Annotated in this window: 34 protein-coding genes and 5 pseudogenes (1 of these 39 only partly in view); 23 read left to right on the forward strand and 16 right to left on the reverse strand. The window is 60.4% G+C overall.

Features of this window, described 5'->3' with window-relative positions:
* The 15 genes and pseudogenes from CV102_RS18225 to CV102_RS18310 all read left to right on the forward strand — a co-directional run.
* Window positions 1–37: the 3' portion of a helicase HerA domain-containing protein gene (locus CV102_RS18225; RefSeq protein ID WP_148859409.1), read on the forward strand. Its footprint begins 2678 nt before the window's first position; the window shows 37 of its 2715 coding nt (coding positions 2679–2715); its start codon lies off the left edge, out of view; the stop codon is at window positions 35–37.
* Window positions 9–4598: a PH domain-containing protein gene (locus CV102_RS18230; RefSeq protein WP_148859410.1), complete on the forward strand. Its 4590-nt coding sequence runs from the start codon at window positions 9–11 to the stop codon at window positions 4596–4598. The genes CV102_RS18225 and CV102_RS18230 overlap by 29 nt, the downstream gene beginning before the upstream one ends.
* A gap of 57 nt (window positions 4599–4655) precedes the next feature.
* Window positions 4656–5588, forward strand: a complete 933-nt coding sequence (locus CV102_RS18235) for a DNA primase (RefSeq protein ID WP_148859411.1) — start codon at window positions 4656–4658, stop codon at window positions 5586–5588.
* Window positions 5581–7116 (forward strand): primase-associated protein, encoded by a 1536-nt coding sequence (locus CV102_RS18240; RefSeq protein WP_148859412.1) that lies wholly within the window; start codon window positions 5581–5583, stop codon window positions 7114–7116. Before CV102_RS18235 ends, CV102_RS18240 begins: the two co-directional genes overlap by 8 nt.
* Window positions 7117–8433: 1317 nt before the next feature.
* Window positions 8434–8649, forward strand: a pseudogene (locus tag CV102_RS27420) (hypothetical protein); the annotation flags it as partial.
* A gap of 240 nt (window positions 8650–8889) precedes the next feature.
* Window positions 8890–9612: a DUF7437 domain-containing protein gene (locus CV102_RS18250; RefSeq protein WP_148859413.1), complete on the forward strand. Its 723-nt coding sequence runs from the start codon at window positions 8890–8892 to the stop codon at window positions 9610–9612.
* A 9-nt stretch (window positions 9613–9621) separates the two neighbouring features.
* The gene (locus CV102_RS18255; RefSeq protein ID WP_148859414.1) at window positions 9622–10152 is read left to right on the forward strand and encodes a hypothetical protein; all 531 of its coding nucleotides are present in this window, start codon (window positions 9622–9624) and stop codon (window positions 10150–10152) included.
* 777 nt (window positions 10153–10929) lie between these two features.
* Window positions 10930–11811, forward strand: coding sequence for a DNA-binding protein (locus tag CV102_RS18265; RefSeq protein WP_148859415.1), 882 nt, complete (start codon window positions 10930–10932; stop codon window positions 11809–11811).
* Between the two features lie 359 nt (window positions 11812–12170).
* A complete protein-coding gene (locus tag CV102_RS18270) occupies window positions 12171–12446 on the forward strand; it encodes a hypothetical protein (protein WP_148859416.1) in 276 nt (91 codons plus the stop codon).
* Between the two features lie 42 nt (window positions 12447–12488).
* Window positions 12489–12845: a type II toxin-antitoxin system PemK/MazF family toxin gene (locus tag CV102_RS18275; RefSeq protein WP_148859449.1), complete on the forward strand. Its 357-nt coding sequence runs from the start codon at window positions 12489–12491 to the stop codon at window positions 12843–12845.
* A 495-nt stretch (window positions 12846–13340) separates the two neighbouring features.
* Window positions 13341–13682 (forward strand): SWIM zinc finger family protein, encoded by a 342-nt coding sequence (locus CV102_RS18285; protein WP_148859418.1) that lies wholly within the window; start codon window positions 13341–13343, stop codon window positions 13680–13682.
* A gap of 124 nt (window positions 13683–13806) precedes the next feature.
* Window positions 13807–14451: a hypothetical protein gene (locus CV102_RS18290; protein WP_148859419.1), complete on the forward strand. Its 645-nt coding sequence runs from the start codon at window positions 13807–13809 to the stop codon at window positions 14449–14451.
* A complete protein-coding gene (locus tag CV102_RS18295; RefSeq protein WP_148859450.1) occupies window positions 14451–14915 on the forward strand; it encodes a hypothetical protein in 465 nt (154 codons plus the stop codon). The genes CV102_RS18290 and CV102_RS18295 overlap by 1 nt, the downstream gene beginning before the upstream one ends.
* The gene (locus CV102_RS18300; RefSeq protein WP_148859420.1) at window positions 14915–15298 is read left to right on the forward strand and encodes a DUF7567 family protein; all 384 of its coding nucleotides are present in this window, start codon (window positions 14915–14917) and stop codon (window positions 15296–15298) included. Before CV102_RS18295 ends, CV102_RS18300 begins: the two co-directional genes overlap by 1 nt.
* Window positions 15299–15949: 651 nt before the next feature.
* A complete protein-coding gene (locus tag CV102_RS18310) occupies window positions 15950–16882 on the forward strand; it encodes an ArdC-like ssDNA-binding domain-containing protein (protein ID WP_148859452.1) in 933 nt (310 codons plus the stop codon).
* A 102-nt stretch (window positions 16883–16984) separates the two neighbouring features.
* Here CV102_RS18310 and CV102_RS18320 read toward each other — a convergent pair.
* The 3 genes and pseudogenes from CV102_RS18320 to CV102_RS18330 form a co-directional block, all read right to left on the reverse strand.
* Window positions 16985–17182, reverse strand: a pseudogene (locus tag CV102_RS18320) (Cdc6/Cdc18 family protein); the annotation flags it as partial.
* 118 nt (window positions 17183–17300) lie between these two features.
* Window positions 17301–17708 (reverse strand): hypothetical protein, encoded by a 408-nt coding sequence (locus CV102_RS18325; protein WP_148859421.1) that lies wholly within the window; start codon window positions 17706–17708, stop codon window positions 17301–17303.
* A gap of 1 nt (window position 17709) precedes the next feature.
* Window positions 17710–17967 (reverse strand): AbrB/MazE/SpoVT family DNA-binding domain-containing protein, encoded by a 258-nt coding sequence (locus CV102_RS18330; protein WP_148859422.1) that lies wholly within the window; start codon window positions 17965–17967, stop codon window positions 17710–17712.
* A 116-nt stretch (window positions 17968–18083) separates the two neighbouring features.
* On the opposite strand from CV102_RS18330, the gene CV102_RS18335 reads away from it, so the two are divergent.
* Complete coding sequence (locus CV102_RS18335; protein ID WP_148859423.1) at window positions 18084–18419, forward strand: hypothetical protein; 336 nt, start codon at window positions 18084–18086, stop codon at window positions 18417–18419.
* A 75-nt stretch (window positions 18420–18494) separates the two neighbouring features.
* On the opposite strand, the gene CV102_RS18340 is transcribed toward CV102_RS18335, so the two are convergent.
* From CV102_RS18340 to CV102_RS18370, 7 genes are read right to left on the reverse strand one after another with little or no spacing between them, the layout of a single operon-like run.
* The gene (locus CV102_RS18340; RefSeq protein ID WP_222863714.1) at window positions 18495–19865 is read right to left on the reverse strand and encodes a glucoamylase; all 1371 of its coding nucleotides are present in this window, start codon (window positions 19863–19865) and stop codon (window positions 18495–18497) included.
* A 19-nt stretch (window positions 19866–19884) separates the two neighbouring features.
* Window positions 19885–21039: an ABC transporter ATP-binding protein gene (locus CV102_RS18345; protein ID WP_148859424.1), complete on the reverse strand. Its 1155-nt coding sequence runs from the start codon at window positions 21037–21039 to the stop codon at window positions 19885–19887.
* 2 nt (window positions 21040–21041) lie between these two features.
* Window positions 21042–23120, reverse strand: coding sequence for an MGH1-like glycoside hydrolase domain-containing protein (locus tag CV102_RS18350; protein ID WP_148859425.1), 2079 nt, complete (start codon window positions 23118–23120; stop codon window positions 21042–21044).
* Window positions 23117–24250, reverse strand: a complete 1134-nt coding sequence (locus CV102_RS18355; protein WP_148859426.1) for an ABC transporter ATP-binding protein — start codon at window positions 24248–24250, stop codon at window positions 23117–23119. The genes CV102_RS18350 and CV102_RS18355 overlap by 4 nt, the downstream gene beginning before the upstream one ends.
* A 1-nt stretch (window position 24251) precedes the next feature.
* Window positions 24252–25160: a carbohydrate ABC transporter permease gene (locus tag CV102_RS18360; RefSeq protein WP_148859427.1), complete on the reverse strand. Its 909-nt coding sequence runs from the start codon at window positions 25158–25160 to the stop codon at window positions 24252–24254.
* Between the two features lie 4 nt (window positions 25161–25164).
* Window positions 25165–26055: a carbohydrate ABC transporter permease gene (locus CV102_RS18365; protein ID WP_148859428.1), complete on the reverse strand. Its 891-nt coding sequence runs from the start codon at window positions 26053–26055 to the stop codon at window positions 25165–25167.
* Between the two features lie 24 nt (window positions 26056–26079).
* Window positions 26080–27396, reverse strand: coding sequence for an ABC transporter substrate-binding protein (locus tag CV102_RS18370; protein WP_148859429.1), 1317 nt, complete (start codon window positions 27394–27396; stop codon window positions 26080–26082).
* Between the two features lie 199 nt (window positions 27397–27595).
* Between CV102_RS18370 and CV102_RS18375 the strand changes: the two genes are divergently transcribed.
* The gene (locus CV102_RS18375; protein ID WP_148859430.1) at window positions 27596–28684 is read left to right on the forward strand and encodes a TrmB family transcriptional regulator; all 1089 of its coding nucleotides are present in this window, start codon (window positions 27596–27598) and stop codon (window positions 28682–28684) included.
* An 884-nt stretch (window positions 28685–29568) separates the two neighbouring features.
* Here CV102_RS18375 and CV102_RS26415 read toward each other — a convergent pair.
* Both CV102_RS26415 and CV102_RS18385 read right to left on the reverse strand, forming a co-directional pair.
* Window positions 29569–29831 (reverse strand): annotated as a pseudogene (locus CV102_RS26415) (SIS domain-containing protein); the annotation flags it as partial.
* Between the two features lie 1203 nt (window positions 29832–31034).
* On the reverse strand, window positions 31035–32411 hold the full coding sequence (locus CV102_RS18385; protein WP_148859431.1) for an RNA-guided endonuclease InsQ/TnpB family protein: 1377 nt from the start codon (window positions 32409–32411) through the stop codon (window positions 31035–31037).
* 220 nt (window positions 32412–32631) lie between these two features.
* On the opposite strand from CV102_RS18385, the pseudogene CV102_RS18390 reads away from it, so the two are divergent.
* Window positions 32632–32973: pseudogene (locus CV102_RS18390) on the forward strand (zinc ribbon domain-containing protein); the annotation flags it as partial.
* Between the two features lie 127 nt (window positions 32974–33100).
* Here the strand turns inward: CV102_RS18390 and CV102_RS18395 are convergent.
* Window positions 33101–34789, reverse strand: coding sequence for an aldehyde dehydrogenase family protein (locus CV102_RS18395; protein ID WP_148859432.1), 1689 nt, complete (start codon window positions 34787–34789; stop codon window positions 33101–33103).
* 283 nt (window positions 34790–35072) lie between these two features.
* On the opposite strand from CV102_RS18395, the gene CV102_RS18400 reads away from it, so the two are divergent.
* On the forward strand, window positions 35073–35861 hold the full coding sequence (locus CV102_RS18400) for a helix-turn-helix transcriptional regulator (protein ID WP_233710737.1): 789 nt from the start codon (window positions 35073–35075) through the stop codon (window positions 35859–35861).
* Between the two features lie 69 nt (window positions 35862–35930).
* Complete coding sequence (locus CV102_RS18405; protein WP_148859433.1) at window positions 35931–36158, forward strand: hypothetical protein; 228 nt, start codon at window positions 35931–35933, stop codon at window positions 36156–36158.
* Between the two features lie 106 nt (window positions 36159–36264).
* Here CV102_RS18405 and CV102_RS18410 read toward each other — a convergent pair whose 3' ends face one another.
* Together CV102_RS18410 and CV102_RS18415 are read right to left on the reverse strand one after the other, a co-directional pair.
* Window positions 36265–37374, reverse strand: coding sequence for a hypothetical protein (locus CV102_RS18410; RefSeq protein ID WP_148859434.1), 1110 nt, complete (start codon window positions 37372–37374; stop codon window positions 36265–36267).
* 622 nt (window positions 37375–37996) lie between these two features.
* A complete protein-coding gene (locus tag CV102_RS18415; protein WP_148859435.1) occupies window positions 37997–38539 on the reverse strand; it encodes a hypothetical protein in 543 nt (180 codons plus the stop codon).
* Between the two features lie 490 nt (window positions 38540–39029).
* On the opposite strand from CV102_RS18415, the gene CV102_RS18420 reads away from it, so the two are divergent.
* Together CV102_RS18420 and CV102_RS18425 are read left to right on the forward strand one after the other, a co-directional pair.
* Window positions 39030–39548: a cupin domain-containing protein gene (locus tag CV102_RS18420; RefSeq protein WP_148859436.1), complete on the forward strand. Its 519-nt coding sequence runs from the start codon at window positions 39030–39032 to the stop codon at window positions 39546–39548.
* Complete coding sequence (locus tag CV102_RS18425; protein ID WP_148859437.1) at window positions 39545–39991, forward strand: cupin domain-containing protein; 447 nt, start codon at window positions 39545–39547, stop codon at window positions 39989–39991. Before CV102_RS18420 ends, CV102_RS18425 begins: the two co-directional genes overlap by 4 nt.
* A gap of 243 nt (window positions 39992–40234) precedes the next feature.
* On the opposite strand, the gene CV102_RS27060 is transcribed toward CV102_RS18425, so the two are convergent.
* On the reverse strand, window positions 40235–40369 hold the full coding sequence (locus tag CV102_RS27060; protein ID WP_006088820.1) for a hypothetical protein: 135 nt from the start codon (window positions 40367–40369) through the stop codon (window positions 40235–40237).
* A gap of 58 nt (window positions 40370–40427) precedes the next feature.
* On the opposite strand from CV102_RS27060, the pseudogene CV102_RS18430 reads away from it, so the two are divergent.
* Window positions 40428–40630, forward strand: a pseudogene (locus CV102_RS18430) (transposase); the annotation flags it as partial.

The raw sequence follows: 40630 nt of genomic DNA on the forward strand, positions 1-40630 counted from the left end.
GGCAACCGATGCAGACGACCGAGATAACCCAGAGTAAAACCGATATCGACGCCGAATCCCTCGAGTGGATTGTTGCCGAAGACGAGCAAGTGAAGCGGGTCTCCGACCTGGACGTGCAGTGGACTGGCACACCACTGCCCCGAGGCGGCCTTCAGACGTATCTGGTCGCACTCGTCTTCGTGTCGGTCGCGCTTGCTCTTGCGACCCAGAGCATCACCGGAGTCACAACAGGGCCGACGCTCGTCGGTCTCGAGTCCTACACGCTCGCGGTGGAGGGAACCAGTGGCGAAATCCCACTGTGGTGGCTGAGTGCTGTTCCGTTCCTGGTTGGCCTGATAGGCGTCGCGATCGGTGTGCGTCCGATAATTCGGGCGCTTCGCACTACGTACGTCCTCACTTCGGAGAAACTCTACGTCCGCACGTCGGGAATTCGTGGCGATGGGTTCACGAAACTTCACCTCGACCGTGTCGTCGACACCACTTTTCTGCAGTCGCCCGTCGGCCAGCTGTTGTCGTATGGCACCGTCACGTTCAGTACGTTCGACCACACGTCGCCCGAAATCCAGTGCTGGGCGATCGAGAACCCAACAGAGCTTCACGAAAGGGTGCTCGAACTCGAGGCCTCTGCTGACTCGCCGCTTGAGCGCACACAAGAGTACATCCGAGTTGTTCCGTCGACGGGCGAGCGAGCGCCACTGGAAGTCGTCAACCAGATCCGTCCTTTGCATGATGTTCGACGAGGTGGCCTAGCATGGTGGCAGAAACTCAACCCGATTTCGGATCCTGACCCGCTCACGTTCGAGTTTGTGATTTATAGCGACGGGACGGATGCACCGATCGAATTCTACTACACCTGCGAGCAGCATCTGTCCACGCTCCACGACCGGCTCAAATCGGCCTACCCCGACACGGTTGAACTCGAGCGCGTCACCGTCGACTTTGCGGAGAAACTCATCACCCCGCAGCAGTACTCCTACGACGAGTTCGAGACCGCTCTCGAAAACGGCACCCTCCAGTGTACGCCGGTTGAAGTTGAGGCGCTCATTCGGGTCCGCGGCTCCAAACCGACGCTTGCTGACGGAGGAGCGACGACCATCGGCGAGCAGGTCGATCGAGACGAGACTGGCCAAGAGAGCACCAGTACGGAGGCGTCTGATACCAAGGCTTCCGACTCTGAGTCTTATTCTCCTACCAGCTCCGATTCCAGTGTTCCACTCGGCAAGCAACTCCCGAGTGTCGACCTTGATGGACGTCGTGCGAAAGAGGAGGCAGAAAACCGCGATCAAGGGTCGCTCACGTTCGCCCTCGAGACGCCAGTCGACACTGGTGAGGGGGTACTCGCCCGGCCACATCCGGATGAAGTTGAACCGTATGGACTGCGGTGGACCGGCAGCGGAGACCCGTTGGCGGCGATCAAAAAATTCGATCAGAAAATGGGTGCAGACGATCGGACGAAGGCGAGCTCACACGCGCCGTTGACTGTGCTGATCGATCACTTTGCAAGCACGGACCACCCGATCGTCTTTCAGGCCGCGTTCGAAGGCGAGCCCGATCTGACGGCAGCGGGTGAATACCACATCGACGAAATCGAACAGGGGCGCGAGACGCTGTGGGATGAAGCCGCTGTGGCCCTTGAGGAGCTTCTACGCGGTCCAAAGAACAGCGAGTCGTCCTCGCCGCGGTCAGAGTCACTCAGTGAATCTCAATCTGAGCGAATCGCCGAGATCAGAAATGAAGACTGGGGCCACACGTTTACGACCAATCTGCGCGCAGTGATCGTCCCCAGAAGCTCTTCTCTCAGCGACACATCTGAGATCGATCACTACCTACGGAACCTGAGTAGCGTATTCGATCCGCTTGCAGGCGACTACTATAAACTCGAGAGTGAGATCCTCCACGAGAACGGAGTTCTCGAGCGGAGTCAGCGCAAGCGCTCGCGCCGCTGTTTCAATCGAATTCTCGAGCGCGATGTCGTCTCTGGAGGAACGTTGAGCCGTTCCGAACCCGACTTGCATCTGGATCCTGCCGAACTCTGTAATCTGGTGATCGTTCCCAGTACCGAACATCTCACTGATGAGGCGGTCAAAGAGACCCATGCGACTCCCGAAAGCCGCACGGCTCTTCCCGGGTTGGACACCGCCCAACGCCGCCAGTACACCACAGGAATGGTCCTCGGTCAGGATGCTAGCAGCGCCGTCGAGGGGCCGCTTCGGTTACCACCGAGCCGACAAACACGCCACTGGTTGCTCTGTGCCGCGACTGGCAGTGGCAAGAGCCAAGTCACGTACCACATGTTGCGTTCGCTCGCCGAGACGACACCAGGACCAAACGTCCTGTTCGATCCGAAAGGGGACAATATGTGTCAGAACTACATGATGGCCCACTACAAGAAGTTCGGACACCTCGATGACGTCTACCACTTCCGCGTACCGAAGACGCTTCCTGCAATCTCGTTTTTCGATATTCGACCAGCGCTCAAGGGGAACGATCGCGAGACGGCAGTCAAGGAGAAAGTTGACCACTTCCACGAACTGATGCGGATGATCATGGGAGCGGAGAAGTACGAACAGGCGTTCGTGGCGAACGAAATTCTGACGTTCCTGATCCAAACGTTGTTCGATCCAAAACACGGTGACGACGTCTTCGGGTTGGACGATCTCGTCGACGCCGCGACGCGAATGCACCACCATCAGGAGCTGCCGGAGGTTTCGGAGATCAACGCCGACATCCACGACTCACTCGCCGCGCAGTTTGCCAAGGACGAGAACCAGTTCGACACGACGATGGGGGCGGTGATGAACCGGCTGAACAAACTGAAAGAGGATCGCCACCTTCACTGGATGCTTCGACACAAACCCGGTCGCGAAGTCGAAGCCAACGGGGACGATCTCTACGGCTTCCACCAGCAGGAGACCCACTTCGACTTTAGTGAGTTCCTCGACCAGGATGTCACGATCCTGTTCGACCTGGGCGATCTGTCGTCTCCCGCCCAGCGCGGGTTCACCACAGTGATGTTGAGTAATCTGTGGCACTCGATCCAACGACGGCGGCGGACGAACCCCGAGAACGTGGTCAACGTCATCATGGAAGAGGCCGCACCGTTCGTCGCAACCGAACTGGTCGCCGATCAACTGCTCCCACAGGGGCGATCGTCGGGACTGAGTCTCGGCTTTATCATGCAGTATCCCGAGCAGGTCAAGAAGTTCCACAATGGGAATGGTGCGTACGAGGAACTGCTGACCGAAGTGCATACGAAACTGGTTGGCGACATCTCGATGAAGGATCGCTTCGCGAAGACGTTCACGCACGACGAGTTGTCTGTGGTGGACGTCCGGAACCGGAACAACCGGATGGCAGCGGGTGAGTGGTTCACGAAACTCGTTTCCCCTGGATTCGGTGAGGAGCGACCAGCGCCGTTGACCTTGCACTCTCCCCCGATCATAAGCGGGCACCCAGAAAGCGAGGAGTCGTTGACGGCGGCCGAACAGCAGCAGTTCGACGAAGAGCTTCTGCCGGAGGTGCTCGAGCGGACTGAGGACGAGTACGAGTTGTACGTGCCGACCCACGAGGACGCGATGGAGTGGTCGAATTGGAGCGACACAGATCGGCGGGCTGGCGCGCCGCCGGCACTGAACGAAGATGGGAGTGAAGAGACGGTGGAATTCGACGATGAGAGTGAAGGCGTAGAAGTCCAGCAGCCGCTCGAGAAGACCAGCCCTGACGATGGGGGCGACAATCAGCACGATGATCGAGACGATAGCGATCTCACAGCTGAGACAGACGTCAGCGAGATCGATCACGACAGCAGTGAAGCGGAGACCCCCGACCACGATCTAGTTGACGTTGTAAATGGAGCCGCCTTCTTCGATCCGTCCACGGACGAAGAGGAGTGCCCAGTCTCGGACCGTGAACTCCGGCGTCGGGGGCTCTCTCGAGACGACGTGATCTTCCTCAAACGCGTCCTCGACGCGATGAACCGTGACCTTCCGGATTACACGCTGTTGGAAGGGATGGACGAATTACAGGAGGACCTCGATGGGGTTGACGTTGACGTGTTGATCGAACTCAGGCTACTCGAGAGAGAGAAAGTAGATCGATGCCCGTACTATACGGTCCTGCCCGCGGGCCGAGAGCTTCTGGATGAGACAATCACCGCCCAACCAGGGACCGGAGATCTTGGAGAGAAGACGCCACACAAAGTCGGAGTCGAACTCCTGGTACACTGGCTCGAGACTCTCGAAAAGGTCGATCGAGTGGAGCGATACTGTCAGCAGTCCTCTGAGACGGTTTTCGACGCTGCCGCGTTCGACGCTGATGACGAACTTGTCTGGGTTGGCGAAGTGGAGATGACGTCAAATAATGCGGAGGCAGTTGTGAGTGACTACGAGAAGATGGCTGCCGTCGATGCGGATGCAGTATGGGCATTTCCATCACGTGACGACGCTGGCGAAATTGTGAATGTACTCGCCGATGCAGAACGTCTTCCTGAGAAGGTGAGTGGTCGAACAGCTAACTCATTTTCACTTCTCCGGGAGGCAGTCGAAGGATTCGAGGCCGATGGAATGACGACTATCCACACCTTCAGGAAGCTGAGTTAAACGAGGTTGAACAATGAAGATTGACATGACATTCGCGTTCATCGGTGGGAGATCATTATGATCTGGCGACGGGCAACCCGTGGCGAGGTTTACGCGTTCTATACCGATGAGTTCCCCGAGTACGTAGACCAGCTGCCGCCGTTCATCACACCAACGGCACCGAAAGAGTTCGGGATCAGCTTCCGCGAGCGACACCCAATCCGCAAAGAGAAGCGCCCCGATCGCGACTTCGTTCGACGGCCGACGTGGCGCACCACCTCAGATGGCGAGCCAGTCTCACAGAGTTTCAGTGACTTCGAGGATCTCGTCTCGTTCATCCAGTCTCCCGCACGGTACGACCCGTTCCAAGATAGCGACTACGCCTTGGCCGATCCCGATCTGACCGAGAAGGGAGATCCGATTTCGGATGGCGTCTACTACGGGTTAGACAACTGGGACCGATCGTGGGTCCTCGCGGTCGATATCGATGCGAAAGATATCGCGACGGCACGCGCTGAACGAGAACTTGACGAAAGTGCCCTCGAGCTCGAGACACAGTCTGAGGAGAGGACTCGTGACGACACGTTACTCGCCGAGTCCGAGATTCGTGACGCCGATCCGATGGGGTATCCCTACACGTTTGAGGATATCGAGCGCGCGATCGAGTATGGCTTTGAAACGCGCGAGATCTTCACGGATGTGTTTGCTGCCGAGGAGACGATGGTCGTCTACTCCGGACAAGGCGTCCACGTCTATCTGCTCGACGACGATCTTGAATACGGGTACGATGAGAAAAGCCGAGAAGTGCTCAACGACCTCTTGCTCGAGCGTTATGAGATCCCGATCGATCCTGTTGTGACTGCCGACCGAAGTCGTCTACTTCGCGTGCCCTACTCGTTGCACGCAGAGGTCTGCCGTGTCGTCCAGCCGATTGAGACCCCTGCCTTCGATCCTCGAACGGAAGCCCGACCACAGTTCCTCGAAACCGAGAGTGAACTCACCCATGATTGACCCACGAGAGACCGAGCGAGACGCCTACCTCGCTGCAGCGATCCCAACCAACTACACCGACAGAGAGATCGTTCAACTGTTCACCCGCGGGTACGACCGCTATGTCGTCGATAATACACCAGATCGAGAGACGCTGCTCTCGGATATCGAACGGTTCGGGACTGCTGCGTTCAAACGCTCAAAGCGTAACCGCCCGCTCGAGTACCCGTTCGTCGACGAGCCCGCCACGCTCGTTTTGCTGGCTACTCTCAGTACGATCTGCGTGAGCGAACAACCTCGCTTCGAAGACACGCCGCCTCGTCAGAATCAAGTCCGTCACAACATCCGCGAGCTGTTCGCGACCAACCTCCTCGCACTTGTGCATGAGTACGACGATCCGACGCTCTACCAAGAGATGGCTGAACTCCTCTACGCGAAAGGGCCCAGTCAGGACGGTCCCCACCCGGGTCGCGTCTGTACGGGCGTCAAACCGATGCCCGAATTCAACGAGGAGGCGACTGCCGAAAATGAGTACAATCTCTACGTGGAAATCCCGATGGCGGCTGCTTCTCGAAAGTGTCTCGCGCGAGCATCCACCCAAGCGACGAGTGCCGACGAAACGGGCGAGATTCGAACGCAGGTCAAGAACAACCATCTCTACATCCCGCTCGACCACCTCCATGACACCTATCGATCGTACGCCAAGAGGTGCTTTGGCCGGTTACAGACAGTCCAAGAAAATGAACTCGGTGAGCCACAACGCAAGTGGCTCCGAGAGCACGAGACGGCGATCACCGAGCGGACCGACTACGCCCTCGAGATTGGCCATTACGAGAAGGTGTGGAAAAACTGGGACCGGGGCGAGCAGATCGTCCGACTCATCCGAAATGCGGTGCGAGCATCGCCACGGACTCTGATTGGTGAGTTTCATACTGCTCAGGAGTTGTCCGACGCGCTCGAGGCATACGAACCAGAAAACGAGAGTGAACGAGCCCAGCTCACACAGCTGTCGACCCCTCGAAGTGTAGGGAACTCGCTTGCAGATCACTCATCACATCGATCGGTGACAGTCGATCGGGGTGACCGCGTCAATACGTACCGCATCGGCCACTCGGGCGGTGGATCGCGGCCACTCGAGATTACGGACCTCGAAGACCTGTTTGAACTGCCCTGTCTGGCAGCGATGGATGAGCGGCTCCAAGAAGAGAAACCGGTCCGAAAAGACCTCTTCAACCTCGTTCGGATGGTACTGTGGCTTCCGCAGTACCGCGAGAAATCCGTCGACGCGATCACAGACGACCTCAAAGACCTGTTCAGCCGGTGGCCATGGTTTGATCCAGAGATCTCTGCCTACCAGATCAAGTACGAAGCCCGACGGGGCGATCGTGGAATTGGCCCCAAGGGGAATACACCCCTGCCGATGAATTGTAGTAATGACGATATGCAACGGTACTGTATCGGCAAAGAGCAGTGCCCCTACTCGATCTATGGCAGCCTCCCTTTCGCCGACGAAATGTACGACCAACTCGAGGAAAACGACCCTATTTAATTACAGTTACTAAACTTGGATATTATTTCGTTGCGCATTATCTGAGCCTTGACGATGGAGAAATCAGCGGATAAGGGGGGATTCTTCTAAGAATATGGCATGCACTTGTCTTTTCTACCGTTTCCCAATTCGAACATTGAAATCTAGAATCAGCTGAGCTGGGTGGGTGAAACCCCCCGTTGCGCGTTTTTCGGCTTTTGTGCTTGGAGTCCTCGCTCGTTGCGCGTATTGCTACGGCCTTAGATACGCGCAACGCCGATTTGAAACGATTTGAGTCCGTGTAACCGGCCGTGAATGACGATTTTCCGTCCAAAGGAATGGGGAGGTATGCAGAAACAGAGGTGTGCGCGACGGGAGGTTAGACGTGGAGAGTTCAGAGGGCAGGGAAAGGTGGATATATCAGAATTTGGAGGGTTGGTTAGGAGGTGTAAAAACGACTCGAGAAGGGTGAGGTTGAGTTGGTGTGGAACGGGTGGAATGTGAGGCAGTACAAGGTGGTAGTCGGAGGGGGGATGAGAGGGGAGTGAGAGAGCATTTTCAGAACACGATCAGTGGGGGCCGGAGAGCGGTAGAGAGGTGGGGAAAGGAAGGGGTGTGAAGCGAGGGTACTAGATGTGAACGGAAGTTGAGAAGAGAGCGGAGAGAAGTGTGGGTGAGTAGTAGAGCAGAGGAGAGAATGGGGGCAGTAGAAGGAGGATGACGTTCGAGAAGTGGGGAGAGAGGAGAGGGGGTCTGGAGAACGGAGAGAGGGCGGCGAAGCGAGGAGAGGGGGTGAGTAAATCAAGAGGAGTGGAGATGAAGCTGAGAAGGATGGGAGGGAAGAGCGTACGGGTAGGAGTCGGATCGTGACGGAGAGGATGGCGAGGGCTCGAGGAAAGAGTGGACCTGGTGGGAGAGGTGGTACAGCGTGGGTTGCTCTCCTCGAGGGAGGGATGGTGGCCGTGGACGAGGACGTCGACGGTGATGTGGAACTCGAGGTAGTGGTGAGTGAAGAGCAGCGGAGGAGACGTCAAGGCTAGACGATCGCGAGGGGGTGTTGTTCACCCACCTGAGAGGGGTGAGCGGGATATGAGCTGGACAGATCAACACCAGACGGAAGAGGCAGCGGACGACGACCAGATCCTGAGCGAGGAATTCGACGACTGGGTTCGAGAAGGAGCAGCGCCAGGCGAGGAAGACGAATCGGAGACAGACCAGGTTGATACCACAGCGGACGAAGCCGGGAGTACAGCCGAGGATGGTGAGGGTGAGCAGGCCGGGTTTGCATCGACGAGTTCGGGTACTGTCTCGAGGCAGGTGTCAGATGAGCCACTGATGATGACGCAGTGCCCACGGTGTGATGGACGCGAGTTCGTCTCGAAGAAGTTCGTCTATGAGGAGTTTTACTACAGCGAAGCGGGTGAACTCGAGGTCGTCAAAACAGCTGACGGCACGTGCTACAAGCTGGATGATGTCACGCAATTCCTTCGCGAGGTCCGTACCCTCGCTGAAGAACAGTCTGTGGACGAACTCATCAACAAGTCGCGTGCGATCGATGACGAAATCGACTCGTGGAAATCAATGTGCGACGTCGAGTCACTCGAGAACTTCGCCGGAGCATCAGACAGGAAGATCTGTCGCCTACCGATCGACAAAAACATCTCAAGCTCATCGAGGAATGGGAATACAACTTTCAGGTACAGGAGTCGCTGCAACTTGCTATCAGCCTCCAAAGCTCCGTTAGGGGAAACTCGATCTTGCCTCGTAAGAAGAGTCGGCGGTAGTCTGAAGTACATGGACTTCGAACAAGCGGATATGACCAATCCGGATTGCATTCGTCCCGACGGTGGAATCGATGCGTTGGACCCACCACCAACAGACATCATGGATGAAGAGACACTCGATCCGGCGGTGCTTGCCCAGAACGCGCCCAGACTCGAGACGGTCGTTCAACTCCTCAATCAGCCAGCGCTGGCTCGTGTGTACGTCTATGTCTGCTATTGGGGTCCCGTTTCGCCGCCGGAGATCATGGACGGTCTCGACCTGTCGAAATCGACGACCTACGAATATGTCGATCAGCTAGTTGATCTCGGTCTCGTCGATCGGGATGATTCGACGCGTCCCCAGCAATTGACGGCTGATCCAATCATCATCGTCGAGCAGTACGTCCCCATTGTCATCACGCCGACGGTTCTGCATGCACTTGCGCTGCAAGAAGTTGACGAGGACGTCGAGTACTTCGTAGACCGCTACGGTGCAGGCAAACTCATCGCTGCGCTGCGAGGTGCAGGCCTGCACTTTGCAGGGAGGACGACCCAGCGAATGGTTGCGACTGATATCGACGTTCGCGACACCGAAGCAATGATGATTATCTACGCGCTCGAGCCAGCGCTGACTGTTGGCGGGACGCATGATCCGTTCTTCGAGCATCTGTTTCCGGATGTCCACGATCAGATGGATCTTTCTTCCCTTGACGAGGTAGATGGTGCCCCAGCAGAGTTAGATTCCTCTGAGTGAGGACGTTGGATGAGCCGAAGTAATCCCCTTTCTTCTGAACAGGACGTCCTCGTCGATGCAAACGTCTTCTTTGCGATCGGTCACCCATCGAATCCGAAATATGCCCGATTTCGGAGTGCTATTCGGAACGCTGGTGTCGTATGCAAACTTCCTCAGCGTGTTATCGGGGAGCTTGGCGGTTCAGAAACGGATCGCGTACAGACAGCTCTTGATGAAGGGTGGGCCGAAATGATCGATGCACCATCGCCGACAGACGGGGATGCCGTCGAAGCAAGCGATATCGCCACGAGAACGATCGCGAACGAAACCGGCAAGCCCGAACACGAGGTCGAAAAAACAGATGCAATTCTCGCAGGGCTAGCCATCCAGTACGTTAGAGATCGCTCGACAGCAGGCGTGGTCGTACTGACTAATGATAAACCAGCTAGAAAAGGGATCGAAAATGCGGTCGTTGCACAGGGCTATACTGACGTGGTCTCCGTCTACGGGTTGACAGATATCATTGGAGATGATTCCGGTGACTCGACGCGATTGATCTGAGTATCGCAACGATTCAGTTTCGCTCGGACAATTTCGTCGACAGACGATCGAGACGCTCCTGTACAGACTGTTTGCGAGACTGTGTAGCATAGACAGAACATAGCGACTACACCCACACCTTTGTCCATATCTGGTCAAAATCGTTTGTTGACAGTGTACAAGAATTGAAAGCCCCTGGTCCGCTCGAGTCCCGCGACTCGCTGCGCTCCTCACGCAGTTGCGGTGTTTGCGTCGTTGGGGTTTCCCGAGCGTGTCAGCCCCTTTCGATCTCACCCACATGGTTCGATGGAGAGCTGTCTGAGGCGGTCTGATCGTACCACGGTACGGCCCACTCCGCTCGCCTCCTCGCCCTCCGCGTCGCTTGCGACTGACCATTCCGGGCGTGCGGGCGCTCTCTGCACCGCGAGCGCCCGTTCCGGGCATGTGCCCTCGGCGCCAACGGGTAAGCCCGTCGGTTGCGCCCCTCGCAGGCTTTCGCGTTCCAGTGCTTGGTGCCGATGCGCGCGGCGAGCCACGATGCGGCTCGCCGTGCTCTAGACAGTCGCACTGGACACGGACCTGCAGTTCGGGCCGGACACGAGCGGACTTACTCCGCTGGCCGCTTGCTCCGGTTGCTCCCGGCGCGCGGTGCTAGCTGGTGGGGGGTAGTGTCCCGCTCTACTCGCGCCTCAGGGGACCTGAAGGCGCGAGCGAGAGCGGTTGCAGGAGACGACCACAGTTGGGACTCAGAGGAGTTGGAGTGAAGACGCGTTGGAAAGCGCCTTCGGAGTTAAGACAATGAGTTCTACGAACTTCCGAGAAAATAAAGCTTCGGATGAATCGAGTGTCAACCAAGAGGCGGCTGCGGAGAAGACGGACGGAGACGTGGAGGTGGAAGATCCGTTTACAGAAGACATCGTGGACGAGGCACTGGAGTTCTCGCCGAGTGTCGAGCAGGAGACGCACACGAAAGTCGAGACGAACCACCCGGAGACGGTGGTTGGACGCGAAGAGAACGAGTTCGGACACCTGCCACTGGCACAGGAAGAGCGGATTCGGGCTCGAGAAGAGGAGCTCGAGTTGATCAGCGCGAAGGCGACGGTCGGACGGCAGGACGGGCGAGAGAAGCGGACGCGAGAGGTCGTGGTCGAGCAGCGCCGAGAGCGGCGGGTCGAACGGGTAGATCCCCGTTCGGAGCTGGAGCAGGAGCGGTTGGCGGAGGTCAACAGACAATCGGTGCGAATCACGAAGACGGTGCGTGGCGGTCCAAACCGGGCGGCAGTGAGCCGTGGCCTGGCTGAGAAGGTGATAGACGGGACGTCGATGATCGACGCAACTCTCGAGGAGATGGACGAAGTGAAGGCCGAGTCGGGAACGATCGTGGACATCGCAGACGTGCCGGAGGTGGAAGCAGGCGAGGTGGACGTGGAAGGTGAGATCATCGAGTTGTGGGAACCCTCGAAGTCGTCGATCAGCCAGGTGGGACTGATTGCGGACGACACCGGAAAGATGAAGTTCACGATCTGGAAGAACTCCTATCAGACGACGGTGAGTGAGGGCGAGACGGTTCGGATTCGGAACGCGGCGAAGAACTGGCACAACGAGCGATGCAACCTGGCCGTGACCGGCTGGAGCCGCCTCGAGTTCCCCGAACGCGGTCGGTGGTGGACCCAGGAATAGCGTAGCCTCCCCTTTTTGTGTGTCCGACCACACGCTCGCTTCGCTCGCGTCCTCCCCATCCTCCTCCCTGCGGGGCGCACTTGCGTGCGCCTCCTCAGTCGTCCCTCGCACGTTCTGCGCGCTGAAGTGCGCATTCATCGCGCGCCACCGTTGGCATGGCTCGGAGAGCCCCGTAGACCCGTCCAGTCGGACAGTGTCCGCAGCAGCGAAGACGTGGAGAGGACAACTCGAGGTGATACCGCTGAGTTCGGAGCTCACACCGGTGGCTTGTTCGCCTCCTGAGGGGTGAAGAGGGGCAAAGATGACGATATACGAAACAACAGGACGATTAAACGACTGCACAGACACTCGAGACGTCGGTGAGCATCGAGGAGCGATTCGCGGCGTGGGATTGTGAGCAGGGTAGTGTCCGATCGTGGGCACTGGGCCGGCGACAGTGTGTGCTCTCGTTGGTTCGGTTCATCGCGGACGAGGTGGGCGAGGTGAGGCTCTCGACGCCGATGGAGGTGACGGTCGCGCCGACAGCGGTGTACCAGCCATCGTTGAACTGGCCCGACCACTTCGGTGACACGTACCAAGTGGCTGTCTATTCGAACGTGAACCCGGACTGGGGTCGATCAAAGTCGAAGTCCTAACGCTCGAGGAAGCACTCGAAGTCGCAGAAACCGTCTGTAGAGATCTCGAGGAGCAATACGACCTGCAGACGGAAGGAGCTCGACCCGACGAAAGGATCGGAGCAGCGGGGGACGCGACCATGTCTCGTCGTCCAGAATAACGTCGGGAACGAAAACGCACCGACAACGATCATCGTCCCGTTTACGACGTCGTTCGATGACGATTTGTATCCGTTCGAAGTGCTCATAACGGCCGATGAAAGCCACCTTCGCGAGGACTCCGTCGCGATGTGCAGTCAGATCCGAACTGTGTCGATCGAACACCGAATCAAAAACGTCGTTGGATCCATCTCCGATGAGCGGATGAATGAGGTTGATAGCGCACTCGAGTATAGCCTCGGGTTGCGCGGCTCATGGTAGTTTCCCGGACAACTAACACACACGAGCAGGCCCTTCACCCTCGTCTTCTGCGTTGGTGGCTGTTTTGATGCGTCGTTTCCAGCCCACCCACTCACCACCTCCAGGTTCCGGGCTGCTCACTGCGCTGCCGGGCTTTCCCTGTTGGTACTTGTTCACGCTTTGAACGGCCACTCTTTCTGAGCAGCCAGTGGTGTTGTTCGCCCCCTCAAAGGGGTAGAGGGATCAAAGACGATGCAAACTGCCAGCTGGATCACGAACCCACTCGCCGTTGAGTTCACTACCAAAGCTGATTCTGCCGTCGAGCATTCCCGTTTCGACGTATTCGACGTCCCTCTGTACACTAACACGAGCTGTGATTACTGTGGGAAGTTCGGACTTGTTCCGACGCAGAGCTGTGAAACTGCCTGTGAGCTCGGCGTTCAGCTGATCTGCTCCGAATGTGAGAGTGTGTAACTCGACACAATCCACCAGTTTAGCGGTAGTTACACCTGATCTATGTCACCATCAGCACACCCGATTGAGCAACTTGAACCGACCCAGCGGACGCTCCGACGCGCTCAGTACGAAGCCTTCGAGTTCGAACTTGTCGCGCAGGGCATCCTCGTTCGTAACGCCAGTCATGCGAATCCCGAGGACCACGAGTATCTAGTCACGATCGAGGACGACTTGCCTCACAGCTGTCCGTGTCCAGCAGACGAACACCACCGGGGTGCATGCAAACATCGGGTTGCAGTCGCGATTCGAACATCCGTTCTCGAGGCTGCACGCCACGCACAGCGAATTCGCGAACTGCAGACTAGCGAGGTGCAGGCCACAGCGAATCCACCGTCGCCGTGAGTTACCCCACGGGTGAAACCAAGTGCGACTGTGTGGGGTAACTCTGCCAGACCGATCAGCGTCTGCACGAACGCACCGCACGTGGTGTTGTTCTCACCCTCGAGAGGGATGGAGGGTTTCACAGATGCCACGAGCAGACGAGATGACAGCACAGGCAGCGGAGACACCCGGTGAAGCGCAGTCTATCGGTGAGACGCCGCCGCTTCCACGACGGTTCCTCGCGACTGCCGGCGAGCCGGTCACCCGGATCACTGACCATAGTGACGAGACGACCGAGCGTGTTCGCGTCAACATTTCCATCGAGTACTCAATCGAGACGCTCGAAGAGTTTACCACGTTCTGGGGCTTCTGCGATCTCCGCAGCTGGAAGCGAGCGGCTCTCGAGGCTCTCCTCGGGAAACAGGAGCCCGACACTGTGACGTACGCCGTTGACGAGGACGACCTCGAAGAGTGGAACGTTCAAGTCGACGGGCGTGTCGAGGCATTTGCAGGACTGGTCGAGACTATGGCTGACTATACGGGGTCAAAACCTCTTACTCGAGACGCAATTCCTCACCGAATTGCAGGCCGAATCAACGGTCTCACTGATGGCCGCCGGTCGACCAACGACGTCCTCGGGGGGTTCGCTGACGAGCTTTCCCGGGCAGAACTGTGGGGGGCTGGCGCGTACCTGACTCTCCTGAATGTCAGACACGCCCATTACGAGGATATCGAGCAGTTGACCGCAACGATTGCTCGCACGCTCGGTGATGACGGGGGTGAGGAATGATGGTCAAGCAGCCGATCAAACTTGGTGACGTCTGTTTGAATCTCGCATGGGGGCGACCAGTGCATGTGATCACCGAAACTGGCCAGACCGTAGCCGAGTGGTTAGAGGCAAACAACTACAATTTGCTGGACAGCTACGGCAACTCGCGATTCGACACAGCCGAAGATGATCGAGTATTCGATGTCGTCTATTGCTCAAGCCTCAAGTCCAGGCCTTCGAAGACCTACGCGTATCCCGAGTCGCAGCTTGGCAGCATCGAGAGCGAAGCAGCTGATGCCGGCCGCCAGGTCGCCGATCGTGTGGTCGTCAACGCCCTCGAGGAGCTGTTCGAACGAACAGCCAAGGATGACGAAGGTGCGGTAGCCGTCCTCGAGTGGTATGCTACCGACATCGGATATACGGACGAGGCTGCTGAGGCATGCGAACTGGCTGAGGTCGACCGGCTCGTCGGAGGTGAGATCTGATGGCGATCGTTGAGACTGAAGATCGGTACCCTGGGGCCTTCGATATAATAGAGTGCCCGGTCTGTGGCTCAGAGGAATGGACACATCTCCTCTATCAGGGCGTTTTCTGTGCGAGGTGCAATACCCAGTGTACGCTCCGTGAACCAGCAGGGGATCAGGGATTCATCGCCGAGTTCGACAGCAAATACACCTGGTCCGTCGATCATGGTGAAGCAATCCCTGAAACCGACGAGTACGGGGCACGTGCGTCGGGAAAGTGGCTTGGAACGGAAGCCGACGGATATGAGCGGTACTGGTTTTCGGCGTATGCAGACCACGTTGACGAGCACGACTGCGAGTGGGAGCCAGCGTGGGATCGAGAGACAAAGAACGAGGACGATTGACGTCCTCCACACGGCTGAAGCCGTGGGATTCCTCCGTGGGCAATTCGGCCAGCAGATTACCCTGGCTGTGAACTTGCGGGTTTGCCGACGCTGGTTTGGTTGAACGGGCACGACTGTGTCCCATCACTCGCGGGTGTCCAGTTGTGTCCATCCCACTCCCAGTACGCCCCGTTATTGGGTGCATCCCTATCGCGTTCAGCGGATAGGGCGGCGGGCCGCGCCATCGGCCTGACTCCGTTTTGGAGCACGTTCTACGCCCCGACGATGTCACTGTGTGCGTCCAGATCACAGTCCGACAACGGAAGGAGTCACCGTCCCGAGATACGTTCTCGCTCTCACACTCGGGACACTGACTGCTCGAATCAGCTTCGCTCACCTGTTCAACGATGATCCCTACGTCTCCAAGCGTGAGGGTGAGACGCTCTACGAGCTGGCGATGTGACTAGAACGTGTGCGTTTTCGTGTTTACTTCGACCATCGGACGCAGAACCGGCTCGAAGAAATCGTCGATGAGCGGAGTGTCTTCATCACACCGTGATCCGGTTTTCACTCGAAATCAGGTGTGCGACAGAGTGGTGTTGTTGGAGCGCCGTGAGCGGCGAGGCGCGATCGAGAATCAGTCTCGACCGTGTCAACACTTCGGTGCTAAGTATGACACTAGCAATGCACGAATCGGTGTCGTTCGACGAGGGCGACACCCGGTCAGACGAGATGAACAGTGCGATCGATGCATGGGTTGACGACCTTGTGGAACTCGTCGACGAAGCCCAAGCCAGCGACGAGTTCCAGGCGTGGCTCGATGTGCAGAGTCACTTCCACGAGTACTCGTACCGAAATACACTGCTCATCAAGCAGCAGTGTCCCCACGCAACCCGCGTTGCAGGATACAATACCTGGCGCAGCGAGTTCGACCGACACGTCCAGGAAGGCGAGAGCGCGATCTGGATCTGGGCACCAATCATCACCAACCAGTGCCCAGAGTGCGAGAACTCGCCTTCATACCACGAGAACAGTGATTGTGAGTACGACGAGACGCCACCCGAGGAGTGGTCCAAAGGACTCGTCGGGTTCAAACCCGCCGCCGTCTTCGATATCTCCCAAACCGAGGGTGAGCCACTTCCAGAACTCGAGACTGAGGCAACTGGTGACGCCGGTGACCTGGTTCCAGCCCTCCTCGAAGGTGCAGAGCGCCTGAACGTCGACGCACGGATTGTCTCTCCTGTCGAGTGGACGTACGGGGAAGCGAAAGGAGTCTGCAAACAGCGCTGTCCAATGACCATGCGCCCGCGCGTCGAGGTGAAGGATCGAGACAACCAAGCAGACCTCGCTGGGACGCTCATTCACGAGTACGCCCACGCCCTGTTGCACTTTGACATCGAGGATCGTGATGAGCGAGCGAAACGCGAGGTGGAGGCCGAAGCCGTTGCATACATCGTCGGGCGCTATTTCGAACTGGACATGAGTGGATCAGCGTTCTACCTCGCGGCGTGGAACGGTGACGATGCTGAGGCGATCACTGACCGGCTTGGCCGGATTAGCCACACTGCAAAAGAGTTGATCGATACTCTCGAACGGCCGTGTTGAATCGCCATAAGGCGGTGGAATTCACTTTTTCACGGCTCGCTTGATGTTATAGACGACATACATCAGGGCGATTTCTCGGAACTCACGGAACCAGGATCGTGCCCCCGGTGGGCCGCCGATCGAGACCGTCGGCGGGAGGTATCCCTCATGAACGCCGTTGAGCATGGTGGCGGGCTCGCGTTCCTGGGCATCGCGGGCAACGATCTCATCGGGGTCGGCGAGCGGATCGAGCGCGCCCTTGTCCGCGAAGAGGCTGTCGTCGGGCGCGGTCTCGTCGAACAGGTCGTCGTACTTGTTCATACGATCGCAATTATCCGTGGTAGCCGCGTGGCAGGTATGAACGTATCGCACAGCTCCCACGTGCCCTCGACGCCTGTTCAGCGCTGACTGCGCTCCGGAGTCGCTGTAAGGGAGATCGTCACTCCCAGAGGGTCGCGATGTCGGCGTCGCGCAGCACCGTATCTGACGTGATCACGGCGTCGGTCTCCCGTGTGCGGTGGCTGGCGACGATCAGCCCGTCGTGGATGCTGTACTCGGCGACGACCTGCGCATACGTCGCGAGTTCTGCCTCGCCAACCGGGGCCATCGAGACTGGTCCGTTCGCGAGCAGCGCCTGGCGCACGTCGTCGGGCGTGCCGGTCAACTCGACCCCGCGGACGGTCTTGTCCCGCGAGACCGTGTACAGGACTTCTGCCAGCGCCGTGCTCGGCGCCTGGATGACCGTCTCCCCGGCTTCGGCTTCAGCGAAGACGCGGTCGGCGGTCTCGGGAAGCCCGTCGACGAGATAGCACAGCAGTGCGACCGCGTCGGCCGTGTACGTCGCCATCTCACTCCTCGTAGTTGCGGTCGCGCCGCTCGCGAAGCCGGTCGGCGAGTTCGGCCCCGATCGCCTCGCGCGTTGCCGCCGGGGTGTCGTCGGGAACGAGCAGGCCCCGCCCGCCTGTGCGCGTGCGTTTCTTGACGACGATCCCCTCGTCCGTGTCGAGCCAGAGGACCTCGTCGCCGGGCTCGAGATCGTACTTTTCGCGCAGCTCTTTCGGGATCGTCGCCTGCCCCTTCTCGGTGACGCGCGTCGTCTGGCCCATATGGGGGTAATACGGATTGTAATACTAAAAACGTACGTCGGCTCCTGAAGCGGTTTGGCCACCGATTTCGACAGCCCCTCACATCCCGATCCGTCAGGTCCTGGGGTGCCGTCGCGATGGCTTCCCGCTCACCGAGCGCTGCTGCAGCCGTCATCACCGCGCTCGCAGCCATGATGCGCACCCCTGTCGAGTGCCGTCAGCGGGCAGCCGGCGCTCGAACTCGCCGAGCGGGTGGGGAGTACGTGTTGTCGGCCGAGCGGGTCCGGTTTGGCTCGTCGGGGACCGAAGCGGCGATGGACGAGCGGCAGCGCCACTCCTGTCCGGAATCAGTTCAACTCGAGCGCCGCTCATCCTCGGGGATCGACCGTGAGGAAGTCGTCTTCGTCGGGGCCCCAGATCCGCGATGGCACGACCCCGCAGATCTCGCCGCCGCGTCGGTCGGCCGCCTGTAAAGCGGCGTCGACGACCGCGTCAGCCTGTAGTCAGCACGTGGTCGCGACGGTCGTCGTGCCCGAGAGTCCGTAAGCTCAGCCACTCTGCTCGCGGCGCAACAACGCGACCAGGAACTCCGCGTGACACCACGCCAGCGGCTCCGCGAAGGAGATTACCTCCCGCTCTTCGAGCGCGGCCGCCATCTCGTCGTAGGCCTGCTGCATGTGCCCGAGCTCTTCGACAATGCGGTCCTGCGGGACGTCGCGGAGCGCCTCGTCGTCGAACTCCTTCTCGTAGTCGAGGCCGGTGTCCCACTCCCGCTCGAGGAACTGCTCGAACCGCTCGCGCGTCGAGAGATGCTCGGGGATGGAGCCGTCGGCGTCCGCGTGCTGGGTGATCGTCGCGAGCACCTCGTCGCCGCGCTCGTGCTCGCCGCGGTCGAACCGGAACTGAGCGTGCCAAGCGGTGTACTGCATCCATGGCCCGTTGCCGCCGTGTTGGTGGACGTCGAAGTCGCGGTAGAACCCCCGGAACCGCTGGAGGCCGCCCAGCCGGGGGTCCTCGAGGCTGTGCGCCGCCCGGGTCGCCGCGCGGGCGGCGTGGTCGCCGAACAGCTCCTCGAGGCCGAAGTACGACGGCGCGAACAGCGTGATGTCGGGGCGCTCGTCGCGCTCGCCGTCGGGGGTGTACCGCCGGGGGACGGGCATCCCGTCGACGGCGAAACTGCGTTCGACGCCACCTTCGAGCAGCGTCCGGAACGCGTCGATGCGGTCGCGGACCGCAGCCGCCGCGTCGATGGCGACCGCGTCCGCCGCCGCGACCCGCTCGAGCGCGTCGGCCGCCTGGCCCAGCGCGGCGAGCGCGGCGCAGTTGACCCAGAGCGTGTACCCCGACTCGATGCGCCCCTCGTGGATGCTGGTGGTGCTCTCGAGCAAGTGGGCGTTGGCGTCGTAACACTCCTCGCGGAGGACGGCCACGGCGTCGCCGATTCGGGCGACGAGCGTCTCGAGGAACGCCCCGTCGAGTGCCCCGCCGCTTCCGGCTAGGTCACCGCACGCGGCTTCCGCTTGGATCGCGTGTGCGAGGATGCGGATCCCGTGGGCGACGTTATCTTCCTGCTGGTAGATCGACGTGTCAGTGCCGTCGAGCGCGTAGCGCTGATACCACCAGCCGTCGGCCTGGACGGCCGTAAAAAAGCGGGCGGCCGCGACGATGTGGTCGCGACAGGCGGCGGGGCGCACGCCGGCGTCGGTCGCGGCGAGCCAGGCCCGCGTGATCGACGCCACGTCGCGGGGGTAGACGTAGGGATACCGGTTGTCAGGGAGGCTGGCGAGCGGCACCGCGCCGTCGGTTTCGGCGTCGAAGGTCAGTTCGTCGAGCACGTCGAGGTGAAACGATGGCGCGGCCATCGGCGCTGCGACGTGGTCGGCTACGATTCCGTCATCGGTGGCTGGATCAGTAGACATCAGTCAAAGAGCAGGTGTGTTACGTCGGTCGTGTCTCGATGCGTTCGGCGTCGATGCCGCGGGTTTTGATCGCGTCGCCGGTCGTCGGCTCGAACAGGTAGACGTCTTCCGCGGCGACCGCGACGTCGACCTCGCTCCCTGGATCGGGATAGACCGCCGGCGGCACCCGGGCGGTTAGCGATTGCTCGCCCGCCTCGAGGTAGACGAAGTTGTCGTTGCCCTGGTACTCCGAGACGGTCACGGACGCCTCGAAGCGGCACGTCGCCGCCGCGTCGTCGAGCGAAGTGTCGACGTGCAGATCCTCCGGCCGGAGCCCGAGGCGCACGTCGGCGTCGAGGAGATTGCGCTCGACGGCACCGGTCGGAACCCGAGCAAACGTTCTGCCGTCGTGTTCGACGACGTACTCGTCGCCGCGCTCTCGGACGACGGCGTCGAAGACGTTCATCGCCGGACTGCCGAGGAACGTGCCGACGAACTCGTTGGCCGGGTGGTCGTAGGCGACCTCCGGCGGGGCGACCTGCTGGAGGACACCGGCGTCCATAATCGCGAGCCGGTCGGCCATCGTCATCGCCTCGGTCTGGTCGTGGGTGACGTACACCGCGGTCACGCCCACCTCCTCTTGGATCCGCTGGAGTTCGGTCCGCATGTGCGATCGGAGTTTGGCGTCCAGATTCGACAGCGGTTCGTCGAGGAGGAACACCGACGGCTCGCGGACGATCGCCCGGCCGAGCGCGACACGCTGTTTCTGCCCGCCGCTCATCGCTTCGGGCTTATCGTCGAGCAGTTCCTCGATGCCGAGCAACTCTGCGGTCTCCTGGACGCGTTGCTCTCGGTCGTCGGCTTTCAGGTCCGTCGAGTGTTTCAGGCCGTAGCCGAGGTTTCCGCGGGCGGTCATGCGCTTGTACAGTGCGTAGCTCTGAAACACCATCGCGAGATCTCGCTCGCTCGGGGCCAGGTGGTGGACCGTTCGCTCGCCGATCGTGATCTCGCCGTCGGTCACCGTCTCCAGACCGGCGATCATGCGCAGCGTCGTCGACTTCCCGCAGCCAGAGGGGCCGACCAGGACGAGAAACTCGCCGTCCTGGACGGTCAGGTCGATCCCGTCGACGGCGGTCACCGCTCCGTCCGTGTCGTCGTAAACTTTCGTAACGTCGTGTAGTGTGAGTTCTGCCATTGCTAATCACCCCTCGTTGTCCGTGAGGATCGTTTCGAGTGCCCCGACCCGACGCGGTCGGTCGTCGGGGTCATCACGACCGAGTTGTCGGTACACCGGACCGCGTAGGGCACGTTGTGGCACCGAATCGTCGCGTGAACGGCCTCGAACCGCTCCGGGAGCACGGGCTGGGCGACGGGGTCGCCGTCGCGAACGTCGAACCCGAGTGCGGCTTGGACGAAGCCGAACGCGCTGCCCGCGCTCCAGGCCGCCGGCTCGCAGGAGTCCGGATGGTGGATTCGGCCCGTCTCGAGCCCGGGCTGGTCGAGTCCGACCATCAGCTCCGGGAACCCCCACCGCTCGGGATCGGTCGTCGCGCTGGCTTCGAGCGCGTCGAGGCCTCGCTCGACGAGGGCTGCAACGGCATCGCCGCGCCCGTAGCGAGCGGCGCCCATCGCCGCGAGGCTCGTGTCGTGAGGCCAGACGCTGCCGCGATGGTACGAGAGCGGGTCGAACGCGTCGTGTGACGCCGCGAACGTCCGGAGTCCGGCGTCCGTGAGCATATCGGGCTCGAGCAGGCGATCGATCACGGCGTCCGCCCGGTCGGCCGGCACGATGCCAGTCCACAGCGCGTGGCCCTGATTCGAGGCGACGCTCTCGACGACGCCCTCGTCGTCGAGCGCCAGCGCGTAACAGCGCTCGTCGGGCAGCCAGAACGCCTCGTCGAACCGGTCTTGGACACGCTGTGCGTGCTCGGTGAACCGCTCGTGGAAGCGGTCGTCGCCGCGCTGGGCGGCGAGCTCGGCGACGCCACGCAACGCCCGATAGGCGTACCCCTGGACTTCCGCCAATGCGACCGGCGGCGTGGCCGGGGTCCCGTCGGGACGGGCGAGCGCCCGCCCGCTGTCCTTCCAGCCGAGGTGGGCGAGCCCGTACTCGTGGTCGTGCGAGTCGTACCGGAGCAGACCGTCTGCCCCACTCGTCTCGCAGATCCACTCGGCGGCCTCCACCGCGGCGGCGTAGAGCTCGTCGGTTACGGCGTCCGTACCGGCCCACTCGCCGTAGGCGGCTACGAGACCCGCGAACAACGGCGTCGCATCGACCGTCCCGTAGTACGGCGCCCGAATCGATTTCCCGACGGCGGGCCGGTCGCCGTGGCGGTTCTCGTGGGGGATCTTCCCCGGCTCTTCGAGCGTCGCGTCGTCGCTCGTCGTTCCCTGCTGGCTGGCGAAGTGCTCGAGGGTTCGTCGGGTGAGCTGCGGTGCGAACGGGAGCGTCTGGAACCCGACCAGCAGCGCGTCCCGGCCGAACGGGGCCAGAAACCGCGGCGCACCGGCGGCCGGGACACCTTCTGGGAGCGTCAGCGCGGCCAGCGTGTCGGCGGCAGCCTCGAACAGCGGTGAGGAGGGTTGAGCCGAGACGACCGGCGTGTCTTGGACATCGCCCGGTTCGCGTGCCGGGGCGAACGTTGCCGACGTCGTGAGTGTGGCGGTCCCTCCCGGCTCCACCGGGAGCGTCGCGGTGATCGTCGTCCCGACGCCCCCGTTGGCGTCCGTCGTTACCGCGGATGCGTTCGTCACGTCGATCGTCGTGCGTCGCGTCGTCCCGTCGGGACAGTCGGCGGCCAGCGTGGCGCCGTCGAACCGCTCGCGCACGGCGAGCGTCCGATCGACGGGCTTGCGGGCGCTGAAAAAGCCGGGACACTCGAACACGTGACGAAACGACGATCGGGCGGTGACCTCGACGTCGACCGTCCGCTGCTCGGCGGTGTAGTTCTCGACGGTCGTCGTCAGCGTCACGCCGTTCGCATCGGGAACCAGTCGTTTCTCGACCAGCAACGGCCGGGCGTCGCCTCGTCCGTCACCAACCGCGCCACTGGACAGCACGGTCGTCACCCCGTCCGGACCCGCTCGGCGGGCGATTCGGTCCCAGCCCGCCGTCGGCGCCTCGCGGTCGGTCGGTCGAACGGCGAACTCGCCGAGATGCTGGACGTCGCGCGAGTAGACACCGCTTTCGTCGTGAACGTTTCGAACGTCGCCGTGCGCGCCGACAACGGCGACGACGCCATCCGAGATGGCGAGCACGCAGTCGTCGGGGATCATCGATCGATCACCTCACCATGTTCGTCGAAGCGGTGGAGCGCCGCTGCCGGGAACCGCAACGTCGCGGTCGTTCCGGGGTCGATTCCCTCGGGCCGCTGGCGAAACCGTGCGGTCACGGAGTCGCCGCCACAGTCGAACTCGATCTCATAGGCGTTGCCGAGCGGTTCGACGACGACCGCCTCACCCTCGAGTTCAATTGTTCGGGGGTCGCCGCCGTCGGCTCGACGCTCCTCGACGGCCGGCCCTCCGCTTCGGGGCTCGCCGGCCGAGCCGGCGACGCGCACGTCTTCCGGGCGGATCCCGAGCGTCGCCGCGTTCGCCAGCGCCGGCTCGTCGGCCACGACGCACTCCGGAGCGAAGAAATTCATCGGCGGCTCACCGAGGAAGCCCGCGACGAACTCGTTCGCCGGCTGCTCGTAGACCTCCTTCGGCGTCCCGACCTGCTGGAGTTCGCCGTTGTTCATCACCGCGATGCGGTCGGCGAGACTCATCGCCTCCTCCTGGTCGTGGGTGACGTAGACGGTCGTCGTCCCCAGTTGCTGCTGGAGCCGACGCAGTTCCGAACGCGTCTGGACGCGGAGTTTGGCATCGAGATTGGAGAGCGGCTCGTCCATGAGAAACGCGCGCGGCTCGCGGACGATCGTTCGACCCAGGGCGACGCGCTGGCGCTGCCCGCCGGAGAGCTGACCCGGCTTCTGGTCGAGCAAGTCGTCGATCTCGAGCAACTCGGCCGTGCGGTGAATGCGCTCGTCGACGTTCTCGACGTCCATTTTGGCCAGCGGGAACGCGAGGTTCCCCCGGACCGACTTGTGGGGGTACAGCGCGTAGCTCTGGAACACCATCGAGAGCTCGCGGCGCTGTGGCAGCGTTTCGGTGACGTCCTCGCCGCCGATCGAGATCCGGCCACCAGAGGGTGTTTCGAGGCCGGCGATCATGCGCAGCGTCGTCGACTTCCCACACCCCGAGGGCCCAAGCAGGACGAGGAACTCGCCGTCCCGAATCGTTAGTTCAAGCTCGTCGACGGCGACCAACTCGCCGAAGCGCTTCGTGACGCCCTCCAGCCGGATCTCGGCGTTCGCGTCGGAGCTCAGTGCGTCGGTCGCAACGTCGGATGTCGTGTTTCCGGCCATGTTAGCCCTCCACCGCGCCGAAGGTGAGCCCCTCGACCATGTACTTCTCTAAATACATGAACATCACGATCAACGGAATGCTCGTCAGGAGCGAGGCGGCCATGATCTCGCCCCAGACCTGGTGGAAGCCCGACGCGAGCGCCTCGATCCCGATCGGGAGCGTGTAGACGCCCTGGGACTCGAGGAAGATGCTGGCGAACAGGTACTCGTTCCACGCGATCATGAAGGTGAAAAAGAACACCGCCACGATCGCCGGCGCCGACAGCGGCAGCGTGATCTTGAAGATCACTTCGAGCCGCGAGTAGCCGTCCATGATCGCCGCCTCCTCGATCTCCTCGGGGATCGACCGGAAGTAGTTGCCGAGCATGTACAGCGAGACGGGCAGCGTCTGGACGAGGTAGGTGATAAAGAGGCTCCACAGCGAGTCGACGAAGCCGAGCCAGACGATCACCTGGAACATCGGGACCACGAGCAGGATGCCCGAGAACATGTAGACCATGAGCACGCCCCGCGAGAAGATCCCGCGTCCCTTGTAGTCCAGCCGGGCGAAGCTGTAGGCGCCGAACGTGGCGACGAGCACCGAGGCACCGGCGGTGACCGTCGCGACGATGAAGCTGTTTTTGAAGTAGGTGAGGAACGGGAACGTCTCCGGACCGAAGACGGTCCGGTAGTGCGTGAGCGTGAGTTCGTCGGGGATCAGCGTCGGCGGCAGCGAGTAGAGGCTCGATTCGGGGGAGAGGCTCGCCACGGTCATGTAGTAGAACGGAAACAGCGTGACGAACAGCGACAGCCCCAGCGCGATGTAGAAGATCAACCGTTCGTACAGCGAGGTTTCGATCGTCTGATTGCCGAGTCCGAGCGCGTTCTTGAACGAGTCAACCGTGTGTCGGTAGGTGGATTTCGTACTCATCGTATCACCAGTCCAGTATCCAGGCGACGTACACGAGGACGAACCCGATCAGCGCCAGGAACAGCACCATCGAGATCGCCGCCGCCTGTCCGTGTTGGTAGTTCGCGAACGCAACCGTGTACGCGTACACCGGCAGGGTCTCCACCTGTCGGGTGAGCAGCCAGATGTCGGCGAACTTGTTGAAGTTCCAGATCCAGCGCAGCAAGAACACCGTCGCGAGGATGTACTTGAGTTCGGCCAGCGTGATGTCTTTGAACTGGGCGAACCGCGAGGCGCCGTCGATCTTCGCCGCCTCGTACATGTCGCTGGGAATCGCCTGCACGCGCGCGATCAGCATCAGGAACGCGAACGGGAAGTACCGCCAGGCGTCGACGAAGATCACCGACCACAGCGCCGTCCGGTCGTTGCTCAGCAGGTCGATATCGCCGCCGTACAGCCCGAGCACGTCGGATCCAACGTACGGCACGATCCCGTACAACGGATCGAGCATGAACCGCCAGACGAACGCGATCGAGATCAGTGGCGCCACGTACGGCAACAGGACGAGGCCGCGTGCGAAGCGCCGACCCCGAAACTTCCGGTTGAACAACAGCGCCGCACCGAGGCCGCCGAGGGTTGCCAGCGTCGTACTGAAGAACGTAAAGACGACCGTCGTCCACAGCGCCGACCAGAACTGACCGCTTCCGAGCAGGTCCTGGTAGTGCTGGAGACCGATCCACTCGGGGGATTCGGCCGGCGAGAGCGGCACGGCGGTAAAGCTCAAGTAAATGTTGTACAACACCGGATAGAGAATCACCGCCGCGATCAGCAACAGCGAGGGGGCGATCAGCGCGTAGCCGAGCAGCGCCTCCTTCTCCTCGAGCGTTCGGTCACCGCTCCGGGTTAGTGAAACCATGATTGGATACAGGCCGAGTGAGAGCTAGTTGATCGCGTCGCGCATCTGGTCGGCCTGCTCTTCGGCGACGGTTTCGGGGTCGTCGCCGTCGGAAACTCGCTGGACCGCCTCGGCGACGAGGAACCGGCTCGTGATCTCGCTGAACTCGGGGAACATCTCGCCGTCGACGTAACCGAACCGTTCCATGGTCTCGAACGCGCCCGAGATGTCTTCGAGCGTGTTCTCGTCCCACTCCTGAAGCACCTCGTTGTCCCGGTACGCTTCGCTCTGGGACGTCTCGCGCAGTACGGGGTTCATCCCGCCCGGTGCCATATGCAGGTACTCGATGTACTCCTCGTCGGTCAGGAGGAATTCGGCGAACTCCGTCGCGACGCCGCGCTCGTCGTCGCTCGCCGTATCCAACAGGTTGAGCGTGAGGATCGCGCCGAACGAGCTCTGGCGCTCGTTGTCCAGGAACGAGGTGAAGCCGACGTTTTCCGCGTCGACGGCGTCGCTGTCGCCGATATCACCCATGATGTACGAGGAGTACTCGATGAGGTGACTCTGGTGGTTCATGAACGTGTTATTCGCGTCCTCCCACGTGTTGTTGCCCGGCGGGCTGTACTCCGCGAGCGAGCCGTAGAACTCGAGCGCTTCGACCATCTCGTCGCTGTCGAAGACGATCTCACCGTCCTCGTCGAACACGCGCGCGCCGTTCGATCGGGCGAACGGCGTGAAACACTGCCTGGCGTACGCGGTTTCGTCGGAGCCAACCACGATCCCGTACTCGTCGTTGTCGGGGTCGTAAAGCGCCTCCGCGGCCTCGAGGAGACTGTCCCAGTCGGTCGGCTCGGCGAGCCCGAGTTCGTCGAACCGATCCTGCCGGTACCAGAAGCCCTGCACCCAGCCGTGCATCGGCACGGCGAACCGATCGCCGTCCGGCGACGTGGTGAGATCCAGCGCCCCCTCGAAGAACTCGTCTTCGCCGACGCCGTCGATAACGCTCTCGGCCCCGTCCGCCGAGAGCAGCCCTTCGCCGCCGAGCGTCTGCATGGGATCAAGTGGCAGTTCGGCGATCGAGGGGAGCCGATCCGATGCCTGCGCAGAGGAAATCTGCGACGGAACGTCGTCCTCTTCGACCGTGATGAGTTCCAGCTCGCCGTCGTGTTCGTCCTCGAACCGTTCGAGCAGTCCGTCGATGACCTGCTGGCGGTCCTCTTCGACCTGTGTCGTCCAGTATCGGTTTCCGGCGTCATCGTCGCCGCCACCGCCCATACAGCCGGCGGCGGCGGTGAGCAGCGTCGTCGCCCCGATCGACCGGAGCACGGTGCGACGGGTGGTGTCGGAAGTCTTCTGTGGCATTGTGTCTCAAGCACATGAAAAAGAAATATTTAAACCTTTTGTGTTCGTTTTTCACTCCAGTGAAGAATGAGTTCATCAGGCGACACCGACCGGTCGCCGTAACAGTGGCGGACCGTGCGGGCGCGCAACGAATGCGGCGGCGTTGCCCGGAAAAAGACGACCACAAACGTCTACGGGCTGCGACCGATTCGTTCTAGTTATGGATCAGGAAACGCTTCGCGCCGGGTTGATGGACGCCGGCTTGACGCAGTACGAGGCCGACGCCTACCTCGCGCTGCTCGAGCGAGGCGCGGCGCCGGCGGTTCGGATCGCCGAGGACACGAATATTCCGAAGTCGCGCGTCTACGACGTGTTGCGCGATCTCGAGGAAGCTGGCTACGTCGAAACCTACGAGCAGGACTCGCTTCGGGCGCGGGCACACGACCCGTCGGACGTTCTCTCGGACCTCCAGCAGCGCGCCCAGCGGTTGCTCCAGACTGCAGACGAGATCGAAGAGCGGTGGGAACAGCCCGGGATCGACGATCACAAGATCACGATCGTCAAACGGTTCGAGTCGGTACTCGATCAGTTCCGGGAGCTCGCCGGTGAGGCGGACAACCAGATTCAGCTGGCTGCCTCACCCGAGCAGATCGAGGAGATTCGGCCTGCGCTCGAGGACGCGATCGATCGCGACGTGTTCGTCAAACTGTGCGTTACGACGGGTCCGAGCGACGACCACCTCCTCGAGGAGATGGAGTTCGCCGACATCGCAACGGAAGTTCGCTATCGACATCTTCCCGCGCCGTTTACCGTCCTCGTCGACCGACGCTGGACGTGCTTTTCGTCCCAGACTCGCGTGACCGATCAGTACGGGATCCTCGTCGACGACCCGACGCTAACGTACGTGTTCCAGTGGTACTTCCAGAGCGCGCTTTGGGTGACCTGGGATCTCGTATACGCGGACAGCACGGACGGGAACAAACGCGAGTACGTCAATGTGCGAGAATGTATCTGCGACGTTGCACCGCTCGTCACCGACGGCGTCGAGATTCCGGTGACGGTTCGCGGTTTCGACGTCCGGAGCGGCGACGACGTCACGCTGTCGGGCCGGATCGTCGACATTATCTCCGCCAGGACACCCACCAGAGACGACGGCTCGCTGACTCTCACCCATCTGGCGGGGCAGGCGACGCTCGTGGTCGAATCCGACGGAGCGGAGTACGGCATCGGCGGGCGCGGTGCGACCCTCGAGGATATCGAGGCGACCAGAATCATCATCGAAACAGCGGAGACAGCCATAGCGGACTAACATGCAATACCGACGCACTCAGTACGGCTTTCCGACAGCATACGTCGAATAGACCTGTGCGATCGCCGCCGACGCCGGCTACGATGGCATCGAACCGAACGTCGAGGATGATGGACCACTGACGACAGATGGTGGCTGACGAAAATTCCGTAAGACGGTCGACCAGTTCGACCTCACCGTCCCGTCCTTCTCGACGCTCAGCCACTGGGAGTGGCCGTTGTCGAGCGCTGACGACCAATCGCGGGAGACTGGTCTCCAGGTCGGTCGCAAGATGACCGACGCGGAAACGGCTGACGTCCACGGCGAGGCGTGACCACGGGGACGGAACCTCGCTCGAGAGAGCCTCTCCTCTCCTGGGGAGCCACAACACATTCGCAGTGCGGCTGTACGACGGGTCGTTTCGTCGTGGGTTGCTTCCTTGATCGGTCGTCGTCGGTTCGGATGCGAGACCAGCTCCAGTGATCCGAGGACACCAGTCGTCACTGGGGGTGCTCGTCTCGTCGGCATCTATTTCGACGAAAACGCGAGATCCCGCCGAGGCGTTCCGGTAACGTAATCGAGTGGCATTGGATCTGCTCGGTCTTCGGGTGCCGCTCGGGTTCGCCCTTTGAGATCAAGCAAGAGGGCTTCAAGTCACGACCTCGGCGGGGTCGGCCAGCGGGTCGAGCGCGCGCTTGGCCGTAAACACCGACTCGTCTGCGGTGACCGTCTCGAAGAGGTCGTCGTAGCGTGACATGGGTTCCAGGCGAACTACGAGTGTGTCTATTCGGTCCAGTCTTGTCCGTGTATCGGTACCACCCACCACCTCTCGATGGCCACGGCACGCACGACGCCAGACTCTCCGGCGGACTCGGTGATGGGCGGTGTCGAGCGGCCCACGCTCGAGCGGCGGCGACCTGCTGGGTCGCGACGGTCGTCGCCGTCGCAACGCCGATTTCGGGCCGGCCCGGATGTAACAGACGTGGTCACACTCCCGAGTGGCCGAACTCTCCACAGTATTCGTCAGCGCAAGCGTCGTCGCGCCGGCGACGTTGGTCTCCCGCAGGGCGCGCATCGTCTCGGCAGTCTCGCCGCTCTGGATGATGCCGATCACGAGCGTGTCGGCGCCGATCGGCACCGCGTCAACCGTATACTCACTGGCGAGAAACCACTCGTTTGAGTGGGTAGGGGTTGCTCCAATGCTGGTGTGGTGGCTGAATCTAGTAGAAAAAGTCTCGATAAAATATAATTCACACTGGCAATCAGGAAACACTTATTAGGGGTTCATGATTGCGTTGGTGACCGGCTTTGCGAGCAGGTCGGCTGTCGTATCCGTCCGCGGCCGACAGTTTGTGAAGTACCTCGGGGACAAGCCCCGAGGCTTCACCGTTTAGACCGCACGTCCCAAGACGGGGCGTGTGGTCGCAGGTGAATTTAATTCCCCTCGGACTTCCCGTAGGTCGTCTGGAATTCACACCCGAACACCCGCGTCGTGTCCGTGAGGGTCGCTCCACCACGACCCGACAGTACCCGTCTCACCACGCCAGCGACGCGGGTTTTGAGAGATACCGCATTTCCAGGCCGAACGACCGCTTCATAGTGAGGTCTTCAATATCCGTCGCGGTCGTTATCACTCGTTACGAAGCGTAATTTATTAAGAATTTTAACGGCCTTCACCCTCGGGGTCAACTGGTTCGAGAGAGCTTCGCTCTCTCGTCATCACGGAAGACCGGGTCTTCCGAACGACCCCGAGGCACTCGCCCTGCTTTCTCTGTAGATGACTTCTGCTCTGCCAGTGGCGGTCGGATCGTCGGCGTGCCATGAGAAAGACAGTCCACGGAGTCGGCATCGGATTTCGGTCGACAACTGCTGTCGAGACAGCAGTACCTTCGAAAACGTCCACCAGATCCGGTCTCGGATGTGCCGCCCTGAATCTGTCGTGCCCGCTTGGCGCGTCAGAGTCCCACGGGCGGGTCCAGTCGGTCAGTTCCCGGTCTGCCACGGCCAAGTCGGCGCCATCACCAAACACGTCACCATCTAGTCCTGGTACGTCTGAATACGGACGGGTCACCGCGTCGCGTCGAATTGAGGGAGTTGGTCGGGCAGCGCAAGCAGTTGAAAGGCGAACACCTATTGTGTTGAGTTTAGAAGAACAGAACAATGTCACTCGCCACCGCGGTGCGGCGGTGGTTGTCTGGCGGCGATGAGGTTCTTTACGAGTGTCGTCATTGCGGGACAACGGTCGAACCGACCGAGTGGAGGTGTCCCACCTGTGGGTCGGATGAAATCGCGGAGTTTGATCCCGCAGAGTACGACGCCCCTTGACATCCTCCTCCGCGTGAACGCGGAGGAATCTCGAGCGTTGGGATGTTTAAGGTTTGCAGTCTACCACTTGGTCCCGCGGTAAGAATCCGTTGGACAAGTCATACAGGTAGACTCCGGGCTGTGCCAACCAGCCGGTACTCCTATCCTCGACGGGGCCGAAACGCCGCGCGTTCATTCCTCCACGCGCCGCCAACCCCGCGCCACAGGACTCAGAGTTACTTTCGCGTTGGTTTCCAGCCTGTTCACCCACGCCTACTCGAATGTTCTCCGCGCCGCCCACGTCGCCATGCGCCACCACGCGGCACTCGTCACACTCGTACAACCCGCGTTCCACGCGATTCGCCTTGCGCTCCCGGCCACACGACGCACACGTCTTCGATGTATTGCGTTCGGACTCGCGGTGGAGTGTGATGCCACGCACCTTTAACTTGTACTCCAACACGTCAGCGGCTCCCGCATACGGCCACGCGTGCAGGTCCAGATTGCCGTGCGAGCCCCAGTTCCGCGCCTTACCCGTCTCCTCGTCTTCACGGATTCCTTTGGGGTTGCCGATATACACGTCCCCAACATCATGTGCTTCGCATTGGTCGGCGACGTGCTTGGCCCACGCGTGGATGTACTGGTTGCTCCGCTCGGATTTCTTCCGGTGCAATCGCGTCGCCTCGTTCCCGCTGGAATCGTCGCATTTGGCGATTTCTTTGCTGAAGTAGTAATTATCCTGTTTCAGCCGATTGCCGGGGTACAGGTCCGCGTCACCAGTGCTGTACGCGACTGCGGCGAACCGGTTGATGCCGAGGTCGACGCCCGCCGATTCCTCGCCGGGAGCCTCGGACGTGTCCATCTCGTGTTTGCACACTAAGTGGAGTTCCCAGCGGTCGCGTACCTCATCATAGACGGCGCGAACCTGCTGAAGGTTCTCCACGGTAACATCGTCGCGGGTTTCGTACTCGACGAGAATGTATTCGCGGGCGTATTTCGAGGATTTGTGGTTCTCGCCGCGAGACAACCGCACGCGATTATGCTTGGGGTCGTGTTTGAAGCCGTTTTGTTTCCACGTTATCGTCGAGCGGGGGTGTTCTTCGTGGACGCGGTTACCCTCCGCATCGTAGTAGTTCTCTTTCCGATAGCCGGGTGGATTGTCCCGAGGGTCGTCCGAGTTATACCACGAGGTGAAGGCTTCAGCGAGTTCCTCCAGAACCCGCTGACTGGACTGCGAGTGCAGTCCGTTGTACTTGGGATGACCTTTTAACTCGCTTTTCAACTCGTCCTCGTCAGGGATTTCACCCGTCTCGCCCCACTCGTTGTGGAGGTAGTACAGGCCGACGTTCCAGAGCTTGGACGCACTCCACCCGTGCAAGTCGAGCAATCGTGCCACTTGCGCGTGGTTGGTGATTTTCGCCCGATGTGTTCGGTGGACGTCCATGCTGGAACCGCCTCACTCAATGGAGTTCGTCACGATTGTTTGTAAAGGTGCCGGCGCGATTTTGAACATCCAGCCGTGCTGTCATGCGTGGGTGGTATAGTTAAGCGACGGCGCGTATCCACGGCGTGAACGCCGTGGTATTGCGCCTGCTCCGCGTTATAAAGACCGCAGTCGACGAGGGTAGCCTGGGCGAGACAGCCCAGATCTTCTTCGAAGACATCGGTACAAGGCGGCGTGGCGAGGTATTCCAAGCGACGACGTGAACCCCGAGTATACATCACAAGAGTGTCCGCACACTGAGTGTGAGCATCGGGCGAAAGCGAATCGGCGTGGGAAGCGGTTCAAGTGTGTGGAGTGCGGGTGTCAGGACCGTTCTGACCGCGGCGCTGGGATCAGCGTCGCGAAGAAGTGGATGTACGAGTACGATAGAGATGTGCCACCTCTCAAGACCCTGCCGGGTTTCCGACGGGTGCGACGGGAGGCATCGGGGCGTGTGGACCGCCCGACTGCGACCCCTTCACTCGTTCGAGGCCGTCGAGCCGAGAGTGTCGAGGGAGTGTAATGCTAAACCGCAGGAAGACGCCTCGGGGCTCGACCCCGGGGCGGTTCACTATGCGATACGATTACATAGCGTCATCGTCTGACATTTGGGCAGGGGATGAACACGTAACAGATTCCTAGTCGGTCCATTATTGAACGGCCCGGGCAATGACCTTGTAGAGGCGCTGGAGGCGTGGGACGTGAGCAGTGGTGGCCTCGTTTTCCGCTGGTCTCGAGTCGGGCACGCGGTCGTAGAGCGTCGTCGTATTCGTAAACTGCTCGTAGGTGATATTTCCGTCAGTCTGGTTGCCACCCCACGTTCCGCAGCCGAGCGAGAGCGACGTCTCGACACGGTTTCCCTCGCCGACGGAGAGACCGATACTCGACTGATTGCGACAGATCCGGCAGACGTCGATCCCGTCGGCGAGTTCGATGGCACGGTCGCGCGCACCGTAGATCGCACAGGAATGCCCGGCGCCTTGGTAGCTCGTGATCGCATTTGTCGTTGGGACAACCTCGTCACGCGGGACTGTGTAGAGCGTGGCCACCGGCGAGAGATTCTCGCGGACGAGTGGGTCCGAGAGGTCAACGTCGTCGAAGACGGGAACAAGGAACGTGTCGCCGTCGAGTTGCTCGCCGAAGCCGGCCATCGAGGCGATCTCTGTGGCCGGCTGCCCGATACAGTCGGGATTGATCCGCTCGTCGGTATACAGCGTGTCTCGCAGGCGGCGAGTTTCGGCGGCCGAACACCGGTAGCCACCTGCTGCTTCGAGTTCGGCCATGAACTCCTCGGCGAGCCCGGGTGGGATGAGCAGATTGCTCATACAGACACAGACGAGCCCGTTATCGAACGCGGCGCTGTGCGCAATATACTCGGCCGTTGCGGCGAGATCCGCCGTCGGATCGACGATGCCAACGGTGTTGCCGGCCCCGACACAGTAATTCGGCGTCCCACACGTTTCGCCCCGCTCCACCTGCGACGGCGAGCCGGTTACCTGAATGGCGTCGGCGTGTGTCAGCAACTGTTCTGTCCGGGCTTTCCGAATCGGCGCTGAGAGCGATTGGATCAACTCCCCGGGAAAGCCTTCCCGTTCGAGTGCGGCCTGGATATCGGCGACGACCAGCTCGCACGTTTCGACGGCGAACGGTGACGGAGAAATGATGAGGGCGTTGCCACCTTTGAACGCCGTTAGGGCGAGGGCAACCGGTGTTGCAGCGCAGTTGGTCGATGGCGTGTGCGCACCGATGACGCCGACCGGTTTGCCGATCTTGACAGGGTCGGCAGCGGGATCCGTCACCACTCCGACTGACCGCTCGCCCTCCATCTCGGCATACATCAGGTCGACGACCGTCGTCGTCTTCTCGAGTTTATCACTGACATCTCCCTGCGACGTCTCTGCGACGGCGTGTTCGGCCCAGCGTCTCACGACGGCCGAGTCGTCGCACACCAACCGATGGACGATTCTGGTCAGCTCGTCGACGGTCTCTTGCGAGCCGGTGGCCACTGTGTGTTGGGCCTCGCGTGCGTCTGCGAGCCGTTTCTCGACTGATCGGTCCCACGGAGATGACTCTCCAGTGCCATCGTCCGCGTCCGGCTGTTCGGACGGTGATACACTGTCGGCTGGCATTTGGTAACAACTACCAGCTAGCGTTCTATCAGTATATTCCATGTCAGGAAACGGGCGGTGTCCAGGGACGGGGGGTGAACGCGAACGGGGGGTGTCCATGAACAGGAGGTGGACAGTGGGGGAGAGACCTGTCCAAGCGGGGCAGCGGGGAACGGCCACAGCGTCACCAGCGGGGGAGAAGCGAGCGCCACCTGACGCTCTCGGCGGCATACGCTTCTCTGGATGCCGTCGAGCCAGCTGCCCGCTCACCGGGGAGGGACTGAAACAGGACCGTCCGCCACATGCCTCCGGCTGATCTGCGCCCGATGGTCGCTCGACAGCTGAACTGACGAGTGAGGTGGTCGTCGAAGCGTTCTCACGGATACTGTCTCGCGGCAGATCATGTCGGGACGTTAGAAACAAAATAATTGTTTCGCGTCGCTCTGTTCGGATAGTGTTGATTAGAGTAAACTGAATCGGGGGAGTAGTGCTCGGTATGGGGTGACCGGCAAAGATGGCGAACGCAGCGGGGGTCAACGGACTGTATTTCCTGACGCAATCACCGGTACGGGTCCGTCTCCTTGAGAAACTGTATGACGAAGGGGACGCACAGAAATACGAGCTGCGAGAGGCGTTTGACACGTCGCGAGTGACGGTTCGCCGGAACCTGAACGCCCTCGAAGACCGCGATCTGATCACGATCTCGGGACGGACCTGTGAGATTTCGCCCCTTGGCGACGTCGTCGTTGAAGACGTCCTCCCGGCCGTGAACCGGGTCCACTTCGTCGAACGCCTTCGACCGTTCGTCCGGTGGTTTCCCGTCGACGACCTCACGTTCGACATACGCGCACTCGAGGACTCGACGATCGTCACGGCGAATGAGAGCGATCCGTACGCCCCGGTGAACCGTCATATCGAAGCCATGGAGAACGCAGATCGGTTTCGATGCTTGTTACCGGCCGTCGGATTACCGGCGATGAACGTCGCCCGTGATCGGGTCGTGGAAGATGGGTGGCAGTACGAGTGCATCTACACGCCGGGACTTGCCTCGACGCTCCGGAATCAGCCAGAGTACGCGGAATTGGTCGACGAACTGTCTGAAGCGCCCAACTGCGACCTGTTCATCGCCGAGGACAGGATTCGCTACTACCTCGGCCTCTTCGACCACCGTGTCCAGATTGGTGTCGAAGACGACAATGGCGTCCCAAAGGCGCTCGTCGACACCGACGCAGCGGAGGTCCGCGAGTGGGCTGAGCAGACCTATGACCACTATTTGGAGCAGGCGGAACCGTTCATCCCCTGACGATCCCACGCCCGGAGAGCTATTCCGGGGGCAGCCCATCCGGACTTTCTCGAGTCGGTCCTCGCGACTGTGCGTCCGGTCTTCGGCGAGTTCGACGGCAGCGCCGCCGACACCGACGATATCGAAGGCGATGACGATCAGAATCACCGCTGTCGAGAGGGCGTTGCGTCCGGCAAGTGCCACGCCGAGGATCACAGAGAGCAGCGCGGCGACTTCGCGCGTCTCCCGCTACGTGCCTTCCGCTCGCGAGTCTCGAGCCCGCCCGATCCAGTCCAGCGTCGTCGTGCAGAATCGTAGCGTGGAAGCCCTGAGTGGACTCAGAGGAGGGCACGTCACCGCTGGTGGCAGCCGACCGAGCACGCGCCGCACGCAGAACCACCAGTACAACCGCTGCTCGCTGGTCTCATTCGTCGGTTGGCGTTTCCTCGAACGTTGCTGACGCGTGGACACGCACGCCGTCGATGACGATGTCGTGGTCGACGTCTTCTTCACCGATGAGATGCTCTCTCACTTCGTCCTCGGACGGAGTGGACTCCTCATCCGGATACACTCCCGAGAACCGGACGTCCATCGTACCCATCTCGCCGTCTTCGGCGGAGAACTCGAGCGTGTTGACGAGGCTCTCGACCGTATCGAAAACCGGGTTGTCATCGACCTCGGGCTCAGTCTCTGGCTCTTCGTCGTGCTCGTCCGACTCGACCTCGTCGTCGGTCTCAAGCGCCTCCGAGAAGTCGTCGGTCCCCAGAACGCCGAACCCCATCTTCGCGTCTCCAGTCGTCTCGAAGAGCCACTGGCCGTCGTCCGAATCGACTGCTCGGTCGACCTCATCGAGATTCCGGTCCAGCGCCTCGCCGACAACAGCCTCAGTCTCGTACTCGTCGTCCTCGCCGGGCATCATGCCGACGACGAGCGTGTCTTCAGAAACTGCGTATGCCATGTCCTCGGCGAAGCCACTGGTCCCAACGTACACGGCGAATCCGTCTCGGGTCTCAGCCGCTTCAAAGTCGTCCGCGTACTGTTCAGCGAACACATCGGGGTCGTACGTGCCATTGAACACGAGAACGTCTTCGACCCACGTCATCGTCTCCGTCTCGATCCCCTCTGCAGTGTGACCGTCCTCTGGGAGAACGTCTCCGCTGAACGGGTAGAACAGAATTCCGAAGATGGCAAATGGACTGATGAGGGCGCCGTAGAACGGGAGGCCGAGGATCGGAACTTGCTCGACGAGTTCTTCAGTCTCTTCGTCATCGGTTCCCTCGTCCTCATTTTCCGAGGCGTCGTCCGTCTCGTCGAGCGCTGCCCAGTCGAGATGCGTGAAGAACACACCCGAGTTGTCCTCGTTCCGACTGTCCTGTGGCACCCAATTGCTGTACGCTGGGATGTCGTACGAAGGGAACGATTCCCCGTCCCCGCCCCCGTTTCCTTCCCCAATACCGTCGTCAGTGCTGCAGCCTGCGAGTGCAGCAGTTCCAGCAGCGGCCAGACTTGCAGACACGAACTGTCGGCGTTTCATTCACTCAATTGTACGAGACGGACACTTAAGAATTGCAGTACAGTATCTCTGAATCACTCGAATTCGAGTAGTCTGTATAAGTACCGTTTCGCATCAGTTTTGGATCGGTTATATTGTGTTCCCGACTTAGACCGGAGCCTCGAGGACCTGTTTCGAAGACCAGCTGAACGGTGCGGTCACGAGCTCGCTTAGTATTGTACAGTGGATCGAGTGAGAACCACCCAGTGAGGCACTCCTGGTCCGGGTAGGTGTCGCCGAGGCACGCTTTACAACTACTCACCGTAGTTGCCGAACGCCAAAATCTGCGCATTGCCTGTTTCCACGTCGTTCCGATTGAACTGACTGCTCAGTACAGGGCAAGCAGTTCCCACACTGATCACGGTTATTCTTGTTAACTGTCAAAGTTGGTCTCCTGAATACAGAGGATGGATTTTGCAAACCGGTTTCGTTTGGTCCGAGCAATCCGGGCTGAATGAACCGTCAGTAGACCCGCGAATCTCACAGTGGTACTTCTCTCAACTATCGGTGATAGTAGGAGAGCCGTGCCGAATCCGAGGGAGATTCAAGACGAGCAGTGACGTGGGCGGTACAGAGCAACGTCCGTCGTATACTCGTTCAGCCTCTACTCTGTCGGCATAAACGCCTCGTCACTCTCTTTCCAGAGTTGGTAGCCGAGTACTGCGACACCCAGGATGAGCGGCACCTCGAAGGCTGCTGCCGTTGGTGACGGAAGACCAAGCCACATGACGATGGCCGGAACGAAGAACATCGGCGTAACGATCAGGAAGAGGCCGCTTGCAAGCCGCTTCACACCGGGCGTACGCCAAAGGACGATCCCAACGACGGTCGCCATGAAGAGGTGGATACCGAAAAAGTACACGGCACCCGTTTCCACGTACAGCGAGCTCGGAACCACCCAATGAGCGACGTGATCGACGGCGGCCCACGCGACTAATGCGGTGAGCAGACCGTATGCTACCTGACCGGCCCGGCCGAACGCGAGATCGTATCGGACACTGGCTGCAACCAGTACGGCGACCATCAGTGCGTACGCGACGGTGTGGACGAGATCGACTATCAGCACCGTGAACGACTCGCTATCGAAGCCAATGCCCGTTGCTACCCAGTACGCGTTCAATCCGATTACGGCGAGTGCGAAGAGCACACACCCGATGAACCCCGCAAACCCGACTCGTTCCAACCGCCTCGGAGTCCACCATCGGACTATTCTTGATCGATTTCCAATAACATTTGCCATTTCAATCACATGATCCTGCGCAGTCACTATGTGTAATGCGGCCAGAATCTACGTGTTACTACGCGTGCTCAGGATTTAAACATATCATCATGCTAATGTGAGGGTTCGCCTCCACTGAACGGTCACTCTCTTTGTAAATCGAGCCAGCGCTTGTGCGACAGTCTCGCTATGTATTCAGCAAAACCTGATCGAACTACCGAATTGCTACCAAGAGTGGACTGCTGCATACAGAGAAGGGATGCAGCACAGCGCCATCGTTTGTTTCACGACGTGGTCGGTGAACCAGCCGGTCAGTACATCTGCGAACTGATCAACCTGTCCAGAAGGGATCCAGAAATAAAATATTCTGGCTACCCTCCCTCAGGAGTTTATACTATCTGAAAGCGTTAGTACATATGTGGAAAATCCAAACACTGAAAACCAATATAAATCTTGGATGTTAGATTCCCAAGAGGGTGATTCGTACTGGTGTCTTGGAGGGGTTACCGTCCTCAAGGCGACTGGTGAGAACACAGGCGGATCTTTCTCTATGATTGAAGAGAACATTCCCGCTGGAGTCTCCCCGCCATTGCACGTCCACCATGACGACGATGAGCTGTTCTACATCCTTGAGGGAACTGTCACGTTCGAGATTGGCGACGACCGATTCACGGCGACCGCGGGTTCGACTGTATACGCACCACACAGCGTTCCTCATACGTCCCTCACCGAGAAAGATACCCGATGGCTGATGTTCGTCCACAAACCCGGACTTGAACAGCTTTGGGCGTCGGTTGGCCGACCTGCTGATTCGTGGACCGTTCCAGAAGAACCGGTGAGTGACGAAGAGATGGAGTGTCTCTTCGATCAGCTCGACAAATACGGTATCGAAATTGTCGGAAATCCGTTGGGGACGGACGGTGATCTTGCCGTATGAAATCCGTTCGTTTATCTGAACTCGAACTCGGCGATGCGTGGTACGAAAACGATGAAACAGTCCGCTGGCGCGATAACCTCCCGCTCACGCCCGGTACACCAGGTACAAGTGACGTAGCGGCTGAGGATTTCGTCGCCGTGTACTTCGAAGTAGAGCCCGGAAAGCGCGTTGGAACACATACGGACAGCGAAGAAGAAATCTTACTGGTAATGGAAGGAACCGTTGGTGTCTCCGTGGGTGATGATGACGGTGAACTCGAAGCGGGCGAAATGGCTGTCGTCCCACCGAAAGTACCTCATTCTGTACGAAACGTCGGCGATGAACCTGCTGCCGTTCTCGGGGTCTTTCCCGCAGGAGAAGTTCATCACGAGTTTGATGAACCAGTGATGCCTTTCGAGGAACGTGAGTTTGTTTCAAGGCACGAGACGAACTCGGATAACTGAACACTACGTACGTCACTTGTACTGAGCGTTCGTGGTTTCCTGAATTGAGCCAACCCTCGTGCAACATTCGCGCCCTGTATTCATCACGATCCAATCGAACTACTGAGCTGTTGGCAAGAGGGGCGTGCTGCATACAGAGCACGAGTTCAGCAGGACAGTTTTGGTCGTTTCATCTTGTGGTAGCGAGGAAACCCCGTGCTTTAGCGCGGGGAGGAATCGCGTTCGTTCGTGTCTCGACTCGCCCTACAACGGCCCCTCGGTGTCCAGCGACTTCGCACCTTGGAGTAGCACCCCTTTCCAGGTGAGGCCGTGTGCGTCTTTGATTTCGCTCAGGCGGTCGTACTCGTCTTGGTCTACTTCGATGTTCAGGTTGGGCATCTACACACATGGTTAGTTTTTAGTTAGTTTTAACTATTATGCTCCCGTACTCGCAGTTGTGACGGCGACCGCCACGAAAACGCTCGAAGCCACGCTCGCTCCGCCCACTACGGGCAAAGAGCAACGTCTCGAGCGTACCGTGGCGACCTACCGACGCGCCCTTTCGGACGCCTTCGAGAGTGGCGCGGATACGCAAACGGCGGTCAACGACGTCGTTACGCCCTACACGCTCACGTCCTACGCGAAGGACGCGCTCAAGAA

Origin of the sequence: Natronococcus pandeyae (assembly GCF_008122205.1) — an archaeon.
Lineage (GTDB): Archaea > Halobacteriota > Halobacteria > Halobacteriales > Natrialbaceae > Natronococcus > Natronococcus pandeyae.

Bases quoted from the DNA above. Each gene is read 5' to 3' on its own strand.
- CV102_RS18250 (WP_148859413.1), top strand. From the start codon at position 8,890: ATGGACTTCGAACAAGCGGATATGACCAATCCGGATTGCATTCGTCCC.
- CV102_RS18295 (WP_148859450.1), top strand. From the start codon at position 14,451: ATGGTCAAGCAGCCGATCAAACTTGGTGACGTCTGTTTGAATCTCGCA.
- CV102_RS18370 (WP_148859429.1), bottom strand. From the start codon at position 27,396: ATGCCACAGAAGACTTCCGACACCACCCGTCGCACCGTGCTCCGGTCG.
- CV102_RS18350 (WP_148859425.1), bottom strand. From the start codon at position 23,120: ATGATCCCCGACGACTGCGTGCTCGCCATCTCGGATGGCGTCGTCGCC.
- CV102_RS18300 (WP_148859420.1), top strand. From the start codon at position 14,915: ATGGCGATCGTTGAGACTGAAGATCGGTACCCTGGGGCCTTCGATATA.
- CV102_RS18410 (WP_148859434.1), bottom strand. From the start codon at position 37,374: ATGAAACGCCGACAGTTCGTGTCTGCAAGTCTGGCCGCTGCTGGAACT.
- CV102_RS18240 (WP_148859412.1), top strand. From the start codon at position 5,581: ATGATTGACCCACGAGAGACCGAGCGAGACGCCTACCTCGCTGCAGCG.
- CV102_RS18345 (WP_148859424.1), bottom strand. From the start codon at position 21,039: ATGGCAGAACTCACACTACACGACGTTACGAAAGTTTACGACGACACG.
- CV102_RS18310 (WP_148859452.1), top strand. From the start codon at position 15,950: ATGACACTAGCAATGCACGAATCGGTGTCGTTCGACGAGGGCGACACC.
- CV102_RS18230 (WP_148859410.1), top strand. From the start codon at position 9: ATGCAGACGACCGAGATAACCCAGAGTAAAACCGATATCGACGCCGAA.
- CV102_RS18360 (WP_148859427.1), bottom strand. From the start codon at position 25,160: ATGAGTACGAAATCCACCTACCGACACACGGTTGACTCGTTCAAGAAC.
- CV102_RS18330 (WP_148859422.1), bottom strand. From the start codon at position 17,967: ATGGGCCAGACGACGCGCGTCACCGAGAAGGGGCAGGCGACGATCCCG.
- CV102_RS18375 (WP_148859430.1), top strand. From the start codon at position 27,596: ATGGATCAGGAAACGCTTCGCGCCGGGTTGATGGACGCCGGCTTGACG.
- CV102_RS18365 (WP_148859428.1), bottom strand. From the start codon at position 26,055: ATGGTTTCACTAACCCGGAGCGGTGACCGAACGCTCGAGGAGAAGGAG.
- CV102_RS18290 (WP_148859419.1), top strand. From the start codon at position 13,807: ATGCCACGAGCAGACGAGATGACAGCACAGGCAGCGGAGACACCCGGT.
- CV102_RS27060 (WP_006088820.1), bottom strand. From the start codon at position 40,369: ATGCCCAACCTGAACATCGAAGTAGACCAAGACGAGTACGACCGCCTG.
- CV102_RS18400 (WP_233710737.1), top strand. From the start codon at position 35,073: ATGGCGAACGCAGCGGGGGTCAACGGACTGTATTTCCTGACGCAATCA.
- CV102_RS18425 (WP_148859437.1), top strand. From the start codon at position 39,545: ATGAAATCCGTTCGTTTATCTGAACTCGAACTCGGCGATGCGTGGTAC.
- CV102_RS18335 (WP_148859423.1), top strand. From the start codon at position 18,084: ATGGCTTCCCGCTCACCGAGCGCTGCTGCAGCCGTCATCACCGCGCTC.
- CV102_RS18255 (WP_148859414.1), top strand. From the start codon at position 9,622: ATGAGCCGAAGTAATCCCCTTTCTTCTGAACAGGACGTCCTCGTCGAT.
- CV102_RS18385 (WP_148859431.1), bottom strand. From the start codon at position 32,411: ATGGACGTCCACCGAACACATCGGGCGAAAATCACCAACCACGCGCAA.
- CV102_RS18340 (WP_222863714.1), bottom strand. From the start codon at position 19,865: ATGTCTACTGATCCAGCCACCGATGACGGAATCGTAGCCGACCACGTC.
- CV102_RS18265 (WP_148859415.1), top strand. From the start codon at position 10,930: ATGAGTTCTACGAACTTCCGAGAAAATAAAGCTTCGGATGAATCGAGT.
- CV102_RS18325 (WP_148859421.1), bottom strand. From the start codon at position 17,708: ATGGCGACGTACACGGCCGACGCGGTCGCACTGCTGTGCTATCTCGTC.
- CV102_RS18395 (WP_148859432.1), bottom strand. From the start codon at position 34,789: ATGCCGCCGAGAGCGTCAGGTGGCGCTCGCTTCTCCCCCGCTGGTGAC.
- CV102_RS18285 (WP_148859418.1), top strand. From the start codon at position 13,341: ATGTCACCATCAGCACACCCGATTGAGCAACTTGAACCGACCCAGCGG.
- CV102_RS18355 (WP_148859426.1), bottom strand. From the start codon at position 24,250: ATGGCCGGAAACACGACATCCGACGTTGCGACCGACGCACTGAGCTCC.
- CV102_RS18235 (WP_148859411.1), top strand. From the start codon at position 4,656: ATGATCTGGCGACGGGCAACCCGTGGCGAGGTTTACGCGTTCTATACC.